The organism is Bacillus sp. AFS031507, from assembly GCF_002584635.1.
Classification (GTDB): domain Bacteria; phylum Bacillota; class Bacilli; order Bacillales; family Cytobacillaceae; genus Neobacillus.
Genome location: NZ_NUOW01000025.1, coordinates 115343 through 173013, shown reverse-complemented (window position 1 = coordinate 173013; position 57671 = coordinate 115343). Strand labels below are relative to the sequence as shown.

The window sequence follows — 57671 nt, the reverse complement described above, 5'->3', positions numbered from 1 at the left end:
AACGATGATGACATCATTTTCCGCACAAATATCGGCTAATTTCCTTAGTTCTTCCCGAGTAAACACTCTGCCAGTTGGATTATGAGGGTTACATAGGATGAACATTTTCGTCGTATCTTCTTTTGCCTTCGCTTCAAAATCCTCGAAATCGATTTGATAATAGCCTTCGCTATTCGATTTAAGTGCATTATTCCGAACTTTTCGTCCGTTGGCTTCAATCGCCGAAGTAAACGGAGGATAAACCGGTCGTTGGATAATGATTCCATCTCCCGGATCGGTTAATGCTTTGACTGCAACATTCAAGGCATGGACAGTTCCTGGACTAAAGCTGATTTCTTCCTGCGGAATATCCCAATCATGTCTCTTTTTAAACCAATGCTGGATGGCTTCAAAATACTCTTTTGGAAAGATGGTATATCCGAAAATCCGGTGATCGACCGTCTTATGTAAGGCATCTACTAACGGCTGGGGTACAGGTAAATCCATATCAGCTGTAAACAATGGAATCGTCTCATCGTCATATCGTTCCGTCAGACCAATCTGTTTAATTAACTCCCCGCCATCCCATTTGATTGAATAGGTTCCTCTTCGGTTGACAATTTCATCAAAGTTATATTTCATTTACATCCACCTTTCAATTTTTACATGTGAATGATTCACATGTAAAAATTTTATTGATTACTCCAATTATAACGATTAAAAGAAATGATTGAAAATTTGGGTAGCTAAATTTTTCAAAAATGTAGGCGATGACACTAAAAAAAGAGCAGGTCCAGTATATGAACCTCGCTCTTTAATGCGCGTTAATCCTTCAAAACCTCGTTATTTTATTGGTCCGTTCCGATTAAAATGGGAATTGATTTGACCTATAATCATCTTATGTTTTTCCCGTTTCGCTAAATCCCTCCGAATTTCAAGTGTTTGTACCCCTTCTTCTATTTTTTCCGCAATTTCAATCAGTCTTTCAATATCCGCAAATGAATACTTACGGGTCCCATTTGGGGTTCTATCTGGAAAAATTAGCTTCCGCGTTTCATAATAATGAATTTGTCTGCTGGAAAGACCTGTTAATTCTGTCACAATTCCTATGGTGATAACCTTTTGATCACGATAGGATGGGTTTTCGTTTCCCAAAATACCACCTGCCAATTTTGTTTTAGTTTATTTGAAAAAATATGAATTTTAAAACAATTATCATGTTATATATTCTAACATAAGATGTAATACACTGAAACAAGAAATTCCTTTCTTACAAAAATATTCATTTCAAGCTAATTCTACTATTATTTTAAAAATATTTAGCTTAAAAATGTAAGCGGATTCAGTTTTACACTTATTTAACACGGTAAAATCGTATAACTTTAGATTTGATAATTATGAGCAGATTATTAAAGATTTTGTTGAGCGCTTACACAAATAGTTCCTTTTTGATATACTACTATAATCTTGATTCATCAAAAAAATTGCTAACTTTCAACTGACTTGTCGTGATTCCCCTGGTTTTTTTATTAATTTTCGATTCCAATATTTTCTGAATTGTTGACTCTTTAAAAATTCTATGTCACTTTAAAAATATATTCTTACTTTCAGATACAAAAGGAGAACTCAATAACGATGAAAAGAAAAATACTTGCCTATAATTTTGAATTCTCTGAGACCCTAGATCGTTTAAGAGATAGTTTTGACATTGAAATTTTTGAGGGGATAAATCCCAAAACAGACCCGGCTTTTTTACAATCTCTAAAAGCAGCTGAAGGTATTGTCGGTCTAGCCCTTCCTGTCGATCAAGAATTACTGAATCAAGCTCCGAATTTAAAAATTGTATCTAATAACTCAACTGGATTTAATAACCTTTCCATTGATGAAATGACAAAACACGGTGTTATGGGAACAAATACACCCGGTGTACTTGAAGATACTACCGCTGATGCGATTTTCGGGCTACTTCTTGCGGCGGCTAGACGTATCCCTGAATTGGACCAGTTCGTGAAAGTCGGAAATTGGAAGCAGCATTTAACTAGAAATGAATATGCCATTGATGTTCATCATAAAACCTTAGGAATTATTGGGATGGGAAAAATCGGGGCATTAATTGCGAAGCGAGGGCATTTAGGCTTTGATATGAATATTCTTTACCACAATCGCACGCGCAACCTGGAGGCTGAGGAAAAATATCACGCTGTCTATACAGAGCTTGACCGCTTACTTATGGAAAGTGATTTTGTTTGTTTAATGACACCGCTCACACCTGAAACAGAAAATTTAATGGGGGCACGGGAATTTAATTTGATGCAAAAGTCTGCTATTTTCGTGAATGGTTCTCGCGGAAAAACAGTTGATGAAAAGGCACTAATTGAAGCATTAAGAGCGAACGAGATTCACGGAGCGGCATTAGACGTTTTCCAAAGTGAGCCAGTCAAAGCGGACCATCCGCTTCTCAAATTTCCAAATGTGGTGACAACTCCGCATATCGGGTCATCCACTTTCGAAACGGAATTTAAAATGGCCAAGCTTGCGGTCGAGAATTTACTAGCAGGACTAACGGGAAGACGCCCAAGGAACCTGATTAATCCCGAAGTACTGAATTAATATTACGAAGGAGTTAAACACTTGAATTCACCGAAAAGTATTGTTGAAAAACTAAATTTGAATAAATATCGACGGAAGCTTGTTCTGCAGAAACCGGAAGATTTGGATGACTTTCATGAATTAGACTATGACTCATCTATTAATAACGATAAATATGATCTTATATTTATGTTCGTTTTTAGTTTAGAGGAATTTTCGCGGCAACTTCAATCTGTAATTGCAAACCAATTACTCGAGAAAAATGGTTATGTGTACTTTGCCTATCCAAAGAAGAATAATCCAAAATATAAAGAATACATTGAACGCGACAGCTTGTTAAACGTATTTGCTATGGATGATGATGGATATACGCTTGACAGTGATATAAAGTTTTCTAGAATGGTCAGTCTAAACGATGTTTTTACAGTGGTGGGCTTAAAGTATGCCCCAAAAAAGACAAAAAAGGCTGACAGCAGTAAATCTAGCCAATGTGTGGATGACTATATTGTTCATGTGGATGATATTAAACAGTACTTAAACAAAAATGAGGACCTATTGGGAGCTTTTAATCAATTAACTTTTGGATATCAAAAGGATTGGGCCCGTTATGTCTATAGTGCGAAAAGAAAAGAAACTCAAGAAAAGCGTTTGTTAGAAATGGAGACGGTTCTTGGAGAAGGATATAAATCAATGGAATTATATCGAAGGAAGCAGAAATAGTCAGTGGATGTAAATTCAAAACTATCCCGTCTATCTAATTAGATAGACGGGATCGTTTTATTAAGAGGGCAAGAGCAAATTTTATCACAAGTAAGCAGAAGGTTGTCTAAATTTTTTATACAATCAGCTCCTATCAGTTCTATTCCCCACTTTCTTCCTATATTACTTATTAATATCATCAAAATATTATGACATAGCCATCATTTTTCAAAAAAAACCTAAATATCATTCCCCCCAAGCATATTACTTATACATTTTATCTAGATTGGGTACAATTCTAATAGAAATGGAGGAAATATCATGGTTCGTTTACTTGCGATTATCTCATTTATACTTTTATTTTATTTTTCATTGCCAGTTATTGATAAACAGATGGGGAAAAACGATATAGAAAAAAAGATTGATTCTGTTCAATCTGAAATGAATATAAAAGATAGCTCAGCAGTATTAGAAACACTTAATAGTTTTTATGAAAAGGTTCAACAATTAGTTGGGCAGCTTGGCTTTCAGGCAGGTGAACTTCCACTCACTAAACAACAGCCGCAACCACAAAAAGAAAAAGTAGAATTAAATATCCCTACTAACCAAGTATTTTCAGTTAATAATATAGAACTTGGTAATCTAAAAGAAGATATTGATCATAATTTAGGCAAGGCAAATCGGTCATCACTTAATGAATATGGGACGAATTGGTACGCCTATCACGAAAATTACCATGATTTTTTTATGGTTATGTATGATGAAAACAACAAAGCAGCAGGATTATACACGAACCAAGATTTAATTGCATCCACTAAAGGAATCCAACTAGGAAGTTCCAAGATAGATGTTCGCGCAAAACTAGGTGAACCTATCACCAATATCCAAAAAGGATTGACAGTTTATCAATTACAGGAAAATAGTGACTATGATGTGTTCTTGCTTGAGGGAACTTACGTAACTATCTTTTATGATAAACATGAAAATAATACGGTAACAGCGATACAATTAATCAGTAAAGACTTTGAGCAGAAGAAAACAGGCTTTTACACCAAAGCCAATTCAGCGTTAAAAGAAGGTTTTGAATATCAATTATTCGATTTGACCAATGCAGCACGAGTCAATCATCGGCTTACAGTTCTAACATGGGATGAGCATGTTAGAGGAACAGCCCGTAAACATAGCACCGATATGGCGGTCCATCAGTATTTTGATCACACCAATCTGAAAGGACAATCACCGTTCGACCGGATGAAAGAGGATGATATCAGTTTTCATATGGCTGGGGAAAACCTTGCCTATGGACAATTTAGCAGCATCTTCGCCCATGAAGGTTTAATGAACTCCCTCGGACATCGTGAAAATATTTTGCGGAAGGGTTACGAGTTTTTAGGAGTAGGCGTAGCTTTTAATGACGAATCGCAGCCCTACTATACAGAAAACTTTTTTGCGAAGTAGTACGGCCAAGGGGTTATTATTCAGAACACTAATAAATCCACAAAACCCCATGTTTTGTGGATTTTACTTTTACGATGGAAAAATGAGGAACATCTCGTATAGTTATTGTACGGTTTCAGTTTCCTAGTTTTTGATCCAATAAGGACAAGGTTTTCCCGATAGACTCTTGAATAACATATGTATTACTGTTAGTATCATAAGGAGTTTCTCCTATATTAATAATAATTAGTGGAACGCCTTGCCTTCTGTATTGGGGGAAAGTGGAGAATGGCATTACTTTTAGACTCGTCCCTAATACCAACACACAATCCGCAACATCTATCATATGTAAGATCGCATCAAATCCCTCTACAGTAAACCACTTGCCTGTATCACCAAATAAAACGACATCCGGTTTTATAAAACGTTCGCTTTTATCGCTGGTATCACAATGGTCACAGATATAGAATTCATCGATGGTATCGAGACGATTTTCCATCTCTTCTGTCGAATAGCTTTTACCGCAATGCAAGCAAGTTGCTGTTTTTATGGTTCCATGGAATTCTATGACATTCTTATTGCCCGCTTTTTGATGAAGTCCATCAATATTTTGGGTAATGATATGAGAAACCTTCCCATCTTTTTCCCACTTCGCCAAAATCTTGTGCCCTACATTCGGCACAGCATCCGGATGGTAAAGATTTTCGAATGCAAATTGATAAAACTCCCTTGGACTTCGATAAAAATAATCCAAGGAAAGGATATATTCCGGTGCAAGTTGATAAACCCCAGACCTTGAACGAAAATCTTTTATGCCAGATTCTGTACTAATCCCCGCTCCAGTTAGCACAACGATGTTTTTTGCATTTTTAATGTGGCTTGTACAGGTTTCAATCAGTTTGTTTTCCATCGATTCCTTCTCCTTTAAATACGCTGTTAGGGCAACAATAATAATACTTAGTTTATAGGAAAAAACAATTCCTAGTCACATGTCAAGTATAGTATTTACAAATCAGGATATATTTCATAAAAAAACTGCCCCCAAGTTAAACTAATGGGACAGCCTTTATAAATGGTGCCTGTCCCTCACTACTTTACAACTTTAAGCACGCGAGGTAGGCCATAATAGATGCTATGCAAATGCACGTAATTTTTTATTTTTTTTCATATGCAAAGGTTTATGAGTGTAATAGATTTTTGCTAGTGCATGATTATCACAAAGTGAACATTTAATTTGATAAGAAGCTTTGCTAATATGGGGAGTTTCTAAGAAGGTTAATATTTCTTTCATATGTTTATCACAGGCCCACATGATCTCACCCCGAATTCATATATTTCTTTAACTAAGCTTACTAAATGGTAGAGACTTCTTTCTGGAGTTTATCAGGCTTTCTTTTCTTCACGACTTCTGTAAATGCATCTTCCCAAGAAATCGAAATATCTCCATTTGTCACAAATGTTTGACACCCGAGGCGATATCCTTCTTTTAACCACTCTTCACCTAATTTTCTTCTTTCTTGTACTTTGACTTTATCTAGGAATTCAGCGCCTTCTTCCGCCTTAAAAACGCAGCTGCCGCAAATTCCCCCGCCACATCGGTTTGGGAGTTCTCCATCGTAACGAAGGGACATCCTCAAGATATTCGAATCCTCTGGTACCTCTAATTGTTTATTGCTGTTAATGAAATTTATTTTTGGCATGCCTCGTATCCTCCCTAAAATTAATCTTCTTGGTATACAATATACCATAATTATAATTTTCAGACAATACAAATATTTTAATTATTTATTTTAAAAAAAAGATAAATATAAGACCACATCGTGAAGTCGGTGTGGTCATTAACATAGATGATAGCTCGCTATGAGATCTTTCATTGGTATTTTTCAAGTCGACACTAATTTTTCTTTTTTATAAAGCTTTTCTTTAATATTTTCAATATAAGTGATATACGCCTTTTTCGAGTTTTCAATATGAATTCTCATTAAGTACTCTGCCATTTCCGCTTCTTTATCGCGCAAGGCTTTCATGATATCAATATGTTCCCTTAAGGATTCTTTTCTTCTGCCTGGTGTCTCATATCCCATATTTGCAGCCATATGTATATAGTCAATCAGACCAGAGAGAATCTCAAACAGTTTGGGGCTTTTCGATGCCTTATTAATCAGACGATTCATTTGTATATGTTCAAGATTAAAGTTTTCTTCGGCTTGATCTCTTAACAACATCAGTTCTTCGATCTTTTGATCCAATTCTAGTTGCGTTTCTCTATCCATCCGCCCCGCAGCTAATTTAACGGCCAAAACTTCTAAAGAGGCAAGAATTGTAAATACTTCGATGACTTCACTCTCGGAAATATTGGAGACGACGACACCTTTTCGGGGAACCGTTTTTACAAAGCCTTGGGATTCCAATCGGAACAAAGCCTCCCGAATCGGTGTGCGGCTGATGCCTAATTTCCCGGCAAGTTCTCTTTCAATTAAACGATCGCCCGCTTTTAATTCGCCCTCCAGAATCATTTCCTTTAAATAATTATATGCATGTTCCCGAATCGATAAAAGATTGTTTTCCTCCCATCTTACGTCCATAAATTCCACCCGCTTATTTTTTATTATTTTCTAACATTCATTTTTACGAAAGAAATACTCCACCATAGATCAAGCAGCAAACAATTAGCAGGGATGGATGCATTTTTACTCTAATCAAAGCAAAATAACTAACCACAGCCAAAAAGACTAAATGAAAAACACCACTATTCTCATAAGCTGTTAAAAAGAATTGATAGGCCATCACAGCAAGTAAAATTGCAATAATTGGCTGTACTGACTTTGTCATAAGTGCTACTTTTGGAGAACCTTTAAATAGATTTACAAACTTAAAAAGTAAAATAACGGCGAGAGCAGAAGGAAGGATCGTTGCGATTAGAGCAATTACTGCACCAAGAATCCCCCCCACTTCATAACCAATATAACCGCCCATTTTGGTGGCAATTGGTCCTGGCAAGGCATTCCCAATCGCCAATACATCCCCAAACTCGGATAAACTCATCCAATGGTAATTGTTGACCACTTCATTTTGTATTAACGGAATGGTTGCAGGACCGCCGCCATATCCCAATAAATTAGCAATAAAAAACGCCCAAAAGATATGCAAATAGATCATGAACTTTTTTCCTTTCTCTGAAGAAGCACCTCAGCGGAAGCTTTTGCCGCTTTTTCTTTTCGATCCGCAATGATATAGGCAGTAATGAGAAATACCGCAATCAAGATGCCGGGATGCCAGTCAAGAAACTGGACAAATATTAAAGAAACGACCGATAGTGAGAGCATAATCGGAAAACCTAAGCCTTTACGTCCATTTTGGAAAAAACGATAAGCCATCTCCAAGAGCATAAATCCGATCACAGGCGTAACCCCTTGAACCATCCCACTAACAATTGATGATTCTTTAAACCTATAAAGCACACCCAATAAGGCGATCATGGCAATAATTGATGGTAAAATGTGAGTAAGAATAGCCACGGTCGCACCTAAATACCCCTTCACTTTATAACCGATGTACGCCGCCATTTTGGTAGCAATCGGCCCTGGCAAAGTATTGGCTAATGCCAGGATTTCAACAAATTCTTGTTCGTTCATCCATTTGTATTTTTTAACAGCTTCAAATTCAATCAGCGGTATCGTCGAGGGCCCGCCCCCATAACCGGTCACACCGGTGCGGGCAAATCCAATAGCTAACTCAACATATGCTTTCAGTTGACTCTCCCCCTTTTTATACCAATATAACATTCTGTCGCATATTTTAATAGAACCGAAGATTAAGATAGACCCCATTCTGCTAAAACAAATGCTTCGAATGAGGTCCTGTTATTATTATTTTTTTATATCGGCTTCGGTGATTACTTCATGTCCGGCACTTTCTATAAAGCTTTGCAATGCTTTCAAGGCTGCTGTTCCCACGGCCGTGTCTTGCTCGCCGTTTCCACCACTTACACCAATTCCACCTACGACTTCACCATTGACAACAATCGGGAACCCACCAACAAAAATGGCGAATTTCCCTGGAAGCATCTGTTGGATTCCAAAGGCTTCATTTCCAGGAAGCGCAGGTCCATTCGGCTCTTTGTTAAATAAATGGGTAGAGCGTTTATGGCCAGCAGCCGTATACGCTTTAGCAATCGAGATTTCAGGTCCCGTGATCCGCGCTCCATTCATACGTTCAAGCGCAAGCAGGTTGCCGCCATCATCGACAATAGCGATGGTTTCTAGAACATTGATCTCTTCTGATTTTTTCTTAGCTGCCTCAATCATTATCTTTGCTTCTTCTAGTTCTAATTTCAATACAGATTTCATGGATGTTCTCCTTTACCTAATGTATTATATTAATAGCCCATATAGACAGTTTTTAATTGCGTAAAGAACTCTAACCCCACTCTTCCGGATTCACGGAATGTAGAAGTACTTGATTTTTTCAGGCCTCCAAATGGTGCATTCATTAAGTTCCCTGTCGTTGTGCGGTTAACCTTGACTGTTCCTGCTTGGATATCCTTTGTAAATTGGTTGGCGATTTTGAGATTATTGGTAACAATCGAAGCGGATAACCCATACTCGACGTCATTCGCAACGGCGATGGCTTCTTCATATGTATCTACTTCAATCACAGCCACAACCGGTCCAAAGATTTCTTCTTTCGCAATCCGCGAATTAGCATTTACATTGGTAAAAATAGCTGGCTGAACATAGTATCCCTTTTCAAATTCTCCAGTCACTAATGGCTCACCGCCATATACTAATTCAGCACCATCTTCTTTTCCGTATTGGATATACTTTAAAACATTCTTCAACTGTCTTTCGTTGGCAAGCGGACCAATTTTCACGCCTGCTTCAAAACCATTACCTAATTTTAGTGCCCTGGTTTTTTCAACAAGTTTCTGAACAAATTCTTCTTTTATGTTTTTCAAGACGATGACACGGCTTGTTCCTGTACAAGCTTGCCCTGTTAACGAAAAGCCCCCGTTGACAGTCAAAGTGGCGGCTAGATTAAGATCAGCATCATCCATAACAATTAACGGATTCTTCCCGCCAAGTTCCATTTGCGTCCTGGTTGTAAAGCCTGCCTTTTTATGAATGTCTTCCCCAGCTGCGGTTGAACCTGTGAAAGTGACAGCCCTAACAGCAGGATGGGTTACCAGCAAGTCACCCACGTCTGAAGCTTTACCCGTAACAAAGTTAATCACGCCTTTAGGAATTCCTGCCTTATCTAGTGCTTCGACTAGACGATAAGCTATTAATGGAGTATCTGAGGAAGGTTTAAACACAACCGTATTCCCCGTGATTAAAGCGGGAGCGATTTTTCGGGCAGGAATAGAAAGTGGAAAGTTCCAAGGAGTTATGACACTCACCACTCCAAGCGGTTCTCTTTCCGTTGAAACTTTCATATTTGCATCATCATTTGGAAAGGTTTCCCCAGTAAAACTTTGTCCTTCTACGGCATAATAACGGAGCGTTTGAGCTGAACGTATGACTTCATTCTTGGCATCATCAACATGCTTTCCTTCTTCTCTTGTTAATTCTTCTGCCAAAGAATCTGCATTTTGTTCTAGGATACTCGCTGCTTGATTTAAGATAGCCGCACGCTTGGATGGAGCTGTTTGGGACCAGCTAGGAAAAGCATTCTTAGCCGCTTCAATCGCAATTTTAACATCCTGTTCGTTTGAAGCCTGGAATTCCCCAACAAGATCTTCAGTATTTGCAGGGTTCACACTAAAAAATGTTTTTCGGCTCCCCGATTCCTGCCATTCTCCATTTATATAGTTATTGAATGTCTCTACTTTTGTAGTTATCACAACTATCACCTTTTTTCATTTATTTGTTTCCATGGTTTTATAAAAAAATGGCCGTCACTTAAACCTTTAAATTACAAGATTAATAGGACGGCCGGTAAAGTTTTCTTATTACTTTGTTTCTACTAGTGCTCCTAAATCCTGCTCACAATACTCTCTCCATAACCCATCCATGTACATACGGCGCATTTTTGCACCTGTTCGAACGACTTCTAAGCAGCGTTGCTGTAACTCAGGAGTATCGGCGTGGTCAAGAACAATTTTATAACCGCGCTCACCATGGATTTCATCAGATACGATGTGTAAGTCAAAAAATTCAATTTCTTCATCTGTAAATCCATATTGTTCACGTAAAGCAGGTGTTTGCTTACGGTAAATATCTGGTACTTGTGATTCCAAGCCTACAACGAGAGCTGCTGTTGCTACGACGAAATTCTCGCGTGCTGCAACTGCGAAACACCAGCTTTGAAGCCCTAAAGTGGTTGGGGCCATATTGTTTGGATCGATAATTCTTTCTTCAGTCGTACCACAGGCTTCCGCAAAACGGATCAATAAATCAGTGTGACGGTCAGCTGCAATTTCTTCTTCATACATGTTCTGTAAAGTGAAATCTTTTGCAGCTGCAAATTTTGGATCTGATGGAGTGTTGTGATAAATATACGCTAAATAGTCTGCGAATGGTCCTACATAATGGTAGTGATTTTCAGCCCATCTAGAAAAGTGCTTTCTTCCAAGTTTGCCCTCAGCCCAAGCTACTGTAAATGGAGCCTTCTGGCTATGGTTACCCTTAATTGCTTCTTCTAATTGTTTGCGAAATTCATCTTTAGATAATAATTCTGTCAACTGAAACTCCTCCTCTAATATTATGTAGGTACCCAAGTTTAACTTGGCATTTGATATTTTGTATACCAAATTAGATTAAAAATAAAAAGATTGTGGATTCTTTCCTCTTCCAGCACTCTTTAATTCGGTGAAAATATCGTTTTGGTATACCTTACGTTTATACTACCAATATATTGTTTATTTGTAAATATAATTTTTAGAATTTTTTAAAGATTGATACTATTTTTTCTCTACTACTAAAATTATTAATGGACGTCCACTTTCAGTTCTAATAATTTATAGAGTTCTTTTGAAAGATTCTCTATGGATTCCTCTACGATCTGCTGACCGATTTCCCAGCTTGCTTTAGTGGCATCCCCAATACAGCCGTTTTTCGTCATTTCTTCATAATAATAAAATCCTTGAATCGCTTTTCCAGGTCGAAGCTGCTTCCATCTTCCCTCTTCTTGGATATCACCTTTTTCTAGGTTTTCGGGACGGACTAGCTCAGGAGCCAAATAAAGTGCTTCAGAAACTTCTCGTTCACAGCTATGACCAAATAATAGTGATGTTACATTTTCCTTAATCGCTTTTTTAGCAGATGCAGTCGTCTTAGCATAGTAAATTTCAACATCCAGTTCTTTGGTTAACATCATAGAAGCAACGTTTAAGGTTGATTGGTTACCGCCGTGAGAATTTAAAAACAAAAACCTTTTAATGCCGTGATGCTTCAATGATGAGATAACATCCTTTAAAACCGCAATTAATGTGGTGGGCTGCAAGGAGATGGTTCCCGGAAAATTTAAATGGTGTTGGGAAACACCCATATTAATGGTTGGTGTGACCAATGCAAAAGGAAACATTCGTTGGCCTAACTTCTTGGCCATCTTTTCAGCTAAGACAGCATCGCAACTTTCTACCATATGGGGACCATGTTGTTCGTGAGCACCAATTGGAATGATCGCAAATTCAACAGTCTTAAGCGATTCTTCTACTTCTTTCCATGTCATGCTGGTTAAATCATAACAATCCATTTTAACTCACCTACTTAAGTTGATTGTATTTTGTATACCATAAAAAATATAAATAAATTCCCTATCAATATTGGATAGCAGATTGTTTCTTCGGGGCTTGGATCGAGATATTTTCCTGTGTAATTTCAATATCTTCTTTAATGGTTAATTGACATGTTAAGCGATAGCCCTCATTCACCTTATCTCCAAGCATTTTTTCTTCTTTCCAATTCGGTGGAGATAATGACTCAGCTCCGTTTACGACGATACAAGTGCATTTTGTACATCGCCCCATTCCGCAGCCATACTTTAATTTTGGTAATTGACGGGTCCCTGCTAATACTACTAAATTGGCATTGTCTTTCACTTCTTGTTCAATTGTTGTTCCATCAACATGAATGATCACTTTTGGCATATTGTTACCCCTTTCTGTTTATTCCAAAAATTTTGATACTTTTCTGAAGTATACAATCTTTTTGTTAGATAAGCAAACTAGAATTTTTAATTGGAACGAATTTTTTTCATGTAAATCAGTTAGTCTATCAACAACTTAGATAATTATTTAAATATTTAGAATATAACCTTGAACATTTTAACATCCTGATATAAAATACACATAAGGAGTTTGGTATACAATATCCCTTGGAGGTGAGAAAAGAAAAAAATAACATAGGAAGTTACTATACTTAGAGGAACAGAAATTAAATACTTATCCGACTTGAAATTAAAGGGTATTAAAAACTCAAAGGAGTGTTCTACATGGGGAAATATATTGTCTTAACTAATAAAGATACCTTCCAAACAATTCTCGAAAACGATGGGTTAAAACCGATTGAAACCTACCATTTCTATTTCTTTGACAATTTAAAAGCGAAATATACGATTGCTGAAGTCCTTGATGAAACGATTAAAATTCGATTATTTGAAAATTTTGAAGGAAAAGAATATGTAAATCAGATAGCTGTAAAGTTTTTTGAAAAGTTTGATACCATTGAAGCTGCTCGCGAGGAATTAAATGAGATTGTCAAGGCGTCCGGGAACAGCGTGGATTCTGTCAACTCCAAACTGGTAAAATCAGCTGAGGTAGCCGTTTAGAAAATTTATTGTACAAAAAAATAGCTTTTCTATATATAATTTCCGGAGAGGTAGCTTGGCTCTCCGTTTTTTTGTCTTGATATTGTTTTTAAAGTACAAAAAACCGCCGGCTTTTAAGCGGCGGTTGAATAAGTACCGTTAGAACTTAAGAGTTTTTCTTAGTGAAGCTAGTTTTTTCTCAGCTTTTTCTGCAGCCCTTTTGGATCTAAATAGAAAGTTAAACATTTAAAAGCCCCCTATTAATTGAGTTATTTGATAATGTAATTGTATAATGGAATTAACAATAAAACAAGATTTTTGTATACCAAATACCATAGTTATTCATAATTAATGGCAAATTCGTGACAAAATTGGCCTAAATAATACTATATGGTATACAATTCATTAAAGATTGGGTGGTTGATATGCTGAGGTATATGTTTTTTATCGTAATTTTATTGTATCTATTCTCTGTGTTAGTGCCTGTGCTAAATCTGGGTGTACTAATCTCCTGTCTATGTCTTGCGATTGTGCTAATCACCTTATTTCAAGCCAAGCGATTTGTTCAAGTTTTAGGAGGTACATTTTTGCTGCTTGGAGTGGTCTTATTATGGACAAGCGGGGCTTCCTGGCATCAATATATTCTTTCTTTCGGCCCTATGCTGGACTTGCTTACCATGTTTACACTGATTCCGATTTTAGGGATACCGATAAAACTAGGCGGTTATAGCGGGGGCATCCAAAATATTATTCAAAAAAGAGTAAAAACCTCTGGTCAATTGTACATGATTACGTCTGGCATATCTTATTTTTTTAGTATTTTTATGAATCTGGCCACATTACCAATGACATACTACTCGATTAGGCCTGCATTAGATGTCATTCCCGTTGAGAATAAGGAACGGTTCATGAGCCGAGCGATTACGCGCGGGTTTGCCATGCCTTTAATATGGGCACCTGTTACACCAATTGTCGGGATAGTTATCACAATGACAGGAGTTAGCTGGGTCTCGATACTCCCGTATGTCATTCCCTTAAGCATCGTAGGTATGGGGGTGGATTGGTATATCGGCTCACGTAAGGCAAATTTCATGATCCAAAACAAAAAGGACCTATCCGTCCACGAAACCGCTGCTACGGTCGAACCAACAGGTCAGATGAATCGTTCGGGTAGAGTCTTTCAAATTCTCTTGGCAATCATCATTTTTAACGTAGTCATTTCTGTCCTAGAATCAAAGTTTCCTTATCCGTTTTTAATTTTAGTATCCATACTTGTCATTCCATTTTCGTTTACCTGGTCCTTCCTCTTAAAACAGAGTAAAGAGTTCGGAGCCCAGTTAGTCCAGCATTTTCAATCCTTCTCTGTAAGTATGAAGGATCAATTCTTCATATATTTATCAGCAGGTTTTTTTATCTCAACCATTAATGTTTCCCATAATAATGTATTGCTGGATGCATGGGTAAATAAATTTATTAATTTTTCAGGTGTGGAAATCTTTTTGATATTACTGCCTTTAATCCCGCTAGCTTTTGCTTTTCTAGGGCTTCATCCCGCAGTTTCATTAGCTCTAATGACAGAAGGCTTGAATCCAGAGGTGATTGGGATTTCACCACATATTCTGACTGTGGCGATGTTAGCAGGAGCTGTATCAGCGTTTCTAGTGGGTCCATATAATGCCACATTGGGACTTATGTCAAACATCGTCAAGGAAAGCTCCTATAAAGTATCGAACTGGAATCTTTCCTTCGCAAGTATTTATATCGGATTTGTCATGTTGTATCTATTTATTTTACAAGTGTTTTTTGCCTAACACAGCCGCTCATCACTAAAGGAGTCAATCATTTGATTGACTCCTTTAGTGATTTAATGGCTTGTAGGACCATCACTAGATTTCTCTGCTTTAATTTCTTTGACTATTTCCTTAGCAAAGTGCCCAAGACTCCCCTCATTATAGGAACGTATCACTTCGGGTGCTAGCGATGTTAGCGCTCTTTTAAGGTATTCTGGAGATAATCCTCTGTCCGCAAATTCAGTCTCGATATTGATTGCCGTTTTTAAGGCAAAATACGTGGCTAATTTATTTACCTCTGTTAAACAACTTTCACGATCAATTTTTACCTTTCCAATCTCCTCAAAAAGCTCTTTAATCTTTGGGGGTAATACGGATTCAGTAATAAATAAACCATTTGCGTGTTCCAATAAATCTCTAGAATGACCCATATACTTCATGCCATGAACCTCTAAGCTTGGAAATTTGGTCATTAGCTCATTGGTAGCAAAGTTCGTTGCCATATTAATGATAGATGGTGTATGCTGAGCATTGCTCTGGAGCTTTAAGCTTGAGATAAACGGAATAATCTCCGTAGCAGGAAGTGCGAGAACTAAGATATCTACATTACCTATTTCACTTTCTGTTAAGTGAAAGCCATTTTGAAAAAGGTGGAGATAATTTCTGGCTTTTGTTTCAACTGGGTGGTAAACACCTATTGGGATTGACTTTTTATCCCAATGAGTCATCAACGCTGTTCCTAATTTTCCTATCCCTACTAAACCAATCCTTTGTTGTTTCATCTTTTAGCCCCTTTCATCTTTTCATCCGATGTATTTTGTCTTTTCAAGATAACAAATTGTCATCATTCAAACTAAAATAATAAAGCTATCCCAAAAATCAGTTTTGTGCTGACTTTTGGAATAGCTTCTTTATTTTTAGCGACCCCTAATTTCTATATCTAGTATACTTAAATACATTAAAACTGTTACTTTACCAAATGAAAACTGCCAGTATTGTTGCAATGGTAAGTCCGGTTATAACTGGGAAGAAGTTCTTTCTGGCCAGTTCTAACGGTGATACTTGTAGGAACCCGGCAACTGCAACAAGAGATGACCATGCAATCAGCGTACCTCCGCCGCTCCAAACCGCACCCATCTGCCCAATAGCTGCCAGAACGGAAGGATCGATATTACTTCCAGGTCCAATCGCTCCAGACAAAGCACCTGTTAACGGAAGCCCTGCAAACCCAGAACCATCTAACCCTGTAATGATTCCAACGATTAAGATACTAAATGCTGCTATAACTGGGCTATGTGGAATATAATTTTGACCTGCTTGGATCAAATCAAATAGAAAGCCTGGTTTGGCAGCATCTTCACCTAAGGAAAGGATTGACGCTGAAAAGTCTCCGCTTCCCATAAAGAAGTAGCCTGCAATCGGAATAACGGGTGCCATCGCCCTAAATGCGAACACAAAACCTTCGGTAATATGTTCACTAATTTTATCGAGTGCATGAATTCGGTTAAAAGCGATCGTCGCCAACACTAAGAGAATGGTTGCCACTCCTCCAATAAAAGCTGCGCCGTCGCCTCCCTCAAATCCAGCTCCACCGCCAATTTTTGTTTGGAACATAAAAATCATAACAGCAAGCATTGCTAAAGGCACAATAATCGCAAAGATTTTTCCCCATTTTTCTTTTACTTTAATAACTTCAGCAGTTTCTTCTACTGTAGCAGCAAGTTCTTCGGTAACTTGAAAGAATGCCTTTTCCTCTTTATTAATCTCATTAACAGATCTTTTTGTAATCGCTTTTCGATGCGTGGCATACACAATCGCTAGAGAAGTTATTCCAGTAATGAGAGAAAGTATGAAGGCCTTATCTGATACTAAGGATTTATCAATTCCTGCGGCTTTCGCACTAAGCATTGGGGCTACTTGCATAATATAGTCTGATGAAAGTGCCATACCTTGTCCTGCAATAACAATTACCATTGCTGAAGTCATGACTGGCAATCCTGCACTTACTGCTGCAGGCACTAACAAAGCACAAATTAACGGAACAGCTGGGGTTGGCCAAAAAAATAGTGAAATCACAAACGTAGTGACCATTAACACTAAATAAGAAACGTGTCCGTTTACCATTATTTTTTGGATCGGCACGACCATCCTTTTATCTGACCCTAGATCCTTCAAGGAATTAAGGAGACCGATCATGATGGAAATGATTAGGAAAATACTAAAAAGTTCCTTAGCGGCAACCAGGTTTGCATTAAAGACGGCTTGAAAACCGCCGATCACGCTCCCTTTATACACGGCAGCTACTAAAAAGGTTCCAACTATAAGAGGTAAGACAACACCTTTTCTAAAAAGCATGATAATAATAACGGCTACAGTGACTACTAGATAAACCCAATGAGCTGCTGTTAATTCCATATTTCCCCTCCGTTGTTTTAAAAAATTTTTAAAACGATTGATGCGAAAGATTTCTTTAATTATTGGAAAAGACCGTAGGTGAAGGAATACCAGTTATTAATGGCTCGTTACCATGGTGTATATCCTCTACTTCTGAATTTTTTTTCTTATTCCCTATAAAGATTACAATTGCTATTTTCAATAAAAGAATAAATTCAAGAGATTACCTTGCATATTGTAGATTGTATACCATGATAATAAAAAAATATTTTCGTAATTTCTGATTACAACTAAATACTGAATTAAAATCAACCTTCCATAACACCATTTTTCGACTTCCTAAAGCAATCAATCTACCTAAAAATAAATTTGAATATGAATGCGCTTACACATTTTTTACTGGTTTTTAAGTAGTTTGATTATGAAGGAATAATCCAGATCATCCCCTTCTTTTTCACTATGTACACCTTGTTTTCTTAAGGTTGAAAATAATATACCATTATTTTTTAATCTTTGCAAATAATTTAGAAAATTTAGAAGTTTATATAAATTCATATGATTACTATTGCTTTTGTGGATCGAATCGGCTAAAATGTATAAAATCGATGGTATATGGTATACAAATTACTTTTAATACATAGATTGGTAACTTTATAGTTCATTGCTATAAAAATTTTAATCCGAGGAGAATGAAAATGCTTAGAGCAGGTATCATTGGATATGGAACGCTTGGGAAGAGTATTAGCGAGTTAATTGAGTCAGGACACGCTGGTGATGTCGCCCTTCAAGCCCTTTTGGTTAGAACCCCACTTGGTCCTTTAGGCAACCCACCTAGTCAATGTACGGTAACTACTAATGAAGATGTTTTTTTTAACCAAGATTTAGATATCATTATTGAAGCAGCCGGTCATCATGCCCTCCAACTATACGGTGAAAAAGCCCTTTCCTCAGGAAGTAATTTAGTCATCCTTTCTGTCGGTGCTTTAGCAAATATAGACTTTTATAAGTCCTTACAGGCGGCCGCAACTAAATACAATAAACAAATGATAATACCCTCTGCAGCAATCGCTGGATTGGACCGAATCGCTGCTGGTGTATTGGGAGAAATTGATGAAATCACCCTTATAACAAGGAAGCCAACAAAAAGTTGGTATGGGACGATTGCGGAGGAGAAAGTAGATTTAGAAACAATTAAAGATCCTTTTTGTATTTTTAATGGCAATGCCAGAAACGCTGCAAAATTATTCCCTGAAAACGTGAATGTATCCGCGGCACTAAGTCTTGCCGGGATTGGATTCGAAGAAACGAAGGTTCAAGTTTATGTGGACCCAACGATTCAAATGAATACCCACACAATCACTGCGAAGGGCTTTTTTGGTCAAATGGAAATAACGATTCAAAACAAGCCTTTTAAGCAAAATCCTAAATCTAGTCCTATTGTGGCGATGAGTGTCGCAAAAGTTTTACAGAATCTAACCACCCCAGTCGTAATCGGACTTTAATAACTTGCATACAGAAATAAAAAAACTCCACCAGTGGATGGAGTTTTTTTATTTATTTACTCTTTTTTACTTGATTAACAGCCTCAATATACGCTTTTCGAGAATTTTCAATATGAATTTTCGTCAAATACTCAGCCATTTCTATTTCCTGATTGATAATGGCTTCCATAATTCGTAAATGTTCTTCCATCGACTGCACCGGTCGGCCTGGATTTTTATAACCTGTCTTGGCAAATGCCCGAATATAATCTGACAACCCACTTAGTATTTCATATAATTTTGAATTTTTTGCTGAACTGTATAATAGATGATTCAATTCACCATGTAAATTAGAGAAATCATTATCATTCTTATCCTTTAAGCAGACTTCTACTTTTTTACAGTACTCGACAAACTTACTTTTGGTTTCATCGTCTAATTTTTGAGCAGCTAATTTTGCTGCCAAAACCTCAAGTGAGGAAAGAATCGTAAATACTTCAATAATTTCCTTATCTGAAATATCTGCAACTATAACACCTTTTCTTGGAACGGTTTTTACAAACCCCTGCGATTCTAATCTAAACAACGCTTCACGGATAGGTGTTCGGCTGATATTCAACCGCTCTGCCAGTTCCCGTTCCACCAAACGATCACCCGTTTTAAATTCACCTTCTAAAATGAGATCTTTAATGTGAATAAAGACCCTTTCGCGTAAAGACAATAGATCTTCCTCTGCCCAATTATTCCCCACGGTTTCTCCCTCTTTCTAGGTATACATTGTACCAATTATAACTTACTCTAATTGTAAACATCAAATACTATGGTTGAATTTACCATGGGAGTGGGAAATAATTTTAAATTTTTCATCTTTGGATAGTTTCAATAAGTCTTTTGAGAGTTGAGGGTTCCCCTAAGACTGCTTGCGTAATAATCTTTGCCATAACTTCGGCCAACTTCACGACAGTGAATAATCTCGTATTATTTAAGGATTGCGCAGGTGCTAATGAATCCAGGTAATTAACCACAGCTTTCATATGGTATTCACCTACACTAGGTAAAGATTTATTAACCGCCATGCCTGGTACTAAAGAACCTTTTTTTAAAAAAATAAACCCAATTTGTCGTTCATCCCCCAAACAAGCATCAATACCCAAGATAAATGGTTGATTATGTTTTTGATAAATGTCCTTGAGAATTTTCTTTATATTTAAGGCATGAACTGGTTTTTCTAAGGTTCCATATACCGGAAAAGGAATGTCTGCTTCTGTTAACATCGTCCCGACAATCGGTCCTAGTGAGTCTCCTGTGGAACGGTCTGAACCCACACACAAAATTATGACTTCCCTCGAGGTACTACTAAGGACTTCTTTGAGTTTAGTGACAATATCAATTAGCTCGGTTCCCTCTGTAGTCTCTTTAACGGAAACATAGCATGACCTTTCTGCCTTCTCAGTCGTCTTTTTCTTGCCGTCAAAAGGCCACATAAACATCAACCCTCTTCTCAAGTTGTATTTTATACACGTTTGCTTTTATTTTATGATACCTAAAGTAAAACCTGCCATAATCCTGCTAATAAAAATCTCATAAAAGAACTCTAGAGTTCACAATTTTGTAACAAAACAGTACCTGACCCCCGCTATTGTACAACTTTAAAGCAGTGGGAGTCAGGCACTTTATATACTTTCAATTAAGTTAATTCGATGATAAAGTTCTTTATTTATTGGAGTTGAGATCCCATATTTATCTGCCAATTTTAGGACGGTTCCGGAGAACAGCTCCACCTCACTTGGACGTCTGGCTTCGACATCTTGAGCCATGGATGGTTTTCCGTCTGGACTTAAGGTTGCTAATACACGTAACCAATAGTCTAAATCTGCTTCGGTTAAGTGGATGCCTGCTCTTTCAGATAGCGTGATTACCTCTCTCATCGCAGCAATCATCATCTCTCTTGCTTCTCCTTCTCGTTGAATCTCACCATAGTTGCTCTGAAAGACAGCTACGGTTTGATTGACTCCGACATTTAACATAAACTTTCCCCATTGTCTCTTAACCATATTGGTATCGACCTCATAGGGAACTGCCATTTTTTCAAAAAAAGCCGCGACACTGTTAACATTTTCGGAAATGAATCCTGGTTCTTGTTCACCAAAGCAAAGCATTCCCATATGGTCGTATCTGAGTTGATTCCCGACCTTAACGGCATCCATTCCTTGGGCAACACAATATAAAATTTTCTCGTGCCCAAATGCCTGTCCAATGACAGCCTCACTGGAAATCCCATTTAAAGCCGATAAAATAATCGTCTGGTCACCAATATGATTCTTTACCGCTTGGATCGCATCCTTTAAACCACTATATTTCACCGTGAAAATGAGTAAATCAGCTGGCACACATTTTTCATCAGGTGTCAGATAAGTGAAATCGCAGCGTTCTCCGTTACAATAGACGTGTTCATTTTTATATTTGGTTATTCGGTCCCGGTCGGCAATAATTCGTAAATCTGCTTTTGGCATTTTCTTTGATAAATGATGTCCAAAAAGTATTCCTAATGCACCTAAACCAATGATCGATACCTTTTTTATCTCTATCACACATTTCATTCCTTCCATATTGAAAAAGTGCTTTTTGCGAATTTTGTATTTTGATTTTGCAACTAAATAGTATGTAAACAGGCTTTCACAAATCTATTTTACTACTTGTATTTTATTAATGAAATATAAAAACTCTGTTGAAATAGATTCCAACAGAGTTTTTAACGAGCACATTCTATTATTTATATTCCGCCCCCATCATCATGGATGGTACTGTTTTCCTTGCGAATAGTCGCTGAAAGGCTGATCACACCCACGGTTGCGATCAATGTACTTACAATGATAATAATATTATAAATATTAATCTTAACTAAGAGATTAATCAGGATATAAGAAATAACAAGCGAAGCTAAAGGTGAGATTAGCCAGACTTTTAGAATCCTTTGAATGACTGATTTTTGCCAAATACCAAACCCCTTTTGTGAGGCACCCACACCTAATATTCCACAGGTGGTTACTTGGGTGAGAGGAATTGGCAAACCAAACAGTGATGCGACAATAACGAGGGTTCCTCCTGTAAAGGAAACCGCACTCCCTTCTAGCAAGGAAAGTCTGGTGATTTTCTTCCCATTCGTTTCAAGCACCTTGCTCCCAAGTAAAATCGCTCCGATTGAAACGAATAAACCACCGATCAAGATTCCTTTACTCGTGGAAATCATCCCAGCCCCTACCAGCGGTCCAACGGCATTTGCTACATTATTCATCCCAGCTGAAAAGGCCTCTAAACAGCCCCCTATGACAAGTAATACCGCCAGCCATTTTTTCCATCTTCCATTCCTAGTTAAACCGACCCAACGCTTTTCAGCAGCGGATATCAACTTTCCAAGTCCAAAGGTAATGAGAAATGAGACGATTGGAACTAACACCCAGAAGCAAACAATCACCAAAAGATTATTTATGTATAAACTTTTAAAAGCGATCCCAGCACCTACAATCGATCCAACGGTAACCTCACTTGTCGATAAAGGGATTCCTAACATATTTGCAATAAACAATGTCAACGTAGCTCCTGCAAGGATAAGGACGACTAATTTAATCGTTAGGAGATTGGAAGGAATAATTCCCTCGCCAATCGTTTTCACAACCTCTCCACCACCAAGTACAGCACCTAGAAAAGCTGCTAATGCAACCAAAATCATGGCCAAGCGCTTACTCTTTATGGCATCTGCACCATAGGCCGATCCCATCGATGCTGCCGTCCCACTTGCTCCAATATTCATCGCAAAGAAAAAAGCAATAATAAAAGCAATAGACGTCCAAACCATGTATAATCTCTCCTTATGTACCCAATCTATTAAACTGGTAAACACGCAACTAATTTTATACTCCCAATTCATACTATTCAGGTAGGAATAATTTAGTATTTTGTTTATTATACATTCCCAAACCACATTAATCAATCAATAATTTCAGATGTCTTCAAATTTTCAAAAAATAACTTTTTACTATTTTTAAAACCCATTTTTTGAAAATAAAAAAGAGTCCGAAGACTCTTTTTTTTTGTAGTAATTTGGATTCATACATCCACTAATGTAATGCTGTCTTAGTTGAACTCTTTAATGAAAATCCCTCATACCCTTTAGCAGCGATTTCGGTACACTTTTGGCGATAGGCGCCGACTCCGCCTACATAAATGAGGAAGCCACGTGGCTTGCCTGGGATATTTGCCCCTGTGTACCATGAGTCAGTTTTAGTATAAAGCGTGGATTCGGCTACTTCTCTGCAATGGGTACTCCAAGCTTCTTCCGCCTCAACAGTCGCCTCAATCGTTTCCACACCATTCTTATTCATATGCTCAATACAATCCGCAATCCATTCCACATGCTGTTCAATGGAGACAGGCATATTACTCAGCACAGAAGGACTTTCAGGACCAGTAATCATAAACATGTTCGGAAAACCAACATTTGCAATCCCTAGGTAGGTCCTCGTCTGTGCTCCCCCAGCCCATTTCTCTTTCAGTGACACCCCGTTTTTACCCCGAATATCTATCTTCAATAAAGGCCCAGTCATTCCGTCGTATCCTGTGGCAAAAACAATCGCGTCCAGTTCATATTCCGCTTCCGTGGTCCGGATCCCTTTTAGAGTAATTTCCTCAATCGGTGCTTTCTTCACGTCTACCAAGGTGACGTTTTCACGGTTATACGTTTCGTAATAATTCGTGTCAATGATTGGCCGTTTGGTACCATAAAAATAACTTGGTAAAAGCTTTTCGGCCACCTCAGGGTCACCTACAATCTTACGGATCTTGGAGCGGATAAATTCGGCAGCCGTTTCGTTGGCTGCATCATTAATAAGCAGGTCATAATAGGCAGTAAAAATGCCTAATCCACCCTTCTCCCATGCCTCCTCGTATACACGCTCTCGCTCTTCAGGTGTAACCTCCAGCGCTGACTTAGTAGGTGGTTCCACTGGCTGGCCCCCCTGGGATTCACGCATTTGTCGTTTTATCTCGCTGAAATTTTCTTTAGCCTGCCGGATATACTCCGGGTCGTACGGATGATTTCTCGCTGGGGCACAATACTGTGGAGTTCGTTGGAAAACGGTAAGGTGTTCGGCCTCTTGAGCGATGACTGGGATGGCTTGGACGCCAGTTGAACCAGTGCCAATAATGCCGACTCGCATACCCTTGAAATCTACCTTTTCGTGCGGCCAATGTCCAGTGTGATACCACTCGCCCTTGAAATTATTGATCCCGTTAAAGTTTGGTACATTGGCAGCAGAAAGGCAGCCTACTCCTGTGATGAAGTATTTCGCTGATACACTAGTTCCATCGTTCAAATGGATCATCCATCTATTATTCTCTTCATTATAATGGGCAGCCAAAATACGAGTCTGAAACTGGATGTCACGACGGAGATCAAACTTGGTTGCTACAAAATTTAGGTAACTTAGTATTTCCGGCTGCTCAGGATATCGAGAGGTCCAGGTCCATTCCCTATAGAGTTCTTCTGAAAAAGTGTAGTTATAATAGATGCTTTCCGAGTCACAGCGTGCTCCGGGATACCGGTTCCAATACCATGTACCGCCAACACCATCACCCGCCTCGAAAACACGGGTAGAGAAACCAGCTTCACGTAAGCGATGAAGCGTATACAATCCCGAAAACCCTGCCCCAATAACAACAGCGTCGTAGTTGGCAACTTGATTTGACTGTTTAGTAGATTTCAAAATTCCTACCTCCCGCATCTAATATTATCGTTAAACCCTGCCGACTTTTTGGTCAATTTCACTTAAAAACTTGGTAAAACTAGAAATTGATCCTTTAATTCGCTCTGGAAATACCGCCATATTGGTAAAATAACCATGTACTAAACCTGATTCAATAATCGTTTCAACCTTGACCCCTGCTTCTTTTAAACGCTCAGCATAGGCTAAACCTTCATCCCTTAGGACATCATTTTCTGCGGTAATAACGTAAGCTGGTGGGAGATTGCTTAAATCCTCTGCCAATAATGGGGCAATATATTTATTTTTTGTATCCTCATTATTGTTAATATAATAATTTCCAAACCAAATCATTAAGTCTCTATCAAGACCAAATCCAGTTTGGAACTCTTGATATGACTTGGTGTCGTACCCGAGGGCCGTTACAGGATAAATAAGAACCTGGGCAGCGATGTCTGGACCATTTTGTTCTTTGGCGATTAACGATACGACGGCTGAAAGATTTCCACCTGCACTGTCACCGCCAACAACTAAATTGGAAGCGTTTCCATTTATTGCCACAGCATTTTCACTAATCCATTTTAATGCCGCATAGGAATCCTCTACAGGTATTGGAAACTTATATTCAGGTGCAAGCCTATAATCGACTGAAACGACTACTCTCCCAGTTCGATTAGCAATCATTCGGCAACTTGGGTCTGCTGTCTCAAGATCCCCAATTACCCAGCCACCGCCATGGTAATAGACAAATAGAGGAAATGGTCCTTGACCTTCCGGAGTATAAATTCTCACCTTAATCTCGGCATCATCGGCGACAGGAATCATTCTGTCCTCTATCTTCGCAAGCTGGGCCAGCTCTACCTCTACGGGAGGGGCTAATGCAAACATTTCTCTTACTGTCTGTGCATCTAATGACTGGATTAATGGCATCTGGCTGAACAATTCTAAATAAGCTTTTGCTTGCGGGTCTAAATTGGCCAAAAAACATCTTCCTTTCCTAATTGGGAATTTTTCAACTTTTAAAGAAAAGATTTTCCTAAAAGTGTATCTTAAGGATATAATTTTTTGTATAATTTGAATATTCCCAATTTTAGACGTGCTATATCCCTATAAAGGAGATGATAATATGACATCTCAGTATACCTTACAGCATCGAATTCACGATTTAGAGGAAGCCACCTGCCATGAAGAAAGATTATATAAAATTCTCGAAGTATACATGGACCTTTATCCTGTCATGAATGCCTATTTATTTAGATTTTCTCCGTTAGGTTTCCTTGGTGAAGGAATCATCTTATTAACATCTGATGGTATGGTACATATTGGGGATATTCGTGACGATATTCGATCCGTGCCGATCATTTACTCAAGCATAAATGAAAAGAAAGCAAAGTATTGTTCAGGTATTGAGTATTTAAAGCAAACAAGTAGTAAATACATAACTTCTTCGAGTGTAAATTCGATCGTTGTTGTACCTATATGTTTCAGGTCTGTCATTATTGGATATATTTGCACAACGGAGTTCGCGAAAGAATCTGTGATAGATGAAAAACTTCTTTCTTTATTAACCCTTTATGGCAAAGAAGTTGGAAAGTTTCTAGAAAAATTCGATAGTGTGGAAGACCCGCAAGTATTAAGTAAGCGGGAACTAGAAGTTATGAGGAGAATTGCCTGGGGAGAAAGCACAAAGGAAATGGCCGATTCGATGGAAATCAGCGAGTTAACGGTAAAACAATATGTGAAAACAGCAATTAAAAAGCTTGGCGTTCAGAATCGTTCCCATGCGATTGGAGAGCTTTTCCGGAGAGGAATACTTTCGTAGTTTTTTGAAAGCGCTTTATTTCCCAAAGTAACTTACCTTAGATTAGATAAACTGGAGTATCAGCACCCAAGTGGGTGCTCTTTTTATTACACATCAAGTGCCAGGGCTAATTCATAGCAACTCAGGTCAATCTCTGTTTGTTTTCCTAAAACAAGTTTTGCTAGTTCCACGCCGAGATACGGTCCACTCGTTAATCCTGAAGCACCTAATCCATTGGCTAAATAGATTCCTTCACAATCAGGTAAAGCCCCAATCACAGGCAAAAAGCCAGGGGTGAACGGCCGAAAACCGACTCTTGTTTCAAGATACGTACCAGCAGCTAATCCAGGTGCTACTTCTAGGGCTTTGCTTAATATTTCATGGATTCCTCCTGCCGTTACACGATTGTCAAATCCGGCATCATTTTCATGAGTCGAGCCGACGACGACTTGGCCATTTTCAAAGGTAAGAATGTAATGGTTTTGGGGTGGAATAACAACCGGCCATCGGCTCGTATCTGTTTCAGGCAACTCAAGGTGGATGATTTGTGCCTTTTGTGGTTTGACTAAAAAATGAACTCCTAATGGCTGTAAAAGCTCTTTAGACCATGCCCCTGCCGTAACAATGACCTGATCTGCTAAAAATGTTGAATCATCAAGTATAATGCCAACCACTTTGTTTCCCTGCATTGCTAGGGAGGCATTCCCGTTACGGAAAGTAACTCCATGCTTGATCGAGGCACGGATTAATGACTCACGTAATGCTCTTCCATTTACCCGTGCTCCTCCACTAACATGAACAGATCCATACTCCTCAGATAACGGCGGGAAAAGCCGCTTTGTTTCAGCAGGTGAAAGAATGGTAATCTCCCCAATTTCGGGTGCATCGTCCCTTCGTTTCAGTGCTCGCTCAGCCATTTGTTCGAGTTTACTCATTTCTGTATGAAGACTAATTGCCCCTACCCGTTGATAGCCCGTTTCTTTCTCGCCATCTGCTTCCAATTGAGCAATTAATTCTGGATAGTAACGAGCTCCTCCTTTTGCTAACTGATACCATGCTTTGTTTCGCCGCTGTGAAAGCCATGGACAAACAATCCCCGCTGCGGCATCAGTTGCCTGCCCGGGATCCATACGATCCACTAATGTCACCTCTGCCCCTAATTGGGCAAGGTGATACGCTGTTGAGGCCCCGAGAATTCCTGCTCCAATAACCACGATCTTCTGCATATTACACCTTTTCCGCACTTTTTAAAAAAAGGACTTAATGATTTCTTGTTCATTCATACATTCTGTACAAATGTATTCAATTTCTAGAGCATCCTCGCGTACCATGTGCTCTGTTTCTTTACCGCACTTTTCACAATAAAGATTTTTGGGGAATTCTATCATATCCTACATCACTCGCTTTATTAAATAATGTTTACAAGCATAAGTGTAATGTTCCCCATAATAACGTATTTTAGCAAAAGGCGGAAGAATTTACTGCTAATGGCATTAATAAATTTTATCTTTCATTGATTCAAAAGGACCAACTTATAATGAAATGGAACAAAATCGGTTAAATTATATACGAGCAATTTTTCATTGCTCAAAAAACTTCGTCGGGAGTGATGTATCATGGCTAGAAACAAACTATTGGTTCCTGGAGCAGACAATGCTTTAGATCAAATGAAAGAAGAAATTGCCAACGAGTTTGGAGTTCAACTTGGTGCTGATACGACCGCACGAGCAAATGGTTCAGTCGGAGGCGAAATGACGAAACGTCTTGTCGCTTATGCTGAACAAACCCTTCAAAATCATCAAAATCAATAACAGATGATTTCCCAAAAAAGGCTGTCCCAATTATTTTGGGACAGCCTTTTTCCATTTAAGCTATACAAACTTCTCTATTTTAAGTTTAAATAGAAGAAAAGGTAGGAAAGGAGAACATCATGACACAAAAAACAGCCATCGTTACAGGATCTTCTAGCGGCTTCGGATTATTAACCGTGATTGAACTGGCATTAAAAGGATTTACGGTGTTTGCAACGATGAGAGATGTAAACAAAGCACAGCCTTTACTCGGACTTGCAAAAGAAAACCAGGTAGAAAATTTCATTCATGTCCTCCCACTTGATGTTACCTCCACGGAATCCATTCTTCTATTTCGAGGCAAACTAGAGGATTATCCCTCTATAGATGTGTTAGTCAACAATGCGGGTTATGCACTTGGAGGTTTTAGTGAAGAGCTCTCCATCGAGGATTATCGGCTTCAATTTGAAACCAACTTTTTCGGATTGATCGCCGTAACCCAGGCAGTCCTTCCATTGATGCGGGCAAAGAAACAGGGCAGGATTATTAATATGAGCAGTATCAGCGGAAAATTTGGATTCCCCGGATTGTCTGCATATGTCGCATCCAAGCACGCGCTTGAGGGCTATAGCGAAAGTTTACGACTGGAGCTGAAACCATTTGGGATTGATGTATCACTAATTGAGCCTGGATCTTTTTCAACCAATATTTGGGCAAGTGTTAATGGGATGGAGGTCAATGCTGAATCACCCTACTCAGCCTATATTGAGAGCTTACTAAATGAAATTGAAGGTGGAAAAGCCGGCCATGGCAATCCAATCGATGTAGCCAAACTGGCTGCACAAATTGCTTCGCAATCGAAATCACCCGACCTCCGGTATCCAATCGGGGCTGGTGTAAGAAATATGCTTGCCATTAAAAACTTCCTGCCGTGGAAGCTTGTAGAATCAATCATCTTAAAGAAGCTAAAACCTTAGTTATTAGCAGCATCGATGATAACAAGAGGATTTTTTCGAGATGCTTGTTTATCACGAATTCTCGTAAGTCTTTTCGTTTTTTCTTTTTCGTAAAAATAATGAACAAAGAAATACGAGATGACACCAAGGATGATCCCAAAAATAGTCATTCCAATTAACACATGGACTCCGCCATGAAGAAGACTGACTACGCCACGGAAATCACCTTGCAATAATTGTTCAAACGAAAATGGTGTCTTATGCCCGATTTGCCCGTTAAATGGATAGATTAGTTTACCAATTTTCTTGGCAAAAGGTAAAAGAAGAACAGGAAGAAAGGATAGTTTTCCAATGACATTTCCGATGATTGCTGCAGGCAATGAACCTTTAGCTATCCGAACCATCGGTAAAAACACAATATAAATAAGGGATGCAGACGATAGAACGACCATTTCCAAACCAAAACCAATCGCAAATCCCAAGGAAACTTTTTTCGCTCCTCCGGGAGAACGTAACAGTTTGATAAAATTCAACTTAAAAGCTCGTCCAATTCGTTGAAAAATATTATGCTTTTTATGTTTTAAGTTCATAGGAACACTTCCTTTTTTTTACAGATTTTCATCCACAGCTTCCAAGTAATTCGAGGTTTCAATTCGTTAGTACCATTACCATTATCATAACACTAAAAATAGAATAATTAAGGTCTAAATTGTGAACTGTAAGCGAGGTCACAATTTACCAAGGATAAATTTTCCTCTCCTAATCGTTAGGACATTTAAATGAATGTTCTTATTATTCCTTACTTGATAAAAATAAGCCGTGAAAAGGTAAGAAAAAATCACCCTTCACGGCCTTTTAACAGAAGTGCCAATTCATGATCAGCGAATTGATCCTTAATGCCAGGTTTGCTTTGAAAATAAGCAACGATTTCTTCATTTGAATAATTTTTTGATAATCCCTTAATAATGGTTTTTAAATAGGCAGTGGAAGGCTTCTTCCACTCGACTTCATTAATATCCCATGGGGCTGTAAAGGTGTAAATGGGAAAGCCATTTTCATCTCCCAAATACAGTATATTTCCATACCAGGAATGGCGGTGGAATACTTTTGAACCCTTCTGTTTAACCTCATGTAAATCAATCTCAAAATTTAGTCCATTATTTTCTTGTTTGACGACATCTAGAAACTGTTCGCCCGTAATTAGATATTTCTTACTATAGGTATGGTTTCCTTTGTCTTGGTTCAATCCAATAAAGGCTACTCCTTGAGATTCCCATCTAGCCGCTTCTTTGGCGAAGTAAAGGGGCAGGTCTATGGTGAAGGTTGACTCGTCTATTGGAAGGGAAGGATCTTTACATCCTATCTCAATTTGGGCGGATCCCTCAGGTTGACCACCTTTTATATAACATAAGAATCGGTCGGCATTAATATTGGAACCATAACTTGCATACCAGACATAATGTTGTTTTTCATTCATTATTTATCACCTATTTACTTCCATTATTTTCTTCTCATTGTAACACTACCATAACCTAACGTCTGCTGCTTCTTTCTTTAGGCAATTTTCCAATCATCTATTTTTAGCGGGAGGTTAAAAAATCCTATCAGCGGTAACCATAGAAAACATAAGATAAAAATCAAGGTTTTTTGGAGGATCAGATGAAAGTAACAGATGCACTTGTTCATTGTTTAGAAAACGAAGGTGTGGAATATGTGTTTGGGATCGTCGGCACGGAGACACTTGATCTTGCTGATTCATTATCAAAATCAACACAAATTCAGTATGTGAATGTCAGGCATGAGCAAGGGGCCGCTTTTATGGCCGATGTTTATGGTAGACTATCAAAAAAAGTCGGCGTTTGTTTATCGACGCTGGGTCCAGGAGCAACAAATTTATTGACTGGTATTGCCAGTGCTCAGCTCGATCATTCACCCGTGGTGGCATTAATTGGACAAGCTGGTGTGGAACGTCACCATAATGAATCACATCAATATATAGATATAGCTAAATTGTTTGAGCCGACAACAAAGTGGAGCACTCAAATCAAGGAGTCCCAGACTGTCCCCGCGATTATTCGAAAAGCATTCAGAGTGGCAAAAATGGAGAAACCGGGTTCGGTCGCTATTACGTTACCGGAGAACTTTTCCACTCAAATGATTCCTGGGAAGCCTTTTCCAGTAACATCTTTGCCTGAAAGTGTCCCAGTTAATGAGGCACTCGTAGCAGCAACCCAGCTTATTAAAAAACAACTAAAACCCTTTATTATCATTGGAAACGGAGTAATCAGGCAGGAGGCATACCCTGAGTTGCTGACCTTTATCAATACCATTCAATCTCCTGTTAGCCACAGTTTTATGGCAAAAGGTGTGCTTCCGAAGGAACACCCGCTGAATTTCTTTACGTTTGGATTTAATGAAAACGATGAAGTTTTACCAGGCATGGAGGAAGCAGATTTACTGATTGTTATCGGCTTCGACTTTGTTGAAAAACTGCCGAAAGACTGGAATCAAAAGAAACTTCCGGTTCTACATATCGATACTTTACCTGCCGAAATAAATGAATATTACCCTGTCGAGGTTGAATTGATCGGGAACATTAAGACGACACTCCAAATGCTTAATCAATCAGAGCTCCCAACTAAATCCTGGGCACCTTCTGGGGAACTGAAAGAACAAATAAAGACTGCTTATCAAATCGACCAAGCTCAGCCAGACCCCAGCACACTGCCCTATACAATTGAGAATGTTCTCCATTGTATTGAAAGGCTTACTTCAGAGAACACAATTGTGATTTCTGATGTCGGTTCCCATAAGGTTTCAATCGCCCGTACCTATCAGCCCCAAATGCCAAACCAGTTAATCATCTCAAACGGTCTAGCTTCAATGGGAATTGCCATACCTGGTGCCATCGGAGCAAAACTGGCTTGTCCCGATGACGACGTTATTTGTATTACTGGTGATGGCGGCGCGCTCATGAATTTTGCAGAATTAGAGACGGCCAAACGTCTAGGACTCTCTTTCCTCATTATTATTTTAAATGACTCAATGTTAAAACTTGAGGTTCAGCAAATGAACAAAATGTTTGGAGAAAACTACGGAGTCACCTTCCAGAACCCGGATTATGTTAATTTAGCCGCTAGCTTCGGTATTAAAGGAATAAGAGCCAGCACCCTTGGTGAATTTGAAAACATCCTCAAAGAGGAGCTGCAGCCCCTAGAGGACATCGTTGTAATCGACGTTGCTTTGCAAAATTGACCCCTAGCCTGGAATATGAACTACTCCTATCTGAATAAGTAGATAGAAAGGCTTATTCCAGGGTGGATACGATGGAACGACTAGAAAAAATCGGGAACAAATATAGGGGCTGCTCCGAACACAGGTGTGATTTGGAGGGTTACTAGGTTAAAAACTTTTTAAACCTTTTTAAAAATGTTAACCCAATAACAACCCAAATCCAGTTATAAAAAAAAGAAAATAATAAAATACTGCCTGTTGTTAGGATGGAAAAAGAACCAGAAACAGTTGGACCCAGGACTGGAAATTTGAAAACATATAAAAGGTTGATTATTCCAATAGTTAAAAAAGTAGCCCCAAAAGCAACGATGCTTATTCTTTTCTTGAGAAAATAGAAAGCGATTCCGGTCCCCAGCCCTAACAAACCAGTTGTAAATGGGAAGATAATTAATTCACTAGGTTGAAGGATTAATAGCAATAGATTGGTAAGGAAATAAGACATGGCGCCAAGTGGAAGGGAGAGGATCGAACAGAATAGAATAGGTGCGGTCGCAAAAGGGCTGATGAAATAGCCTATTCCAGGTAAAAAACCACCTGCTGCCTGGAGAACAGCTGCAAAGCTAGCAAATAGTGCAGCTAGAACAAGGCGTTTTGTTTTAGAATTTTGTTTGAAGACTAATTGCGCTGAATGAATATCATCCGAAATTGATTTGAACAAATACATCGGTTCCACCTCGGTCTTTGCGTTTCTTTTCATACAATATATTATTATTTATTGGTGATGGAACCGATGCGTAATTTAAATAAGAAATTGAAACGATAATATATTAGTTTATTATTAACTTCCTATTAATCTCTTCTGTTACTTCTTCTGTTGAATAACTTCCTCCAAGGTCCGGTGTTAAGATGCCCTCATTGGTGACTTTTTCAATAGCATCTAATATTAAAATCCCAAGTTCCTCTTCTCCAAAATGATCTAACATCATTTTGGCCGTCCAAATTTGACCAAGCGGATTTGCGATGCCTTTCCCAATAATATCAGGTGCAGACCCATGAACCGGTTCAAACATCGAAGGATATTTTCCATTTACATTAATATTGGCGGCTGGCGCAACCCCGATACTTCCCATAATTGCCGCCCCTAAATCGGTTAATATATCGCCAAAAAGATTACTTGCCACTATCACATCGAATTTATCGGGATGGGTAACAAAGATGGCTGCCAAGGCATCAATGTGCTGCGAATCTGTATCAACATTTGGATAATCCTTTGATACGTCTTTAAAAATAGAATATAAAAATACACAGAAATATGAAATAAATTTTTGTTTTAGTCACCGATTGGACACATCGCTCTTGGCCCTTCTTTTACTTTTACAGAAACTCAACCTTCCATTTGAAGCGACTTTTGCAGGCTGATAATTTCACTTTGAATGCTAGGAAATGCTTCGATGTAAGGTACAGTTTTTAAAGAAGGCGAACGTTTTCGAGCGGTGGCATTGGCCATCGTTTCACATATATAAAGCAATTGGGAAAGTGTTTCATCTGATAGAATTGGACGTTTTTCGGTTTTTGAACAATTTTCTAGTAAATATCCTAAATGCTCGATCGAAAAAATTATCGGCCAGTAGTATTCCACTGCTTTTTGATTAACCGGAATCTCGCCTGCAGCTGTAGTATAAAGCGTATTTAAATTAATAATATTCGTACGCATTTTTCTTAATTCTCTACTCTCCGAAGCAATAAAACCTTCTCCTTGATCTGAAAAGAGGATGATCAAAAATTGAGCCTGACTTCGGATGGTTTTGGTGATTAAATGAGGCAGTCGACTAGAGGCTGACCGCCTCCCTACTAACCATACACCGATGAGACCAATACTAATTCCGATCAACACATCGATTAATCTGGCCGAGGCAAAATAGGAAAAGCTAAAACTTCGCTGACTCGTGCTTTCTGCCATTAATAATGCATTCGGTGTAAAAAATAGGGCAGCCAATCCATAATTCTTTACAATAAAAAGTTCCGTAATAAACGTCAATAGTAAAACGAAAAAAGCAATAATGTAACCATCTGGGTGCATAGCAAGAATGAAACTAGCAATTAAAATACCAATGATGGTACCCAATCCTCTTTGAATGGCACGATGATAGGTCGCAACAATGGTAGAGCCTGACAAAACAGCTACACAGGATAAAGGGACCCAATAGGACCGTACAAATGCAAACTGAAAGGCAATAATCGCAGCAATGGTCGTAATAACGCCGAATCGAATCGCCGTGATGAAAACAATCGAGTGTTTATCAAAGGCACCCAAAAAAATAGTCTTAAAGGAAGGTTTGGAAATTCGAATCGTTTGATTTATTTTAGATGTTGGTTCATTCATGATTGCATCCGCATCATAAACGATTGTAAATAATTGAGCCACCTTTTCATCCATCACTGAGGGCTGAAGAATTTTTTTTGAAAAACTTTTTCCCTTTATCTTATGGTCTAGTGAATGAGCCATTTCCCGGATAGTTTGACCCAATTCTGGTGGGAAGTTGGAATAACTATCTGAAAAATTTTCAAGGACATACAAAAATATTTGATTGGCATGATCGTTTAATACGTATAAACGATTAAAGAGATCCGTTGCTCTCCAAGGGATATACCCTGCTGCCAATGTTTCTTCTGCTTCTTTCAAAACGGACATAACTCGGTGTCTCGAAACAGAAAAATTATTTGTACCAACGGAATCGAGAAACGCAGCCAATTCCAAATAAACTCTTTGGACGACCCCTGTTTCTGGGCCATGTGGATTGAAGAACCAGCCAAACATGGCAATCATCCACGATAGGGTTCCACCAAGAAAGACAAGAGCGGCGCGTAACTGGGCAAGCTCTGGTTGGATTGGCATCCCTGTAGTCATCGAAAAAACCAACACAAAAAAGATGGCAGAAGGTCCCGTTATTCGTAATGCACCAAAAATAAAAATAGCAGCCGCTCCAATGATTCCCATTAAAATGGCGATAGCAAGCGGATATGGAGCAGATAGTGTCCCTAATACTGAGACCAAACACATGCCAAGAATGACAAAAACTAGCTTTTTTGCCCGCTGAGCATAGGGGATATTAAATACATAGAGATAGGTAAAGCCCCCCATCCCGGCTAACAATCCATATTCTAAATTACCAAATAATAATCCAATAATAACAGGGAGTGCTGCAGCAACACCTGCACAAAATGCCTTTATCCAGGGAAATGGCTTCTTATTCACTGCCATCGATTGCTTTAAAATAGTTAGGAATTTAGATTTAGAGGCTCCAGCTTTGTGGCTTTCTTCCATCTTGATCGCTTCTTTCCAACATTAGTAATTCACATGAATAATGAATTCCTTCCTTGCCGAGTGATCTCCTTATATTCAGGCTAGTCCAAGGGCGATTTCCATCATATTAGTAAAAGCTATTTGTCTTTCTTCCGGTGTGGTTTGTTCATTCCTAATAATGTGGTCACTTACCGTCAAAATCGTAAGCGCGTTAACCCCGGCATATGCTGCATTCATATAAAGTCCTGCCGTCTCCATTTCCACAGATAGAATACCCATTTTCCGCCACTTTTCGATAGCAGTGGGATCCGCATTATAAAAAATATCGCTGGTTAGAACATTTCCTACATGAACCGGAAGACCTTTTTGATCGGCACCTCTCTTCGCTTTTTCCAACAAACTAAACGAAGCAATATTGGAAAACTCTCCAGGAAGGTTGTATTGATGAACATAGCGAGAATCGGTCGAAGCCCCCATCGCCAATACAATATCATACAAATTCATATGATCTTGGATGGCACCACAAGTACCGATCCGAATTAAATTTTTTACACCAAATACATGAATCAGCTCCCATGAATAAAGACTCATACTGGGCATCCCCATACCTGTGCCCATAACTGAGACTTTCTTCCCTTGATAGGTTCCTGTAAACCCAAACATGTTGCGGACAGAATTAAATTGTACCGAGTTTTCTAAATAGGTTTCAGCAATAAATTTTGCTCGTAATGGATCACCTGGTAAAAGAATCGTTTCTGCAATTTCTACCCCATTTGGCTTTATATGCGGCGTTTCCTTCTGTTTCATATTACTCATTCCTATTCACTCCTTTAAAGGTAATGTATCTAAGGTATTTTTCCTTATGGTGACAGTTTCATTCATCAAAAAAAGCAACTACATCTGTAACCATGTAGTTGCTTGTGATTTTGGCATTATTAATTGTGGTGCTCGACTCTCCATTTAGCTTTAGCTTCAATACGGCGACGATGCAAAATCGGCTCAGTGTAGCCGTTTGGCTGATCATAGCCTTTAAATACTAAGTCGCACGCTGCTTGAAATGCAACAGATTGATCATAATCTACAGCCATCGGGCGATAGGCCGGGTCACCTTCATTTTGACGGTCCACTACTTTCGCCATCCGTTTTAATGTTTCTAGAACCTGTTCCTTCGTACAAATACCATGGTGCAGCCAGTTAGCGATATGTTGGCTAGAAATCCTTAGCGTGGCACGGTCCTCCATCAATCCCACATGATTAATATCTGGTACTTTCGAACAGCCAACGCCCATTTCTACCCAACGAACGACATAGCCAAGAATGCCCTGAGCATTGTTATCAAGCTCCTGCTGAATTTCCTCAGCGGACCAGTTGGTATTTTCGGCAGCAGGAATCGTTAAAATCTGATCTCTTAAATCCTGAATATCCTTTGCTAACTCATCCTGCACCTTTGAAACATCTAACTGATGATAATGAAGGGCATGCAGGGTTGCAGCAGTTGGTGAAGGAACCCATGCAGTCGTCCCGCCCGCTTGTAGGTGGCCGATTTTTTGCTTGATCATTTCAGCCATCAGGTCCGGCATCGCCCACATTCCTTTACCAATCTGCGCCCGGCCTTTTAGTCCAGTGGCGAGTCCGATAAAAACATTGGATTTTTCATAGCTTTGCAGCCAAGTTGAAAACTTCATTTCGTTTTTGCGGATAACTGCTCCTATATCCATTGAAGTATGGATCTCATCCCCGGTCCGGTCCAAGAAACCAGTATTAATAAAGACAATTCGATCTTTTACTTCACGAATACAATTCTTCAGATTCAAAGACGTCCGGCGCTCTTCGTCCATCACACCAATCTTTAGCGTATTCCGTTCAAGAGCAAGCATGTCTTCCACACGATTAAACGTTTCGTTGGCAAACGCCGCTTCTTCGGGTCCATGCATTTTCGGCTTTACGATATAGATCGATCCCTTAGACGAGTTTTGATATTTTCCATTCGCTAAAAGAGAATGCTTGGCAATTAAACTGGTAAGGACCGTATCCATTAACCCTTCTGGTACCTCGTTACCATCCTTATCAAGAATGGCATGACTCTTCATTAAATGGCCGACAATACGGACAAACATAAGCGATCGCCCTTTTAAGGCGAATTCTTCACCTGATGGGGATATATATTGTCGATCTGGCTGGAGAGATCGCGTGATCGTCTTTCCATTCTTAGTTAAAGCAGTAGTCAAGTCCCCCTTCATCAATCCGAGCCAATTTGAATAAACAAGCACCTTATCCTCTGCATCAACGGCTGCAACTGAATCTTCACAGTCCATAATCGTGGTTAATGCCGACTCTATGAAAATATCTTTAACACCTGCCAGGTCTGTTTTGCCAATTGAATGGCTGCGGTCGACTTGGATTTCAAAATAGAGACCATTATTTTTAAACAAAATGGAGGAAGGTTCTTCTGGATTTCCCTGATACCCGAATAGTTTGCTTTCATCTGAAAGCCCTTTGGTTGAGCCGTTGCGTAGTAAAACTGCTAATCTACCATTCACAATCGAATATTTAACAGCTTCCTTATGGGAAAATTGGTTCAGTGGTATGGCTTGATCAAGAAACTCCCTTGCAAAAGCAATTACTTTTTCGCCTCGAACTGGATTATAGCCAGCATTTCGCTGGGCTCCGCCGACCTCACTTATTGCATCCGTTCCGTATAATGCATCGTAAAGGCTTCCCCACCGGGCGTTAGCTGCGTTTAAGGCATAGCGGGCATTATCAACAGGAACGACAAGCTGCGGTCCTGCTTTTAAGGCTACTTCCTCATCGACATTTTCAGTAGTAATTTGAAAGTCTGCTGCCTCAGACTCTAAATAGCCAATTTCCTTTAAAAATGATTTATAATTTTCAAAGTGGAAGGATTTATTTATTCGGTGCCATGCATTGATTTGATGTTGAATGTCATCCCTTCGAGCTAATAGCTGATTATTTTTCGGTGTCAAATCAGCAAAGAGTGTCTCGAAATCAGCCCAGAACTTTTCGCGGTCCAAGCCAGTTCCAGGTATAGCGTCCTCGTTAATAAACTGATAAAGTACATCCGCTACTTGAAGATTACCTATTATTACATAGTTTGACATCATTCAATTTCCTCCTTATGTAGCTTAAACTTTTACATCCACCTATTAATCTGTGATTCTCTTCAAAATGAAAAAATAAGAATCTTATTAAACCTTTCCCCATTTTCTCCTCTCCGCAAAAAATAATGAAGCGCTTCCTTTATTATACAATAATTGAAATGAGAAAACCTTGCAGTATGCAAGATTATCTTTTCCTTCAACATCCGTTAAAAATAAGAATGATGGCAGCAGAAATTACCGTCAGATGCTGCCAGAATTCTATTTCACTTTAAAAATTTATATTTACTTAGCCGAAAGGATTTTGATTTCATTTTCAGCCTCAACCATTCTGCCAAATCGATATCCTTCAATCAATACATGCCTCTCATGATCACTTAATCGACGCTTCCATTTCGTTTCTAAAAAATAGATGACTTCGTTATAGAAGATTTCCTGGTATTCAAAAGGTTTATTCATAAATATGTCTCCTTCCTATCTTTATCGCCCTATGCTTAACAGTCTTTACAAATTGCAGAGAAATTAAAACTTGGTGAGCAAAAGTGATTATTCAATTAAAAAAAGGCTGTTCCGTGAAATTCGGACAGCCTTTAATAGCTTAGGTAACTTTCTCGTCGCCTAAACTAGTTATATAATAATTTACTAACTCTGGATATTCCTTGATTTCTTCTTTCCCCTTCTCAGTAATTACATAGATACCTCGTTTGATCCTTTCAAACCAACCATAATAGTTTTTAGTAAGGACCGAGGAAGTATTTTTTCCAGACCCCAATTGATTTAATTTTTTCGGGGATAATGGACCCAAATTTTCTAGGTAACACGCAATTTGGATGCAATTTTCTTTATAAGCTGTCATAATCTTGGTTCGATTACTGCCGCCCACATTATAGTCCGCACTACGGCCGTTAATTTCCTTCATAATAGAATCTCGCTTGCGTTTGTTTTTGCGGCGAATAAATGAAATGGGCTCGAAAATAATTTCTGCCCTTCCCCGTTTTCCTGGGCTCGAAACAACAATCAATCCCAGCTCCAGCCTGCGAATTAAATGGCATTTTTCTGTCCACCGTTTAGAATTTAAACGATGCTTCGGTTTCGGTATCGCCACATAAACCTTATCCGTAATCCGCTGCCGTTTGGACGCCTGTATTAGTAAATCCACACTTAAGGTGAGTTTTAATTCAATGACAACTAACTCTTCATCTTTCACTGCAACAATATCGCAGTCCTTCACTTCCCCGTAAACCTCATACCCTTCACGTAAAAAATAAGTCTGAATGGGTTTATATAAATCTATCTCTTGCAGCTTTTTTGTTTCCGTCAAACGGTATCACCACCCAATGCCAACCTTTAGAATCATACTTACAAATGTAACCCATTTTTTCTTTTTGGAAAAGGATGTTTCACCGATGAAAGAACTTAATTCTTTATATGATTTGTAGAATTTATAACTGAATTTAAAAATTTTATTATTACTCACCGGATGGTATATCTATTTTTGGGAAATATAGTATTTATTAACTTCTAGGAGTGTACCTCATGATTGCCATCATCTATTCGGTTATTTGGATAATTGTTGCCTCCAAGTTCGCTGATCGAAATTGGAAGGCCTATTATCCTACGATGCTTTTTGCTTCCCTCGGAGAGGCATTATATGAACTCCTTTGTTATAAATATCAACTTTGGCAAATGGAACCAAATGGGGTACAGTTTGCTATGATTCCGATTTTGTTATTAACTTTAATTGGAATGCCCCTCTCGACATGGGTTTACCTTTCTAAATATCCTTTTAGAAAAGGCGTCCTCTCTCAATCTCTTTACATTGCCTTTTTTACATGCGCCTATATTATTTTGGAATATGTAGCGGTGAATGGCGGATCTATTACCTACCACCATCATTGGAATTTATTATGGTCCCTATTATTCGTAATTGTTATGTTCTTAATCATTCGAATCCATTTTAAAAGACCTATCCTCGCCCTTATCTTTTCAGCAATCTTTGCTATTTTTCTATGTTTAGTTTTTGATGTTTCCCTTGTCAAAATGAAGTAATTTTATAACGGCTTTCAGCACACTTCCGTCTGTCCTCTATCAGACGGAAGTGTACCGACTACATCAAAATCATTTCGATTCTTGTTTTTCCCAAAATTCATAGATCAATTTTTGAAAAATTTCATTTAAGCTTTTCTTTTTTTGTTTTTTTAACCACTCGACCTGGTCAATTGGCAAATTAAGTTTTAAACCAACATCCTCATTTGGCATTTCCACTTTTCTTATTTCTTCTATAGTAATGCCATCTTCTATATTCGGAAACCAAGAATCATTTTCGTTTACCCGATCAAAATCTTGATATTCTTGGATATCATCGAGCTCGCAGAATAAATTAAGTTGTGGCAAGCCGCCACTCAGAATTTTTACATGCATAATGGAATTTATGATTCTACCATCTTCAAATTCTATCTCAACTATTAGGTTTTCCACGTTTTTGTATTTTTTAACAACAACCTCACTGACAATCAGATTTAATTCTAAGGTAATACCCGAACTCGATTCAAAGATGTAGACCGCGTTTCTAAATACAAAGATACTCTCTCCATCGATTGTGACTGATTTTACAACTACCATAAACCTTTCCTCCATACATTTGTTTCATCTATTAGTTAATAGAAACTATGCCTAATTTATAGCGGTAATATTGATTCTCACTCTTTAAATTTACCATATAAATGAAGTGACAGTTGAATTTTTATTTAAACATTTAATACACAATAATTTTTATGCCAATGGGGAATATTAGAAGAGGCAATATATTGGAAAGGGGTGAACGAGGAAATGAATCAAGATCTTACAATTGATCCTAACCAAATGCCTAAATTCAATAGTCATGAGGAAGCAAGAGGTTGGTTTAAAGGGCAATTTGGCGACCGATTTTTACTAAGGATGACGGATATGAAAGATGGAAAAAGAGTGAATTTTTATCATCTCGTCAAAGACCCTGAGATGTACAAGCCTTACATGGAGAGCTTTGCCAGCGTCGTTCAACATGAAATCACCAACATGGACGTCTTCAAAAGCTATACAACCATCGAAATTGATGACAATGGGAATGTGGAAATCAAGGATTAAATTTTGGGGGTTGACCCAGGAGCGAAAATTCAATAAAAGATAAGAAAAAGGGAATGGCTGACTCAACAATGTTGTTTTTAGACAACCTTAGAGCCAGCCTTCCGATATGGAGACTCTTGAAAAAACTATGCTTTCTTATTATTTTTGGCTTCAGCAAGAACAAATAAATCACGATAATATTTTTGCACCTTTATTATTGAGATATCATGAGCCTTTAGTAAGTCTAAGGTATTCCTATTTAAACAGCAGCCATCACAGATTTTTTTCCAAGTTGGAGTTAGCCAGTCCTGGAGTGAAGCTAAAAAACGATTTTGCATCTTAACATGCTCAAATACAAGAATTTTCCCTTCAGGCTTACATACTCGTTTCAACTCTAAAATGGCTTTTTCCGGATTTGGTATCGTACAAAATACAAGTGTTGCCACTATAGTATCAAAAGTATCCGCAGCAAAAGGCAGCTTTTCTGCACTTGCCTGAACAATTTCGATTGGGACTAGTGATTGCTTATGTTTCGATAAAGACCTCTCAATCATATGTAGACTCGGTTCAATCGCAGTCACTTTTTCTGAGGATTCATATAAAGGAAAATTAATTCCTGTACCAGATCCTAATTCTAGGACACTTCCTGTTGCCTTAGAAAGTAGCTCTTTCCGAATCCTCTTAAACTTCTTTTTCTCCAACGGATTCATAAAAAAATCATACCAATTTGCAAATAAACGACTCAAAACTTTCAACTCCAAACAAGTAACCACAAAGGAATATGACACCCAATGCCCGGTAAGATTGCTACTAAATAAATAACAGTATATCATTATTCAGCTAATATCCTTGTACAATTTTCTCTTCTTAAAAATACATTAGTTTACATAATATATTTATAATAAACTATTTTGCTTACGAGACAAAATAAAAAGCGATGAGAAAAAATCTCAACGCTTTTCATTCTGTTTGCTGATTATTATTTTACTGGCTGCATCAATGTCGCTTCATACTCCAATAATGCTTCATCAAGCATTTGCAGCCCTTCATCAATTTGTTCCTTAGTGACAATTAACGGTGGGATCATGCGAATGACTTCTCCATGATTTCCGCACAGATAGAATAAAACACCTTTTTCAAGCGCGAGGTCAAGAATTTTTAACAATCCTTCACCATTCGGTCCACCTGTAACAGGTTCAATGATTTCAATACCAATCATTAAGCCCACAGCACGGATGCTCCCAATAACAGGGTGTCGTTCCTTGATTTTTTCTAACTGCTGAACGGCATAGCTCCCCATATTCCTAGTATTTTCGAGAAGGTTTTCCTCTTTCATTACTTCTAATGTAGCCAGTCCAACGGAACAAGCAATTGGATTACCCCCAAACGTTGTCCCGTGACTACCGAGTGGCCATTGTTTCATTAATTCACTGGAAGAAACGGTGGCGCTAAGCGGAAGACCGTTGGCAATTCCTTTGGCAATTGCCATAATATCCGGGGTAACGTCAAATGTTTGTGCGGCGAACCATTGACCCGTGCGGCCAAATCCAGTTTGAACTTCATCAAAAATAAGCAAAATATTATGTCGATCACAAATTTCGCGAACCTTTTTCAACCAGCCCTTCGGTGGAACAATATATCCACCTTCACCAAGAACAGGCTCTAAAATCACACAAGCTACTTCTTCCGGTGTTACTTGATGACTAAATAAAGAGGCGAAATCTTTTTCTAATTTTTCGATAACATATGCTTCAGGGTCTAGACCTTCTGGGCATTCTTTTACATTCGCATAGGGAATTTGATAGGTAAGTCCAGACGGTTGGATAAATTTCCGGTACTTGCTTTTCGATGTAGTAACACTTAATGCCCCTAACGAACGGCCATGGAAACAACCTGTAAAGGAAATGACATAAGGTCGTTTCGTCACATATTTTGCTAGTTTAAGAGCGCCTTCGATTGCTTCCGTTCCACTATTGGCAAAGAAAAAGCAATCAAGGTCTCCAGGTAAAATATTGGCCAGTTCATCGGCTAAACGTAAAATCGACTCATACATAATCACGCCAGAAGGACCATGCATCAATCCATCTGCTGCATCTTTAATAGCTTGCACCACCTTTGGATGACGATGCCCAACATTTGTAACAGCTATCCCGGATGTAAAATCAAGATATTTCTTTCCATCCACTCCAAAGTAATAGCAGCCTTCCTCTTTCACAACTGGTAGATTTGGATGGTCCTTCGCCATACTAGGTGCAAGTCGATTTGGCATATTTTTCACGAGGTGACCCCATTTGTTCTCCATACTTTGACCTCCATATTCGTAATCCTTTTCTCTCGAAATTACGGGTTTCTTCTATTATTATCAGTTTAGTGACGTGAGTTATTTAATCGATTTTAAACTTTCATCTCGAATCAGCGACAATAAGTCTTCTTTGTATTCGGCAAACTCGAGTGTAGCTTTTACACTAAAATCTCTAGGTCTCTCTAGTGTTATAGGGATCTTTTTCTTTAAACGACCTGGTCTTGCAGTCATCACATAAACGGAATCTGCTAAAAAGATCGATTCATCGACATCATGCGTAATAAATAGAATCGTCTTTTTGGACTCTTCCCATGCTTTCAAGAGCACTTCTTGCATAATGTTTCTAGTTTGGGCATCCAATGCTCCAAACGGCTCATCCATTAATAATATTTTCGGATCGTTTGCCAGCGCCCGTGCAATCGCAACACGTTGTTTCATCCCACCTGATAATTGAATCGGGAAATGCGATTCAAATCCTTCTAAACCGATTAATTGCAAGTAGTGTCTTGCAATATCGTCTCTTTCTTTTTGAGAAACACCCTTTAGCTTTAGTCCAAAGGTAATATTCTCTTTGACAGATAACCATGGAAATAAAGTGTATGATTGAAACACCATACCTCGATCAGGTCCAGGTCCATTGATTTCCTGCCCATCAAGAAGAACTTTTCCTGACGTTGCATCTTCTAAACCTGCGACAATCCGTAACACGGTGGATTTGCCACAACCTGAAGGTCCTAAAATGGTGACAAATTCCCCTTCCTCAATCGAAAAGGAGGTTTTTTCTAATGCGGTTGTTTCCCCGCTTTTAGTTTTAAAGACTTTTCCTACCTCTTTGATTTCTAACTTTGGTGTTCCTGTTATCGAAACAATCGATTCTCTACGTTTTGGTTCCGCTATTTTTTCGACCTCTTTAACTTTTAAACTAGGTGTGACCATCTAAAAACCATCCTTTCTCATCCAAGAAAACGAAGCCTTGTATATGGCTTTAAAAAGAATATCTGTAATCAGCCCTAGTAAACCAATAATCAAGATTCCTACGATGATTTTATCTGGCTGAAGAAAACGTGATGCCTGCATGATCATATATCCTAAACCACTAGAGGCACCGACAATTTCTGCGACCACTAAATATGTCCAAGCCCATCCGAATGTGATCCGAAGTGTATCAACAATACCCGGTAATGAAGCAGGCAGAATTACCTTTGTGAACACCTGTACCTTCTTTGCCCCTAATGTGTAGGAAACATCGACTAAATCATTTTGAACATTTTTGGTTACGTCCATAATCATTAGTGTCAGCTGGAAAAACGTTCCTAAGAAAATGACACTCATTTTTTCGGTCTCTCCAAGTCCAATCCAAAGAATAAGTAAGGGAATGAAGGCGGATGCTGGCATATAGCGAATGAAGCCGATGATCGGTTCAAAAGCTCCCTCCATAATCCGCAGCGATCCCATTAAGATCCCTAGAGGTATGCCAATAATGGCAGCAGCTAGAAACCCAAAAAGAACCCTTGTAAAACTGATTCCAATATCAGAAAGAATCTCACCATTTATAAACATATCAACGGCTGTGGCTAATACAGCAGATGGAGTTGGTAGGAATAAAGGATTAACAAACTGCCCGTAACTAAGTACAGACCAAATCAATAGAAAAATAATAAATGTTAAGAATCCAGCCGAGGTATAAAACATTTTTGGAATTTCCTTATTAGGAGTAAACAATTTTGCTATCATTTTTTCTCACCTATTTTCTTATGCGTTTTATTTTGAAAAAAAGCCTAACTGATGAGGGATAAAAGAACAACTCATGAGTCAGGCTGACCAAAGTGAATCCAAAAATAATTTAGCAAGTAAATTTCTTACTTTTGGAAAGTTGGATTGATAACATCTTCTACTTTTGGCTCTGTTTTAAGTAGTTTTTGATCCTTGTAAAACGAAATCGCATTTTCTGTTGATTGATAAATGGAGCCTTTTGCGCTTTCTGTACCAAATAGTTTTACGTTATCCTCTTTTGAAAAGAATTTCAAACCAGTTACCGTTCCTTCAAATTCTTTTAGATCAATTTTTAAACCTTTCGCCATAATTTCGTTGGCTTCTTTTTCATGTTCTTTCCAGTAAGTCATTGCTTCGCCCATAGCTTTTACAAAAGCTTCCACATCTTTCGGACGATTTTTGATGACATCTTCTTTAAAGCTGACAGTATCAACAATAATTCCTGATAGATCTTTGGTTGTTAACAATACCTTACCGTTAGCTTGTGCTCCTTTTGATAACCAAGGCTCCCATGTTACGGCAGCATCCACTTTGCCAGCTGCAAAAGCAGCACCAGCATCACCTGCAGACATTTGGACAACTTGCACATCTTTTTCAGTTAACCCGCCTTGTTTTAAGGCTTGTAGTGCTAGCATATGGCTTGTAGAACCAACTTCAAATGCTACTTGTTTCCCTTTTAAATCTTTCACACTATTAATTCCTTTTTTTACAAGGATGCCATCTCCACCGTATGAATCATCCAATAACCAAACAACTTGAACTGGGATTTCAGAGGCTGCTAATGAAACTTGTACATCTAATGCTGTTGCCATCCCGTCAATTTTCCCGCTTGCTAACGCTTGTTTACGTTCACCTAATCCTTCAACAATGGAAAGATCCACATCAATACCATTCTTTTTGAAAAAGCCCTTTTCCTTTGCTAAAAATAATGGGCCATATCCTGTCCATGTCGGCAATGTCACTCTCAAAGGTTCAGACGACTTCCCATTTTCTGCAGTACTTGCCGCGTCCTTTTTTCCACATGCCGCTAACGCGAATAACAACATCAACGAGCAAACAACTAATAACCATTTTTTCATCCTAAATTCCCCCTTGCTTGATTAAAAAATTATCTCTCTTTCGTGTAGCTAGCTTCATAGAATCAATTTTTTTCAACCCTGTTGCTCTTTTTTGATGGACTGCCTACGAATAAAGAACAATTACTGTGCAGAAACACCAGTAGTTAACATCCCATTTCCTATTTCATCTGCTCGGCGGACAGCTTCAATCACCATTTTTGGTGTGACTTCAAATGGCATATTCGCCATATCTTCAATAGTAACGGTAATGTCACCAAGCCTTCTCCACTGACTATCTGATAAATTTGTTATCCCCATTTGCTGTAAAGTAAATGGAAGTCCTACTTCCTGGTAATAACTTATTAACGTTTTCAGTTCTTCATCGCTGGTATTCTCCATACACAACTGCGCAAGAATACCAAAGGCAACAATTTCACCATGATAGGTGTGGTGCACTTCAGGGAAAATTGTTAATCCGGAATAGATGGCATGTGCTCCAGCTGTCCGGCAATCATCCCCGCCGTACCCACTTACACTGCCACTGACTAAAATAACGGTATCTATCACATTTTCGAATTCTTTTGTCACTGTCTGTGTTCTTACAGCATTAACAGACTCTTTCCCTATTTGAAGCAACGTTTGGTACACCTGACCTGCTATCGCAATGGCCGTCTGATTTAAGGCTGTTGGTGTTGCTTTTTTCACAGAGGATTTCGTTTCGAAATATTTAGCCAATGTATCGCCAATACCTGCTATTAAAAAACGAACGGGCGCCTCCATGATAATTTCCGAATCTACCAAGACTAAATCAGGAGCTTTTGACTTTCGTTCAATCCCGATAAATTCACCTTCATTGCTGTAAAGAATGGTAATCGGTGTGGCAGCGGCACAGGTTGCTGCGATTGTTGGGATGGCAACTAAAGGTTTGTTAAGCTGGTAAGCAACGGCTTTCACCGTATCAATTGCTTTACCACCACCTGCCACGATGAGGACATCGATCTTTTCATCTCTTAAATCGGCTACTAATCTATCGATATTCGATTCGGAAGATTCTCCCCCATACCACAGGGAATGCTTCAATAAAACCCCATGCTCTGACAAACTCTTGCGTAATGAAACTTCTACAATTTCTTTACTTGTATGGCCTCCAATAAGGGCGGCAGAGTTTCCGAAGTTTTTTATGTAAGTTCCCGCTGCTTCTAATAAACCCTTATTTCTAATATATTGAGCTGGTCCTACTGTTACTTTCATAATCCACCTCTTCTCCACTAAAGTTATTTAAAAATGAATAATATTCTTTAAATATAAATATTTGTCTATTTTATGTCAATATATTTTCCTAATATTCTATTATCAATTGAATATACACAAATTGAAATAAAAATACACTTACAATGTTATTTGAGAATATTTACGTTTATTATTTCTGTATAAATATAAGCAATAAAGAACTGCTTCCCCTTCGTATCGCCCTCCTTATAAGGAATAGCCTTGCTAAGAAATCTCCCTTGGTTGGTCCACTCCATACTAAAATATAGTGCAAGTTTCGTGCCACTCTTTATTCTATTTCGTATTTTCTGAGTTTTCTAAAAACAGATGGTTGACTGATTCCTAATGCTTTAGCCATGTTAATCGTTGTTTTGTATTGTTTTCTAGCTTTTAATAACACTTGCTTTTCAACGCTTTCAAGAATTTCATTCAAGGAGCGATTGGTTTCTTCAACTGACGTCACATCAGGAAAAGGCTTTCGAAATTGATTAGGTAAGTTTTCTATTTCAATCAGCTGTTTAGGTGAGGTGACTACCAGTCTTTCAATTAAATTGATTAATTCCCGCACATTTCCCTTCCACTCTTGTGTTAACAACAGATGGATAACACCCTCATCAAGGCTGCGCTCCCGGCTGTACTTTTTTGAAAAAAACGCTAAAAAGTACTCAATCAACGGAATAATATCAGTTGACCGCTTCCTTAATGGCGGTATGGTGATGGGTACCACATTTAAGCGAAAATAGAGGTCATGTCTAAATGTTTTTTCTTCTACTGCATTCTCTAAGTTTTTATTTGTCGCGGCTAGGATACGGAAATCAACGGTTCGAAGCCTTGTTCCACCGACACGATAAAATTGCTTTTCCTGAATAAATTTGAGGATTTTCACTTGATCTACTAATGACAACTCACCAATTTCATCTAAAAATAATGTCCCACCTTCAGCAAGTTCCGCTAACCCTACCTTCCCTTTTGAATTTGCACCTGTAAATGCACCTGATTCATAACCAAAAAACTCTGCCTCAAAAAGGGATTCGGGTATGGCCCCACAGTTCACCTCGATAAAAGGTCCGTTCTTCCTAGAACTCTTCTTGTGAATAAATTTAGCAATATGTGATTTTCCCACTCCTGTTTCCCCCAGCAGTAACACATTGACATCGATTTCAGCTACTTGTAATGCGAGTTGGAGGACTTTCTTCATTTCTATACTGGTTGCTATCATCCCATCAGAATCAAACTGAAGATTTCTCAGCAATTCAAGCTCACTTTTTACTCGTTCCATTTCGTCTTCGATGTCAATTAAGTATTTTTTCATGTTAAGTAACTCTGTTACATCATGTGAATAACTGACAATTCGGACGAGCGTTTTGTTAGCATCGAATACAGGAATCCCCGTAACCAGTAACTTATCGCCATTATTAGTTGTTTGGACAAGGGTAATTTTCTTTTTTTCTTTAATGACCAACGGCGTCAAAATCGGTGTAAAAATTCCTTCTTTTTCAAGTTCATAAACGGATCGACCGATCATTTCATTTGTCTTCATATTATAAATACCTTCGGTTGCTTCACTAACCTTCAAAATAATGCCATCTGTATCGGTCACTAAAATATCGTCTTGCAATGAATGAAGAATGGCTTCATTTTCATTCCAAACTTTTATTTCATCTTTCACAAATAACCCTCCCTTCTCGAATTCCAATCAATTAAAAATTTATTCATTTATGAATAATAAACGAGTAAAACTTCTTAATAATTCAGTTATATCAGATGATTGATAATTTTTATACTTTTTTGAATAAATTATTTAAAATTGTATAAAGCAAACAAGTATCACACAATCTTTTACCATGGATGTTCATTACCGAAAACAGTATGTTTATCTTTATGATAAAATATCATTATTACAAACAATGAAAATGTGATTAATGGGGAGATGGGGAATTTTGAAAAAACAAATCGCTTTATCTTGGAGTGGCGGAAAGGATTGTTGCATGGCCTTGGATACTCTAATTTCGCAGGGATTTGAGGTTGTTTGCTTGGTTACAACTGTTCCAAAAGAACTTGGGCGAACATTCGGCCATGGAGAGCGGACGGAAATGATTAAACTACAAGGCGAGGCTTTAGACCTTCCTGTTCATTTTATCGAATGTACATACGAAACCTATACAAGTCAATTTGTTGAAGAAGTGCTTTCCTTGAAAAATCAATTTAATGTAACGGGAATAGCCTACGGAGATCTATATTTAGATGAACACAGGGAATGGGGAGAAAAAGTCGCTATCGCTGCAGATGTCGATGCCCTGTATCCACTATGGATGAAAAAGGAAGCTTCTTTACAATCATTGGATAAGTTTGTCCATTCTGGCTATGAAGCAATCGTGATCCGTGTACGGGAAGATGTATTAGATGACACGTGGCTTGGTAGAATCATAGATGAATCGTTCCTACACGATGTTCAACAGACTACTATTTGTCCAATGGGAGAATCCGGTGAATATCATACCTTTGTATATGATGGACCACTATTTTCAAAGAGGATTCAATTGGAACATGGAGAATTAATCCAGCTGGAAACCACAAAGAAACTTGAATTTAAGAGTTATCGACTTATTGAGTAATCTTATTAAGACAATAAATTAGTTCTGGAGTTGTGATTATTGAAAATTACAGGCGGTGGTGACTACCCCCGCCTTCATTTTCTCATTCCGCCCATTTTTATTTTTTAATATGGGTCCGAAGGTTGTCCCATTTCCTCTGCTTGTTTCACTGCTTGTTGCATTTTTGAATCTGCAGTTTTTCCAGCCATTTTTATTCCTTCTGCAATTCTCTTTCCGTAATCGGGATCGCATTGTGTCAACATATCCACCATTCGGTCTTGAATTTCTTTTCGACAAGCAGCAAGTGCTCCCGAGAGGTTGGAAATTAATTCATTCTTCTCCCAATCATTGAATCGCCGATAGGTTTCACCTGCTTGACCAAAATTATTTTCGCGCGAGATTCTTTCCCTCACTAGGTTTCCTTCTACATACGGCTGATGTTCTTTACCAGGGTTGTTTACTTCTTTTAATCCACCAATAAGGGATGGTTCATAATTTACATGCGGATTTTTTAACTTACCGAAATCCTGTCTATAATCCATTTGACCGCCATCTTGGTTTGTCGCAACATGAGTTTTTGGGCGATTTATTGGCAGCTGCAAGTAATTAGTTCCCACCCGGTACCGCTGGGTATCAGAGTATGAATATGTTCGACCCTGTAATAATTTATCATCTGAGAAATCCAGGCCATCCACGAGGACACCTGTTCCAAATGCAACTTGTTCCACTTCAGCAAAGTAATTTTCCGGATTTTTATTTAATACCATTCTCCCAACCTTATTGCCATGGGAAATCTTCTTTATACCATAGCTTCGTTGGGTCGAGTGGATCGAAATCCAATTCGGGATGCTCACCATCTTCCATGATTTGAACATAAAGTTCCCATTCTGGATTTCCTCCTTTTTCAATGGCTTCATATAAGTCTTGAGTGGCATGACTATAATTCATACTTTGAATTTCATCTGCCTCTTGTTGAGAAAGATTTTTTATCCCCTGTTTTGGCTCCCAATGATATTTTACGAGAACACCCTTACCTTCTTCATTCACCCATTTATAAGCATGAACACCTGATCCTTGCATTTGCCGGTAGTTGGCAGGAATCCCCCATGGTGAGAATACGAATGTCACCATATGCATAGATTCTGGGGTTTGACATAAGAAATCAAACATCCTCTCCGGATCCGACAGGTTTGTGACCGGACTAGGCTTAAACGAGTGCACCATATCAGGGAATTTTAATGGGTCTCTAATAAAGAATATCTTTAAATTGTTTCCTACTAAATCCCAGTTTCCATCCTCTGTATAAAACTTAATCGCGAACCCTCTTGGGTCACGTAACGTTTCTGGTGAATGACCGCCGTGTACGACTGACGAAAAACGGACAAATACAGGTGTTTGTTTATCAGTGTTCGTAAACACCTTTGCCCTGGTATACTTCGAAATGGGTTCTCCATTAATGGTTCCATAAGACTCAAAATATCCGTGAGCACCAGCCCCCCCGCGCATGAACAACACGTTCTGGAATTTTTTCGCGGTCAAAATGGCTAATTTTTTCTAAGAAGTCATAATTCTCTAACGTCATAGGTCCGCGGTTTCCAACGGTCCGAACATTTTGGTTATCTGTTATGGGGTGTCCCTGTCGATTTGTCAGTATTTCTTTAGAACCTTCATTCTCGCGATTGACTTGATTTTCCATATTACCATCCTCCTTTTATCACCTTAGTAAGTATTTCCAGATGCAAACGGGATATGCAGAAATTTCCAGAACCAAAAAAAGGAGAAAACCAGTCTTTAACTGCTTTTCTCCCTAATTCGATGCTATAAGCTTCATCCACTAATCTATAAAATGGTGTCCCTATTCTTTGTTGTTTTAGTCGAAGAAATCGTAGTCGATACTCCACGTAAAAGAAGTTTAGCTACGATGAAACCCATTACAATCGCAAAAACGATTGTAACGATCGAACCGATCATCGCTACTTTCACCGTCATTAAAAATAGAATAGCTAGAGCCAACATTGTCATAATCGAAACAGAATTCCAAAAAACTCCCCCTTTGTTTTTAACTATCTAATAAATAGAAACTTTAGAGGGACGAAAGATAATTTTGAAAAAAATCACTTAATTTTCCTAAAAAAAAATCCCTAGTAAAGGGATTCACTTAAAAAATCATCTTTTCAATTTGTTTATTGCTCCGAATATTTTTTAAAGTTATCTAAAATTGACTGCCATCCCGCTTGTTGCATCTCAATTGGATTGGTGGTTTCTGCATCAAAAGTTTCGATTACCTGGGTTTCATTTCCTTGACCTTTAAAAGTAATATTAACTTTTCTACCATCCCCCATGGTATAAGAAATAACCTCATTTAATTTCACTTCATCATAAATCCCACCAAAATCAAAGCCAAAACTGCCATCTTTTGCTTCCATTCTTGTAAGGAATTTCCCACCAACCGTTAAATCATTTTCAGCAATTGGCGTGTGCCAGTCTTCTGAGGCATTGTTCCATTTCGTTATATGTTTTGGCTCTGTCCAATATTCCCACACTTTCTCTACTGGTGCATGAACTGTTGCTTTTACTGTTATTTTCTCATTATTACCTGTTGTCATTTTAATTACCGCCTTTCATAATACACTTAGTTTAATATGTAGATAGTAATTTAAGCTGAATTACTTTGCTGGCATTCTTTACTTCTTGGTGACCAACATCTGGTAATATCTTATCAACTTTTTACCTTGTCTGCAATATTCAGCCGCGGATAAAGAAAAAATCAATAAAATAAAACAGCCAGGATCGGTTTGCCCATCCTGACTGCCCGTACATTATTGAAAAGAGAACGAGTGGTGCCTGACACCATTTACATCCTACTTTATTCAGAGGCCCTAGGACTGCTTTCAAATCCGCCTTTCTTATGTGACCCGTCACATAACGGCTTTTTGTTGGAAAGACCACAACGGCACAGATACACTTTCGCCTTCTTTGGATATTCCTTTCCATCTGCATCGAGAATCTGGAAGTCACCAGTTACCTGCAATGGACCATTATCGTTAATTTTAATTTGATTTTCCATATTCCACATCCCCCTAGTTTTATAAATATATATTCACGATGCTTTCCAATAGTCCAAGTTTTTGATTGGAAAAAATGGTTAAATACATTTTTTAAAAATCTCACTTAAATAGCCCAATCTAATGATTGGACAGAAAAAAAATCCCTATTAAAGGGATTCACTAGAAAACAATGGTTTTATTTTGATGAACGATAATACGGTCTTCAATATGCCATTTTACCGCTCGAGCCAATACGTTTCTTTCAATTCTACGGCCAATTTTCTTAAGGCTGTCCACATTGTCATGATGATCGACCCGACTGATATCCTGTTCGATAATAGGTCCCTCATCCAGATCATTGGTCACATAATGGGAGGTAGCTCCGATTAATTTGACGCCGCGGTCAAAAGCTCGTTCATAGGGTCTTGCACCCACAAAGGCTGGTAAAAAGGAGTGGTGAATATTAATAATTTTATTGGGATTTTCTTCGACAAATTTCGGTGACAAGATTTGCATATATCGGGCCAATACCACAAAATCAATTTCATACTCTTTTAGTAGCTTTAGTTGCGTTGCTTCGGCTTGTTCACGAATATCTTTATTGGCTGGAACGTAATAAAACGGGATGTTTAGTCCTTCGACAACCTCTCTTGCTGTTTCATGATTACTGATGACAAGGGCGATGTCAGCCATTAGGTCTCCACTTTGCCATTCCCACAAAAGCTCGAGCAAACAATGAAGTTCTTTTGATACAAAGATTGCCGCTTTTTTCACATGATAAACATGCGTAAAGCTCCATTCCATCGAAAACTCCTTAACAATTTCAGCAAACTGAGTCTCCATGTCCTTTGCTTTATCCTTTAAACCTGGACATTCAAATTCAATCCGAATAAAAAAGGTGCCTCCCTCAGGATTGGTGGAATACTGACTGGATTCAATAATATTTGCATTATAGGAAAACAAAAACTTTGATATCGCCGCAACTATGCCAGGTTGATCTGGGCAGCTAACTAATAGGCATCCACGATTCTGATTTTTTTCTTGAAACACTTCAATTTGATCTTTTATATATGAGTTCATGGTAATTCCTCTCTAACATTGTTGAAAATATTATACATTAGATGGACCTAATAGTTAATCATTATTTTGAAAATTGCTAACTGTGCAACATTAGAATGGTTTACAAAAAAATTTTGTTATAACTAAGGAATAATAACTTATTTTTGGTACATATTATAGCTAGGACTTGTAGCTCAATGAATAGAGCAACTTGCAGCCCTTACACAAAGGTTGCAATGTGTTTTGTGGGTTTAAATCCCACCAAGTCCTATATATACTACCTCTCAAATTCCTGATTTAATTTTTTCATATTAATAATTCCCTTACTAGGCTAGTTCCTCTCCTCAATGGTATTTTTTCAGATTAGAAGTTGACAATAAGTGCTCTTGGAATCATTTTTGGAGTTTTTATTAAATTTTTGTATCCAATAGGCCTCATTGGATTCATTTTCACCGCTTTTTATCAGATTTTTATAGCCGAGTAATCAATTATTACCATTTTGTCTCTTTAAAAAATCACAATAACATTTAATAACATCCAATAATAAAACACTTGAGTCCATATCAATATCGGACTAAGCAACTAGTGGCGTTTTATTGCCTTCAACGGTATCGTACACTTCAGATTTTTTTGTTAAAGTTAGCAGATAAGGAGCCGATTTCTGTTGTCGCTGCTGCTCCTATTCTATTTGCAAATTGAAGGTACTCTTTTATTTGAGATAGTTTAACCAGCATACCTTTTTCGTGAAAACAATATAATAGCGCTGACATAAATGCATCACCTGCACCGGTTGTATCAATGGCATTTACCGCTGGAGCAGGAACGAAAACTTTGCTCCCGTTTACTACAGCACAGGCACCTTTGCTCCCCATCGTTATAAACAGATAGGGAATCTTCCATTTAGATATTTTTTCTAATCCAGCCTCTATTGAATTTGTTTCCGTTAAAAAGTTCAATTCATCTTCCGCCAGCTTCACTATATGTGCATATTTAAGGAAAGAAGAAACAGTTTGACGACAATGCTCCTCATTTACCCAGCGCTTTAGACGAAGATTAACGTCAAAAGCAATCATATTGCTGAAATCTTTGGCATATTTTAGCGCAGCTTCTGTTGTCTTTTTTGCTTTTTCATGAAAGAGAGTTCCTGATCCAAAATAAAAGATCTTCGCCTGTTCAAAAACTCCCGTTCTTAATTCGTCTTCAGTTAATACTTCATCTGGGGTGTCGTTGACGTAAGTATGGAAATACCGTTCACCGCTTGCATTAATATGAACATAGACAGCGCAAATCTTTTTACTCGCTGAGTGGACAGAAAATGAAGTATCGATATTTTCTTTCCTAAATTCTTGTTCTACAAATTGACTAATTTCATCGGTTCCAAGTTTACATAAATAATAAGCAGGGATACCGAGTCGCCTTGTGCCGACAGCCACGTTAACAGTAGCTCCGCCAAATAGTTGTTTATATTGGGTATTGGTTCGGTCTATTGAAATAAAATCTACAAATGCTTCTCCAATTGAAATAACTCCTTGTTGATCCAAGATGATCCTCCTTCAAACAATATCTAAGATGATTATATGAAAAAACCTCCTCAAATGCATGTTAAGGAGGTTCAATCTGAATTTATTATACAAGTTTATGCGCGTACCACTTTTTCCCTTTGAATCGCCATCCAAAGATGATTCCACGTGCACCCCATTCTACAATCATCGCTACCCAAACACCGATAATCCCAAAACCTAAGGTAATACCTAAAATATAACCGAGGACTACCCGTAATAACCACATCGACAGCAAAGAAGCAATCGAAGTAAAGTTCGAATCGCCAGCTGCTCGTAGGGCTGATGGCATAATAAAACTTGGTGACCACAAGATTGGCTGGGCAATCGCAGATATCAGTATAAGTGTAAATATGGTTGGAACAATTTCATCAGGCGGGTTGAACAATTTTATCAATAACGGAAACAATGGCAATAATATAAGATCTGCAACAACAAAGAAGATGGAGGAAAGTCCAATCAACGAATAAATAAACTTCCTAGCGTCTTCTATATTCCTACGTCCAACACACTGTCCAACAATCGTAACAATTGCAATGCCGAGAGCATTAGGTCCGATTTGATATAACAAAGCAATGGAATTACCGATGGCATATACCGTCATTGACAGGGTGCCTAATTGAACAATAAACGTTTGCGTAAGCAGTTTTCCACCATTGAAAAATATCTGTTCTGCAGCAAACGGAAGACCAATAAACATCACTTTCTTGAGAATAGACATATCTATTCGGAATGCGTTTTTTATCTGAAAACGGATCGTCTCATTATATTTTAAGACATGAATTAATGAAGCAGCCATTCCCAAAAATCGTGCTAGAATCGTTGAAACCA

The 57671-nt window shown here is 38.3% G+C and carries 56 protein-coding genes, 1 tRNA gene and 2 pseudogenes (2 of these 59 running past the window's edge); 14 read left to right on the top strand and 45 right to left on the bottom strand.

The window, feature by feature from the left end:
• Together COE25_RS22190 and COE25_RS22185 are read right to left on the bottom strand one after the other, a co-directional pair.
• A protein-coding gene (locus COE25_RS22190; RefSeq protein ID WP_098934167.1) for a MalY/PatB family protein crosses the window boundary here: on the bottom strand, positions 1-621 show its 5' portion. 570 nt of this gene lie to the left of the window's left edge; only the first 621 of its 1191 coding nucleotides appear in the window; it begins with the start codon at positions 619-621; its stop codon lies beyond the left edge, outside the window.
• A 201-nt stretch (positions 622-822) separates the two neighbouring features.
• Positions 823-1134 (bottom strand): MerR family transcriptional regulator, encoded by a 312-nt coding sequence (locus COE25_RS22185; protein WP_088087928.1) that lies wholly within the window; start codon positions 1132-1134, stop codon positions 823-825.
• 480 nt (positions 1135-1614) lie between these two features.
• On the opposite strand from COE25_RS22185, the gene COE25_RS22180 reads away from it, so the two are divergent.
• The 3 genes from COE25_RS22180 to COE25_RS22170 all read left to right on the top strand — a co-directional run bounded on the left by COE25_RS22180 (position 1615) and on the right by COE25_RS22170 (position 4725).
• Positions 1615-2589, top strand: coding sequence for a 2-hydroxyacid dehydrogenase (locus COE25_RS22180; protein ID WP_088087929.1), 975 nt, complete (start codon positions 1615-1617; stop codon positions 2587-2589).
• 21 nt (positions 2590-2610) lie between these two features.
• Complete coding sequence (locus COE25_RS22175; protein WP_098934166.1) at positions 2611-3288, top strand: YdeI/OmpD-associated family protein; 678 nt, start codon at positions 2611-2613, stop codon at positions 3286-3288.
• Between the two features lie 300 nt (positions 3289-3588).
• Positions 3589-4725 carry a CAP domain-containing protein gene (locus COE25_RS22170; protein WP_098934165.1) on the top strand — a complete coding sequence of 379 codons (1137 nt, stop codon included), beginning with the start codon at positions 3589-3591 and terminating at the stop codon, positions 4723-4725.
• 115 nt (positions 4726-4840) lie between these two features.
• On the opposite strand, the gene COE25_RS22165 is transcribed toward COE25_RS22170, so the two are convergent.
• The 10 genes from COE25_RS22165 to COE25_RS22115 form a co-directional block, all read right to left on the bottom strand.
• Positions 4841-5614: an NAD-dependent protein deacylase gene (locus COE25_RS22165; RefSeq protein ID WP_098934164.1), complete on the bottom strand. Its 774-nt coding sequence runs from the start codon at positions 5612-5614 to the stop codon at positions 4841-4843.
• Between the two features lie 442 nt (positions 5615-6056).
• Positions 6057-6404 (bottom strand): 2Fe-2S iron-sulfur cluster-binding protein, encoded by a 348-nt coding sequence (locus COE25_RS22155; protein WP_098934162.1) that lies wholly within the window; start codon positions 6402-6404, stop codon positions 6057-6059.
• Between the two features lie 183 nt (positions 6405-6587).
• Positions 6588-7289, bottom strand: a complete 702-nt coding sequence (locus COE25_RS22150) for a GntR family transcriptional regulator (protein WP_098934161.1) — start codon at positions 7287-7289, stop codon at positions 6588-6590.
• Positions 7290-7332: 43 nt separating this feature from the next.
• Positions 7333-7863 carry a chromate transporter gene (locus tag COE25_RS22145; protein ID WP_098934160.1) on the bottom strand — a complete coding sequence of 177 codons (531 nt, stop codon included), beginning with the start codon at positions 7861-7863 and terminating at the stop codon, positions 7333-7335.
• Complete coding sequence (locus COE25_RS22140; RefSeq protein ID WP_256942397.1) at positions 7860-8534, bottom strand: chromate transporter; 675 nt, start codon at positions 8532-8534, stop codon at positions 7860-7862. Before COE25_RS22140 ends, COE25_RS22145 begins: the two co-directional genes overlap by 4 nt.
• A gap of 39 nt (positions 8535-8573) precedes the next feature.
• Positions 8574-9053 (bottom strand): GlcG/HbpS family heme-binding protein, encoded by a 480-nt coding sequence (locus COE25_RS22135; protein WP_098934159.1) that lies wholly within the window; start codon positions 9051-9053, stop codon positions 8574-8576.
• Between the two features lie 29 nt (positions 9054-9082).
• The gene (locus COE25_RS22130) at positions 9083-10546 is read right to left on the bottom strand and encodes an aldehyde dehydrogenase family protein (RefSeq protein ID WP_218964337.1); all 1464 of its coding nucleotides are present in this window, start codon (positions 10544-10546) and stop codon (positions 9083-9085) included.
• Positions 10547-10654: 108 nt separating this feature from the next.
• Positions 10655-11386: an iron-containing redox enzyme family protein gene (locus tag COE25_RS22125; protein WP_098934157.1), complete on the bottom strand. Its 732-nt coding sequence runs from the start codon at positions 11384-11386 to the stop codon at positions 10655-10657.
• Positions 11387-11631: 245 nt separating this feature from the next.
• Complete coding sequence (locus tag COE25_RS22120) at positions 11632-12399, bottom strand: creatininase family protein (protein WP_098934156.1); 768 nt, start codon at positions 12397-12399, stop codon at positions 11632-11634.
• Between the two features lie 64 nt (positions 12400-12463).
• A complete protein-coding gene (locus COE25_RS22115; protein WP_098934155.1) occupies positions 12464-12793 on the bottom strand; it encodes a 2Fe-2S iron-sulfur cluster-binding protein in 330 nt (109 codons plus the stop codon).
• A gap of 344 nt (positions 12794-13137) precedes the next feature.
• On the opposite strand from COE25_RS22115, the gene COE25_RS22110 reads away from it, so the two are divergent.
• Both COE25_RS22110 and COE25_RS22105 read left to right on the top strand, forming a co-directional pair.
• Complete coding sequence (locus COE25_RS22110; protein WP_088087942.1) at positions 13138-13473, top strand: hypothetical protein; 336 nt, start codon at positions 13138-13140, stop codon at positions 13471-13473.
• 566 nt (positions 13474-14039) lie between these two features.
• Positions 14040-15263 (top strand): hypothetical protein, encoded by a 1224-nt coding sequence (locus COE25_RS22105; RefSeq protein WP_257208923.1) that lies wholly within the window; start codon positions 14040-14042, stop codon positions 15261-15263.
• Positions 15264-15316: 53 nt separating this feature from the next.
• Here the strand turns inward: COE25_RS22105 and COE25_RS22100 are convergent, their stop codons facing one another.
• Together COE25_RS22100 and COE25_RS22095 are read right to left on the bottom strand one after the other, a co-directional pair.
• A complete protein-coding gene (locus COE25_RS22100) occupies positions 15317-16024 on the bottom strand; it encodes a hypothetical protein (protein WP_098934153.1) in 708 nt (235 codons plus the stop codon).
• A 190-nt stretch (positions 16025-16214) separates the two neighbouring features.
• The gene (locus COE25_RS22095; RefSeq protein ID WP_098934152.1) at positions 16215-17657 is read right to left on the bottom strand and encodes a hypothetical protein; all 1443 of its coding nucleotides are present in this window, start codon (positions 17655-17657) and stop codon (positions 16215-16217) included.
• Between the two features lie 674 nt (positions 17658-18331).
• Here COE25_RS22095 and COE25_RS22090 point away from each other — a divergent pair.
• On the top strand, positions 18332-19138 hold the full coding sequence (locus COE25_RS22090; protein WP_098934151.1) for an aspartate dehydrogenase: 807 nt from the start codon (positions 18332-18334) through the stop codon (positions 19136-19138).
• A 52-nt stretch (positions 19139-19190) separates the two neighbouring features.
• On the opposite strand, the gene COE25_RS22085 is transcribed toward COE25_RS22090, so the two are convergent.
• The 6 genes from COE25_RS22085 to COE25_RS22060 form a co-directional block, all read right to left on the bottom strand.
• Positions 19191-19868, bottom strand: coding sequence for a GntR family transcriptional regulator (locus COE25_RS22085; RefSeq protein WP_088087947.1), 678 nt, complete (start codon positions 19866-19868; stop codon positions 19191-19193).
• Positions 19869-19980: 112 nt separating this feature from the next.
• On the bottom strand, positions 19981-20607 hold the full coding sequence (yyaC, locus tag COE25_RS22080; RefSeq protein WP_256942399.1) for a spore protease YyaC: 627 nt from the start codon (positions 20605-20607) through the stop codon (positions 19981-19983).
• 183 nt (positions 20608-20790) lie between these two features.
• Positions 20791-21708, bottom strand: coding sequence for a ketopantoate reductase family protein (locus COE25_RS22075; protein ID WP_098934150.1), 918 nt, complete (start codon positions 21706-21708; stop codon positions 20791-20793).
• A gap of 182 nt (positions 21709-21890) precedes the next feature.
• Positions 21891-22973 (bottom strand): sulfate permease, encoded by a 1083-nt coding sequence (locus tag COE25_RS22070; RefSeq protein ID WP_098934149.1) that lies wholly within the window; start codon positions 22971-22973, stop codon positions 21891-21893.
• A gap of 262 nt (positions 22974-23235) precedes the next feature.
• A complete protein-coding gene (locus tag COE25_RS22065; protein WP_257208922.1) occupies positions 23236-24879 on the bottom strand; it encodes a flavin-containing monooxygenase in 1644 nt (547 codons plus the stop codon).
• 30 nt (positions 24880-24909) lie between these two features.
• The gene (locus tag COE25_RS22060; RefSeq protein ID WP_256942401.1) at positions 24910-25857 is read right to left on the bottom strand and encodes an alpha/beta hydrolase; all 948 of its coding nucleotides are present in this window, start codon (positions 25855-25857) and stop codon (positions 24910-24912) included.
• Positions 25858-26002: 145 nt separating this feature from the next.
• Between COE25_RS22060 and COE25_RS22055 the strand changes: the two genes are divergently transcribed.
• Positions 26003-26698: a LuxR family transcriptional regulator gene (locus COE25_RS22055; RefSeq protein WP_098934147.1), complete on the top strand. Its 696-nt coding sequence runs from the start codon at positions 26003-26005 to the stop codon at positions 26696-26698.
• Between the two features lie 86 nt (positions 26699-26784).
• On the opposite strand, the gene COE25_RS22050 is transcribed toward COE25_RS22055, so the two are convergent.
• Positions 26785-27903: an NAD(P)/FAD-dependent oxidoreductase gene (locus tag COE25_RS22050; protein WP_088087952.1), complete on the bottom strand. Its 1119-nt coding sequence runs from the start codon at positions 27901-27903 to the stop codon at positions 26785-26787.
• 390 nt (positions 27904-28293) lie between these two features.
• On the opposite strand from COE25_RS22050, the gene COE25_RS22045 reads away from it, so the two are divergent.
• Together COE25_RS22045 and COE25_RS22040 are read left to right on the top strand one after the other, a co-directional pair.
• A complete protein-coding gene (locus COE25_RS22045) occupies positions 28294-28488 on the top strand; it encodes an alpha/beta-type small acid-soluble spore protein (protein WP_088087953.1) in 195 nt (64 codons plus the stop codon).
• 119 nt (positions 28489-28607) lie between these two features.
• Positions 28608-29444: an SDR family oxidoreductase gene (locus COE25_RS22040; protein WP_098934146.1), complete on the top strand. Its 837-nt coding sequence runs from the start codon at positions 28608-28610 to the stop codon at positions 29442-29444.
• On the opposite strand, the gene COE25_RS22035 is transcribed toward COE25_RS22040, so the two are convergent.
• Both COE25_RS22035 and COE25_RS22030 read right to left on the bottom strand, forming a co-directional pair.
• Positions 29441-30013 carry a DUF2062 domain-containing protein gene (locus COE25_RS22035; RefSeq protein WP_098934145.1) on the bottom strand — a complete coding sequence of 191 codons (573 nt, stop codon included), beginning with the start codon at positions 30011-30013 and terminating at the stop codon, positions 29441-29443. The two genes, COE25_RS22040 and COE25_RS22035, sit on opposite strands and share 4 nt — an antisense overlap.
• 248 nt (positions 30014-30261) lie before the next feature.
• Positions 30262-30900 (bottom strand): hypothetical protein, encoded by a 639-nt coding sequence (locus tag COE25_RS22030; RefSeq protein ID WP_098934144.1) that lies wholly within the window; start codon positions 30898-30900, stop codon positions 30262-30264.
• A gap of 182 nt (positions 30901-31082) precedes the next feature.
• On the opposite strand from COE25_RS22030, the gene COE25_RS22025 reads away from it, so the two are divergent.
• On the top strand, positions 31083-32678 hold the full coding sequence (locus tag COE25_RS22025) for an acetolactate synthase large subunit (RefSeq protein WP_098934143.1): 1596 nt from the start codon (positions 31083-31085) through the stop codon (positions 32676-32678).
• 142 nt (positions 32679-32820) lie between these two features.
• Here COE25_RS22025 and COE25_RS22020 read toward each other — a convergent pair whose 3' ends face one another.
• From COE25_RS22020 to COE25_RS21995, 7 genes and pseudogenes are all read right to left on the bottom strand, one after another.
• Positions 32821-33381, bottom strand: a complete 561-nt coding sequence (locus tag COE25_RS22020; RefSeq protein WP_098934142.1) for a hypothetical protein — start codon at positions 33379-33381, stop codon at positions 32821-32823.
• 103 nt (positions 33382-33484) lie between these two features.
• Positions 33485-33943: pseudogene (locus COE25_RS22015) on the bottom strand (isocitrate/isopropylmalate family dehydrogenase); the annotation flags it as partial.
• Positions 33944-34041: 98 nt separating this feature from the next.
• Entirely contained in the window at positions 34042-35982 is a 1941-nt protein-coding gene (locus COE25_RS22010; protein ID WP_098934141.1) for an FUSC family protein, read from the bottom strand.
• A gap of 75 nt (positions 35983-36057) precedes the next feature.
• Positions 36058-36768, bottom strand: a complete 711-nt coding sequence (deoD, locus tag COE25_RS22005; RefSeq protein ID WP_098934300.1) for a purine-nucleoside phosphorylase — start codon at positions 36766-36768, stop codon at positions 36058-36060.
• Between the two features lie 128 nt (positions 36769-36896).
• Positions 36897-39080 carry a malate synthase G gene (locus COE25_RS22000; protein WP_098934299.1) on the bottom strand — a complete coding sequence of 728 codons (2184 nt, stop codon included), beginning with the start codon at positions 39078-39080 and terminating at the stop codon, positions 36897-36899.
• Between the two features lie 282 nt (positions 39081-39362).
• Positions 39363-39536 carry a hypothetical protein gene (locus COE25_RS30970; RefSeq protein WP_168244294.1) on the bottom strand — a complete coding sequence of 58 codons (174 nt, stop codon included), beginning with the start codon at positions 39534-39536 and terminating at the stop codon, positions 39363-39365.
• Between the two features lie 139 nt (positions 39537-39675).
• Positions 39676-40398, bottom strand: a complete 723-nt coding sequence (locus tag COE25_RS21995; protein WP_098934140.1) for a DUF2161 domain-containing phosphodiesterase — start codon at positions 40396-40398, stop codon at positions 39676-39678.
• A gap of 215 nt (positions 40399-40613) precedes the next feature.
• Between COE25_RS21995 and COE25_RS21990 the strand changes: the two genes are divergently transcribed.
• Positions 40614-41126 carry a CBO0543 family protein gene (locus tag COE25_RS21990; RefSeq protein WP_088087963.1) on the top strand — a complete coding sequence of 171 codons (513 nt, stop codon included), beginning with the start codon at positions 40614-40616 and terminating at the stop codon, positions 41124-41126.
• Between the two features lie 69 nt (positions 41127-41195).
• Here COE25_RS21990 and COE25_RS21985 read toward each other — a convergent pair whose 3' ends face one another.
• Complete coding sequence (locus tag COE25_RS21985; RefSeq protein WP_098934139.1) at positions 41196-41699, bottom strand: hypothetical protein; 504 nt, start codon at positions 41697-41699, stop codon at positions 41196-41198.
• A gap of 207 nt (positions 41700-41906) precedes the next feature.
• Between COE25_RS21985 and COE25_RS21980 the strand changes: the two genes are divergently transcribed.
• Positions 41907-42200, top strand: a complete 294-nt coding sequence (locus tag COE25_RS21980; protein WP_098934138.1) for a hypothetical protein — start codon at positions 41907-41909, stop codon at positions 42198-42200.
• A 125-nt stretch (positions 42201-42325) separates the two neighbouring features.
• Here COE25_RS21980 and COE25_RS21975 read toward each other — a convergent pair whose 3' ends face one another.
• From COE25_RS21975 to COE25_RS21945, 7 genes are all read right to left on the bottom strand, one after another.
• Entirely contained in the window at positions 42326-42925 is a 600-nt protein-coding gene (locus COE25_RS21975; protein WP_180247568.1) for a class I SAM-dependent methyltransferase, read from the bottom strand.
• A gap of 233 nt (positions 42926-43158) precedes the next feature.
• Positions 43159-44481, bottom strand: a complete 1323-nt coding sequence (locus tag COE25_RS21970; RefSeq protein ID WP_098934137.1) for an aspartate aminotransferase family protein — start codon at positions 44479-44481, stop codon at positions 43159-43161.
• Positions 44482-44559: 78 nt separating this feature from the next.
• Positions 44560-45417 carry an ABC transporter ATP-binding protein gene (locus COE25_RS21965; RefSeq protein ID WP_088087967.1) on the bottom strand — a complete coding sequence of 286 codons (858 nt, stop codon included), beginning with the start codon at positions 45415-45417 and terminating at the stop codon, positions 44560-44562.
• Complete coding sequence (locus COE25_RS21960; RefSeq protein WP_098934136.1) at positions 45418-46215, bottom strand: ABC transporter permease; 798 nt, start codon at positions 46213-46215, stop codon at positions 45418-45420.
• A gap of 125 nt (positions 46216-46340) precedes the next feature.
• Positions 46341-47333 carry an ABC transporter substrate-binding protein gene (locus COE25_RS21955; RefSeq protein ID WP_088087969.1) on the bottom strand — a complete coding sequence of 331 codons (993 nt, stop codon included), beginning with the start codon at positions 47331-47333 and terminating at the stop codon, positions 46341-46343.
• Positions 47334-47453: 120 nt separating this feature from the next.
• On the bottom strand, positions 47454-48563 hold the full coding sequence (locus COE25_RS21950; protein WP_098934135.1) for an iron-containing alcohol dehydrogenase family protein: 1110 nt from the start codon (positions 48561-48563) through the stop codon (positions 47454-47456).
• Between the two features lie 307 nt (positions 48564-48870).
• Positions 48871-50250 (bottom strand): sigma-54 interaction domain-containing protein, encoded by a 1380-nt coding sequence (locus COE25_RS21945; protein ID WP_257208921.1) that lies wholly within the window; start codon positions 50248-50250, stop codon positions 48871-48873.
• Positions 50251-50521: 271 nt separating this feature from the next.
• Here COE25_RS21945 and COE25_RS21940 point away from each other — a divergent pair, with 271 nt between their 5' ends.
• On the top strand, positions 50522-51196 hold the full coding sequence (locus COE25_RS21940) for a Dph6-related ATP pyrophosphatase (RefSeq protein ID WP_098934134.1): 675 nt from the start codon (positions 50522-50524) through the stop codon (positions 51194-51196).
• A 104-nt stretch (positions 51197-51300) separates the two neighbouring features.
• On the opposite strand, the pseudogene COE25_RS21935 reads toward COE25_RS21940, so the two are convergent.
• The 5 genes and pseudogenes from COE25_RS21935 to purU form a co-directional block, all read right to left on the bottom strand.
• Positions 51301-52838: pseudogene (locus COE25_RS21935) on the bottom strand (catalase); the annotation flags it as partial.
• 176 nt (positions 52839-53014) lie between these two features.
• Positions 53015-53197 (bottom strand): hypothetical protein, encoded by a 183-nt coding sequence (locus COE25_RS21930; RefSeq protein WP_088087974.1) that lies wholly within the window; start codon positions 53195-53197, stop codon positions 53015-53017.
• Between the two features lie 161 nt (positions 53198-53358).
• Positions 53359-53781, bottom strand: a complete 423-nt coding sequence (locus COE25_RS21925; protein WP_088087975.1) for an SRPBCC family protein — start codon at positions 53779-53781, stop codon at positions 53359-53361.
• Positions 53782-54041: 260 nt separating this feature from the next.
• A complete protein-coding gene (locus COE25_RS21920) occupies positions 54042-54242 on the bottom strand; it encodes a CDGSH iron-sulfur domain-containing protein (protein WP_098934133.1) in 201 nt (66 codons plus the stop codon).
• A gap of 160 nt (positions 54243-54402) precedes the next feature.
• Entirely contained in the window at positions 54403-55302 is a 900-nt protein-coding gene (purU, locus tag COE25_RS21915; RefSeq protein ID WP_098934132.1) for a formyltetrahydrofolate deformylase, read from the bottom strand.
• Between the two features lie 162 nt (positions 55303-55464).
• Between purU and COE25_RS30965 the strand changes: the two genes are divergently transcribed.
• Positions 55465-55551: transfer RNA gene (locus COE25_RS30965), tRNA-OTHER, on the top strand.
• A 350-nt stretch (positions 55552-55901) separates the two neighbouring features.
• On the opposite strand, the gene COE25_RS21910 is transcribed toward COE25_RS30965, so the two are convergent.
• On the bottom strand, positions 55902-56822 hold the full coding sequence (locus COE25_RS21910) for a carbohydrate kinase family protein (protein ID WP_180247567.1): 921 nt from the start codon (positions 56820-56822) through the stop codon (positions 55902-55904).
• An 85-nt stretch (positions 56823-56907) separates the two neighbouring features.
• A protein-coding gene (locus tag COE25_RS21905) for an MATE family efflux transporter (RefSeq protein ID WP_098934130.1) crosses the window boundary here: on the bottom strand, positions 56908-57671 show its 3' portion. Its footprint extends 631 nt past the window's final position; only the last 764 of its 1395 coding nucleotides appear in the window; its start codon lies beyond the right edge, outside the window — the gene reads right to left on this strand; its stop codon occupies positions 56908-56910.

Excerpts from the sequence above, each read along its gene's own strand:
- COE25_RS22145 (WP_098934160.1), bottom strand. The coding sequence starts at position 7,863 with ATGATCTATTTGCATATCTTTTGGGCGTTTTTTATTGCTAATTTATTG.
- COE25_RS22155 (WP_098934162.1), bottom strand. The coding sequence starts at position 6,404 with ATGCCAAAAATAAATTTCATTAACAGCAATAAACAATTAGAGGTACCA.
- COE25_RS22020 (WP_098934142.1), bottom strand. The coding sequence starts at position 33,381 with ATGTATTTGTTCAAATCAATTTCGGATGATATTCATTCAGCGCAATTA.
- COE25_RS22070 (WP_098934149.1), bottom strand. The coding sequence starts at position 22,973 with ATGGTTTGGACGTCTATTGCTTTTATTATTGCTTTTTTCTTTGCGATG.
- COE25_RS21980 (WP_098934138.1), top strand. The coding sequence starts at position 41,907 with ATGAATCAAGATCTTACAATTGATCCTAACCAAATGCCTAAATTCAAT.
- COE25_RS22030 (WP_098934144.1), bottom strand. The coding sequence starts at position 30,900 with ATGAATGAAAAACAACATTATGTCTGGTATGCAAGTTATGGTTCCAAT.
- COE25_RS22165 (WP_098934164.1), bottom strand. The coding sequence starts at position 5,614 with ATGGAAAACAAACTGATTGAAACCTGTACAAGCCACATTAAAAATGCA.
- COE25_RS22100 (WP_098934153.1), bottom strand. The coding sequence starts at position 16,024 with ATGAAACAACAAAGGATTGGTTTAGTAGGGATAGGAAAATTAGGAACA.
- COE25_RS22040 (WP_098934146.1), top strand. The coding sequence starts at position 28,608 with ATGACACAAAAAACAGCCATCGTTACAGGATCTTCTAGCGGCTTCGGA.
- yyaC (WP_256942399.1), bottom strand. The coding sequence starts at position 20,607 with ATGTTTATGTGGCCTTTTGACGGCAAGAAAAAGACGACTGAGAAGGCA.
- COE25_RS22110 (WP_088087942.1), top strand. The coding sequence starts at position 13,138 with ATGGGGAAATATATTGTCTTAACTAATAAAGATACCTTCCAAACAATT.
- COE25_RS21990 (WP_088087963.1), top strand. The coding sequence starts at position 40,614 with ATGATTGCCATCATCTATTCGGTTATTTGGATAATTGTTGCCTCCAAG.
- COE25_RS22090 (WP_098934151.1), top strand. The coding sequence starts at position 18,332 with ATGCTTAGAGCAGGTATCATTGGATATGGAACGCTTGGGAAGAGTATT.
- COE25_RS22170 (WP_098934165.1), top strand. The coding sequence starts at position 3,589 with ATGGTTCGTTTACTTGCGATTATCTCATTTATACTTTTATTTTATTTT.
- COE25_RS22120 (WP_098934156.1), bottom strand. The coding sequence starts at position 12,399 with ATGGATTGTTATGATTTAACCAGCATGACATGGAAAGAAGTAGAAGAA.
- COE25_RS21955 (WP_088087969.1), bottom strand. The coding sequence starts at position 47,333 with ATGAAAAAATGGTTATTAGTTGTTTGCTCGTTGATGTTGTTATTCGCG.
- COE25_RS22095 (WP_098934152.1), bottom strand. The coding sequence starts at position 17,657 with ATGGAATTAACAGCAGCTCATTGGGTTTATCTAGTAGTCACTGTAGCC.
- COE25_RS21985 (WP_098934139.1), bottom strand. The coding sequence starts at position 41,699 with ATGGTAGTTGTAAAATCAGTCACAATCGATGGAGAGAGTATCTTTGTA.
- COE25_RS22045 (WP_088087953.1), top strand. The coding sequence starts at position 28,294 with ATGGCTAGAAACAAACTATTGGTTCCTGGAGCAGACAATGCTTTAGAT.
- COE25_RS22180 (WP_088087929.1), top strand. The coding sequence starts at position 1,615 with ATGAAAAGAAAAATACTTGCCTATAATTTTGAATTCTCTGAGACCCTA.
- COE25_RS21925 (WP_088087975.1), bottom strand. The coding sequence starts at position 53,781 with ATGACAACAGGTAATAATGAGAAAATAACAGTAAAAGCAACAGTTCAT.
- COE25_RS22115 (WP_098934155.1), bottom strand. The coding sequence starts at position 12,793 with ATGCCAAAAGTGATCATTCATGTTGATGGAACAACAATTGAACAAGAA.
- COE25_RS30970 (WP_168244294.1), bottom strand. The coding sequence starts at position 39,536 with ATGAATAAACCTTTTGAATACCAGGAAATCTTCTATAACGAAGTCATC.
- deoD (WP_098934300.1), bottom strand. The coding sequence starts at position 36,768 with ATGAAACAGAAGGAAACGCCGCATATAAAGCCAAATGGGGTAGAAATT.
- COE25_RS22150 (WP_098934161.1), bottom strand. The coding sequence starts at position 7,289 with ATGGACGTAAGATGGGAGGAAAACAATCTTTTATCGATTCGGGAACAT.
- COE25_RS22055 (WP_098934147.1), top strand. The coding sequence starts at position 26,003 with ATGACATCTCAGTATACCTTACAGCATCGAATTCACGATTTAGAGGAA.
- COE25_RS22050 (WP_088087952.1), bottom strand. The coding sequence starts at position 27,903 with ATGCAGAAGATCGTGGTTATTGGAGCAGGAATTCTCGGGGCCTCAACA.
- COE25_RS21930 (WP_088087974.1), bottom strand. The coding sequence starts at position 53,197 with ATGACAATGTTGGCTCTAGCTATTCTATTTTTAATGACGGTGAAAGTA.
- COE25_RS21920 (WP_098934133.1), bottom strand. The coding sequence starts at position 54,242 with ATGGAAAATCAAATTAAAATTAACGATAATGGTCCATTGCAGGTAACT.
- COE25_RS21950 (WP_098934135.1), bottom strand. The coding sequence starts at position 48,563 with ATGAAAGTAACAGTAGGACCAGCTCAATATATTAGAAATAAGGGTTTA.
- purU (WP_098934132.1), bottom strand. The coding sequence starts at position 55,302 with ATGAACTCATATATAAAAGATCAAATTGAAGTGTTTCAAGAAAAAAAT.
- COE25_RS21965 (WP_088087967.1), bottom strand. The coding sequence starts at position 45,417 with ATGGTCACACCTAGTTTAAAAGTTAAAGAGGTCGAAAAAATAGCGGAA.
- COE25_RS22025 (WP_098934143.1), top strand. The coding sequence starts at position 31,083 with ATGAAAGTAACAGATGCACTTGTTCATTGTTTAGAAAACGAAGGTGTG.
- COE25_RS22000 (WP_098934299.1), bottom strand. The coding sequence starts at position 39,080 with ATGTCAAACTATGTAATAATAGGTAATCTTCAAGTAGCGGATGTACTT.
- COE25_RS22135 (WP_098934159.1), bottom strand. The coding sequence starts at position 9,053 with ATGAAATCTGTATTGAAATTAGAACTAGAAGAAGCAAAGATAATGATT.
- COE25_RS22140 (WP_256942397.1), bottom strand. The coding sequence starts at position 8,534 with ATGGGGTCTATCTTAATCTTCGGTTCTATTAAAATATGCGACAGAATG.
- COE25_RS21960 (WP_098934136.1), bottom strand. The coding sequence starts at position 46,215 with ATGATAGCAAAATTGTTTACTCCTAATAAGGAAATTCCAAAAATGTTT.
- COE25_RS22010 (WP_098934141.1), bottom strand. The coding sequence starts at position 35,982 with ATGGAAGAAAGCCACAAAGCTGGAGCCTCTAAATCTAAATTCCTAACT.
- COE25_RS22035 (WP_098934145.1), bottom strand. The coding sequence starts at position 30,013 with ATGAACTTAAAACATAAAAAGCATAATATTTTTCAACGAATTGGACGA.
- COE25_RS21970 (WP_098934137.1), bottom strand. The coding sequence starts at position 44,481 with ATGGAGAACAAATGGGGTCACCTCGTGAAAAATATGCCAAATCGACTT.